Consider the following 42,133-nt stretch of genomic DNA (forward strand, 5'->3'; position numbering starts at 1 on the left):
CCCAAATCCCTGTCGAATTCCGGCCAGCGTGGTTTGACGGGGCGCCTAAGATCAAGAGCAGATCAAGAGCGGCTCGCTTCGCATCGTGGTTACCGTTGGGTGCTGCTACAAGCTAAAAATTGTGTCGATACCTATGCTGCGATAGCGGCCTGACAGCCGCTCAGGATGTCAGGCCCGGCGAATACCCCTCGCGTTCATGCCCCTGACTCGGGATCTTTCGATGGCCCTCCAGGGGCGACACCGCCTTGCTCCTTCCCGTGTTTTCCGCCTGCCGGTGCCTGGGATTTATCGTTTCGCTTAGCCGCCGGCGGGCGCACCTTGCGCTCGGAATGATTCGGTTCGTGGTGCTTCGAGGCTTCGCTCATACCGCCCTCCTCAATCACTGATCAAAGTATCGGCTTGCCACCCGTCACACCGTAGCGTTCGCCGGAGATGTAACTACCCTCATCCGACGCCAGCAGCACATAGATCGGCGCCACTTCCACCGGCTGGCCGGGACGTCCCAGTGGGGTGTTGCCGCCAAAGTTTTTCACCATATCCTCCGTCATTGTCGAGACGATCAACGGTGTCCAGATGGGCCCAGGTGCCACGCTGTTGACGCGAATCCCGCGCTCGCCGAGCATCTGCGCCAGGCCGGCGGTGAAGTTGGCAATCGCGCCTTTGGTGGCCGCATAGGGCAACAGGCTGGGGTTGGGCATGTCGGAGTTGACCGAGCTGGTATTGATGATCGAACTGCCCTCGGCCATGTGAGGCAGCGCGGCCTTGCAGATGCGGAACATCGCGGTGATGTTGACGTTAAAGGTTTTCACCCAGTCCTCATCGGGGATGTCTTCCAGAGACTGATAGGTCATCTGGAACGCTGCGTTGTTGACCAGCACATCGATGCGGCCGAACTTCTCCACGGTGTCGTTGACGATGGCCGTGCACTGCGCCGCATCGCCCAGGTCGCCGGGCAGTAACAGGCATTGACGACCCGCCGCCTCGACCCAGCGTGCGGTCTCCTTGGCGTCTTCATGTTCATCCAGGTACGACACTGCCACGTCCGCGCCTTCACGTGCGAAGGCAATGGCCACCGCCCGCCCGATGCCGCTGTCGGCTCCGGTGACCAAGGCGATTTTATTGGCGAGCCGGCCCGAGCCTTGGTACGACTGCTCACCGCAATCGGGCATCGGGTCCATCTTGCGCTGCTCACCGGGTACGGACTGTTGCTGGGGTTGGAACGGTGGTTTTGGATAGCTGTTCATCAGAGCTTCTCCTGGGTGGGTTTCTCTTTGCGAGGGTTTGCCAGCAAGCGAAGTTCAGACGGATTTTCAGAAAATCGGATAACCGTGCACCCACGGTGGCCACTCGTCAGTTTGATTAAACCTTCCGACGGTTGCGCGTCTCAACCGGGGCGTAGTGGTCCGTCGAATGACCGGGTGACCTCAAGGCATTTTTGTTGGCAGCAGGTTTTCAGCTATATTTCATCGTCGGTTCAGCCCTCGCCCTCGTTGTTCAAGTTCTTCCCTCTACACCCCGTCTTCCTGTGCGCCGTTAACCAAGGTTGGTATTTATGAAGTCTGCCCCCCCGCGGTCCCCCAACGTACCGCAACGCAAAGATCTGACCCCCAGTAACCTGAGTTTCCCGGTGGTGGGTATCGGTGCGTCGGCGGGCGGGCTGCAGGCCGTCAAAGCGTTTTTTGAGCACATGCCCAAAGACTGCGGCATGGCCTTCGTGGTGGTCCTGCATCTTTCGCCCGACCATCAAAGCGTGGCAGACAAGATCATCCAGCAAACGACCCGCATGCCGGTGTCGCAGGTCAATGACGCCACGCCCATCGAAAAGAACCACGTGTATGTCATCTCACCGGCGCAGCTGTTGAAGATGAACGATGGCTACCTCGCGGTCTCGCCTGCCGTACGTGAAGACGGGACGCACATTGCCATCGACCTGTTTTTTCGCGACCTGGCAGACACCCATAAAGAACGCGCGTTTTGCCTGATCCTGTCCGGTACCGGCTCAGACGGCGCGGTGGGGCTGTCACGGATCAAAGAGCAAGGCGGCATCACCCTGGTGCAAGCCCCGGAAGACGCCGAGTACGACGGCATGCCGCTGGCGGCCATCGAAACCCAGATGGTCGACCTGGTGTTGCCTGTGGTGGAAATGCCGCAGAAGCTGCTGGAGCTGTGGCGCAATGCCCAGTCGATTGTGCTGCCCACCGCCAACGACCCGGAGATCAAGACCACCCCACCCAGCTCCGAACGCGATGCCGCCGTGGCCGAACAACTGTTGCTGGATATTCTGATCCAACTGCGCGCCAGTACCGGGCATGACTTCAAGCATTACAAACGCGCCACGGTGTTGCGTCGTATCGAGCGGCGCTTGCAGGTCACGGCTCAACCCGACCTGGCCACCTATTACAACTTCCTCCAGGCCAACCCGGACGAAACCAAGGCGTTGCTGGGCGACATGCTGATTGGCGTGACCAACTTCTTCCGCGACCGCGAGGCCTTCGAAGCGCTTGAGCGAGACGTGATCCCCAACCTGGTGAAGTCACTGGAAGACAGCGTGCCGCACCGTGAGGAGGTGCGTATCTGGTCGGCGGGTTGCTCAACCGGCGAGGAGGCTTACAGCCTGGCGATGCTGGTGGCCGAGCAACTGGCGCTGGATGCCAGCGGCGCAAAGATGCAGGTGTTTGCCACCGATATTGATGAGCGGGCCATTACCCATGGCCGCAACGGCGTGTACCCCGAAGCGATCATCACCGACGTACCGCCCCAACGGTTGCGCCAGTACTTTGCCAAAGAGAAGAACCAGCACTACCGGGTGCGCAAGGAAATTCGCGAGAAGGTGCTGTTCGCCAAACACAGCCTGCTGGCCGACCCACCGTTCTCGCAGATCGACCTGATCGTGTGCCGCAACCTGTTGATCTACCTGGACCGCGAAGTGCAGCGCGACATCCTGCAAATGTTCCACTTCGCGTTGCGCCCCGGTGGCTACTTGTTCCTCGGTTCCTCGGAGTCGGCCGACGGCTGCCTGGACCTGTTCGTACCGGTGGACAAGCGCAACCGCATTTTCAGGGTGCGTGCCGGCTCGTCCGCCGTGCGCCGCGCCCCGACCATGCCGCGAGGCGGTTATCTGCGCCCGAGCACCACGACACTGGCGATTGAAACCAAGGCGCCCAACAAGGTCTCGTTCGCGGACATCCATCTGCGCGCCCTGGAAAAAGCCGCGCCGCCCAGCGTTATCGTGAATATGCAGGCCGATATCCTGCACATGAGCGAAGGCGCAGGTCGCTTCCTGCGCTACGTGGCCGGCGAGGTGACGCACAACCTGCTGACGCTGGTGCACCCCGATTTGCGCCTGGATATTCGCACCACGCTGTTCCAGGTCCAGCAATCGAATAACCCGGTGTCTTCGCGCAAGATCCGCATCCAACGCGAGCAAGGCCCCTTCCTGGTGGACATCAGCGCCCGCCCCTACCGCGATGAAGCGACCGAAAACGACTACGTGCTGGTGATCTTCCAGGAAACCGCCGTCGACCCGTTGCTGCCCGACATCGACGCCGTCAGCCAGGCCGAAAACGCGATCATGAGCAACCTGGAGCGCGAGCTGCAACGCACCAAGTTGCACCTGCAGGACACCATCGAACAGGCGGAAGTCTCCAGCGAGGAACTCAAGGCCTCCAACGAAGAAATGCAGGCGGTCAACGAAGAACTGCGCTCGGCCACCGAGGAGCTGGAAACCAGCAAGGAAGAGTTGCAGTCGATCAACGAAGAATTGCTGACCGTCAATTTCGAGCTCAAGACCAAGGTGGAAGAGACGGACAAGGTCAACGATTACCTGACCAACCTGATCGCGTCCACCGACATTGCCACGGTCTTCGTCGACCGCAACATGCGCATTCGCTGGTTCACACCGCGGGCCACGGATATTTTTAGCATGCTGCCCGTGGACACCGGGCGTTCGCTGCTGGACATCACCCACCGCCTCGATTACCCGCAAATGACCGAAGACGCCACCACCGTGTTTGAGTCGCTGAGCATGATCGAGCGGGAAATCAGCAGCAACGACGACCGCTGGTACATTGCGCGGTTACTGCCGTACCGCTCCAGCGAAGATCACATTGACGGCACCGTGCTGACCTTCATTGATATCACCAAGCGGCGCCAGGCCGAAGAGGAACTGCGCCTGGGCGAGGAGCGCATGCGCCTGGTCGCCGAGAGCACCCATGACTTTGCCATCATCATCCTTGATGACCACGGCGCCATCACCGACTGGAACACCGGTGCCGAACTGATCTTCGGCTACACCAAGGACGAGGTGCTGGGCGCTTATTACGACCTGATTTTCTCCCCGGAAGACCGCTCCGCTGGCGTGCCGGAGAGCGAACTGCGCACCGCCCGCGAACATGGGCGTGGCGAAGATGAACGCTGGCACGTGCGCAAGGACGGCAGCCGCTTCTATTGCAGTGGCGAGGTCACCCAGCTCAAGAGCAACAGTTTGCGCGGCTACGTCAAGATTGCCCGCGACCTTACCGGCCACAAGCGCACGCAAGATGAACAGAATCAGCGCTTGAAGGAAACCCAGACCAACAGCCACCTCAAGGATGAGTTCTTCGCGGTGATGTCCCACGAACTCAAGCATCCGTTGAACCTGATCCAGCTGAACGCCGAACTGTTGCGGCGCTTGCCCGCCACCAAGGTTGCGGGCCCGGCCATCAAGGCGGTCAATACCATCTGCGAAGCGGTGTCCAGCCAGGCGCGGATCATTGACGACCTGCTGGACGTCGCCCGGGTTCGCACGGGCAAGCTGAAGCTGAAAAAGCAACCGATCGACCTGATTCGCACCCTCAAGGACATTCATAGCGTGGTGCTTGCCGACGGTCATCGTCGCCAGGTCAGCCTTCAGACACCTTCGGTGCCGGGCCCGTTGATCGTTGACGTAGACCCGACGCGCATCGAGCAAGTGATCTGGAACCTGGTCAACAACGCCCTGAAATTCACCCCCGAGGACGGCCAGGTGCAGTTGGTGGTCAGCCGAACGGACGGGCGCGCGCAACTGGACGTCATCGACAGCGGCGCAGGCCTGGCCGCAGACAGCCTGGAGAAAATCTTCGACCTGTTCGGGCAAGCGGAAAATCAGCATCAGACCCATCAGCGTGAAGGCCTGGGCATTGGCTTGTCGCTGGTACGGCAGTTGGTGGAGGCCCATGGTGGTTCGGTGAGTGTGCAGTCGCGAGGGTTGGGCTTCGGTTGCACCTTCTCGATCTGGCTGCCTCTGTGCGTACAGCAGGATCATCTGCTCGATAGCGGCGCTACCCAGAACGAAGATCAGCGCCTCAATGGCCTCAAGGTTCTACTGGTCGATGATTCAGCCGAAGTCGTTGAGGTGCTGAACATGCTGCTGGAAATGGAAGGCGCCCAAGTGAGCGCCTTCAGCGACCCTTTGAGCGCGCTTGAAACAGCCCGGGATGCCCATTACGACGTGATTATTTCGGACATCGGCATGCCGAAAATGAATGGCCATGAGCTGATGCAGAAGCTGCGTAAAGTAGGCCACCTTCGACAGGCTCCCGCCATCGCCTTAACGGGCTATGGCGCTGGCAATGACCAGAAAAAGGCGACTGAATCGGGCTTTAATGCGCATGTCAGCAAACCCGTTGGCCATGATTCGCTCATCACCTTGATCGAAAAACTGTGCCGCTCCCGCCCCTAGGCGTGGGGCAGGCGTTCAAGGGTAGATGAACTGAGAAAAGCGCACGGACGCGCCCGTTTCTGGTCGCGACACCTGGGTATCCACGCTGCCCACCGTGTCGCTGCGCAAGGTCAGGTACAACACGGCCTGGCCGGCGCTGTCACTCAGCATCCAGACGCTCACACCCTCCCCGGCCGCCCTGGCCTTGAGCGGCTGAGGCTGCAGCATCTCGATATTGAAACCGCGCAGCAGCTCACCGCTCAACTCAATCTCCAGGGGCTCTTGGGCCTTACCTAGCACATGAATCACCAGCCCATCGGAAGCGCCATTGCGTAAAAAGCGTTGGTACTCCACGCGCAACTGCCCATCGGCACTGCGCACCTCACGGGTGCTCAGTGGCCCGCTGGAAAACAGGCCCGCCAGGCTCAGCCCGATCAACACCAGCAGCGCATACCACCCCACCCGCTCAAAGCGCCAGACCTTGCGCTGCAAGGCCATGTTTTCCTGCACCGGATAATTGCGGCTGTGTAAGTCGTCAGGGTCTGGGTTGTTCATAGCCGGGCCCGGACTCAACCCTTGCTGTGCTCGGGAGAAGACGGTCCCTTGGTGACACCCCGTGGGCCGGCAATCGCCCATATCGCGGCGCCCAGGAACGGCAGTACCACGACTACCGCACTCCAGCCTGCCTTGCTTGCCGAGGCGTTATCGCTGCGCCAGATGCTGTTGATGATCCACGCATCGAGCAGTACGAGGATCACTGCCAGGCCTATCCAGAAGTAAGTGGTTTGCATGATGCACCTCCAGGTTATGTAACTTTTGGTGCGCGGGTGCGGGCAGGGTTCATTATTTTTAGGTTCTCTGCCTGGCGCTTGGTTTGCCGCCATCATGCGGGCAACTTCGCCGATCTACTTAATGATCGAACCTCTTCAAACAAGACAAGCTGAAACGTCTCAGCTCCTATAAAAAGCCAAATCATGCACAAATGCATTTTTTGCCTTGACCACGGGAATCGAGTCTTCTAAAGTCAAATCACTGTATATGAATACAGTATTTTGATTCCCTTCATGGACGAGACTTACTATGAAAAGCACCCCTTCGAAATTTGGCAAAACACCCCATCAACCCAGCCTGTGGACCCGCGCCGATGCGCTTAAAGTGCATGCGGACGACCCCACCACCACCCAGCCGCTGGTCAGCGCGAACTTCCCGGTATTGAGTGACGAGGTGTTTATCTGGGACACCATGCCGCTGCGTGATATCGACGGCAACATCACCTCCGTCGATGGCTGGTCGGTGATCTTCACCCTCACCGCGGATCGCCACCCGAACGACCCGCAATACCTCGATCAGAATGGCAACTACGACGTCATCCGCGACTGGAACGATCGCCATGGCCGGGCAAAGATGTACTACTGGTTCTCCCGCACCGGCAAAGACTGGAAGCTCGGCGGCCGGGTAATGGCTGAAGGGGTTTCGCCCACCGTGCGCGAATGGGCCGGCACGCCGATCCTGTTGAACGAGCAAGGCGAAGTAGACCTGTACTACACTGCCGTCACGCCCGGCGCGACCATCGTCAAGGTGCGTGGCCGCGTGGTGACCACCGAGCATGGCGTCAGCCTGGTGGGCTTTGAGAAGGTCAAGCCGCTGTTCGAGGCGGACGGCAAGATGTACCAGACCGAAGCGCAAAATGCGTTCTGGGGCTTTCGCGATCCATGGCCGTTCCGCGACCCGAAAGACGGCAAGCTGTACATGCTGTTCGAAGGTAACGTGGCCGGCGAACGCGGCTCGCACAAGGTCGGTAAAGCCGAAATCGGCGACGTGCCGCCAGGTTATGAAGACGTCGGTAACTCGCGCTTCCAGACTGCCTGCGTCGGTATCGCCGTGGCCCGCGACGAAGACGGCGACGACTGGGAAATGCTGCCACCTCTGCTGACCGCGGTGGGCGTCAACGACCAGACCGAACGCCCGCACTTCGTGTTCCAGGACGGCAAGTACTACCTGTTCACCATCAGCCACACCTTCACCTACGCCGACGGCGTGACCGGCCCGGACGGCGTGTACGGCTTCGTCGCCGATTCGCTGTTCGGTCCGTATGTGCCGTTGAACGGCTCTGGTCTGGTACTGGGCAACCCGTCCTCCCAACCGTTCCAGACCTACTCGCACTGCGTCATGCCCAACGGCCTGGTGACCTCCTTCATCGACAGCGTACCGACCGACGACACCGGCACGCAGATCCGTATCGGCGGCACCGAAGCACCGACGGTGGGCATCAAGATCAAAGGGCAGCAAACGTTTGTGGTCGCTGAGTATGACTACGGTTACATCCCGCCGATGCTCGACGTTACGCTCAAGTAACCGGAGGCTATGAGGTAGCGGCTTTGAGCTCGATGACAAACCCGCGGTGAATATTCGCTGCACCTGTGGCGAGGGAGCTTGCTCCCGTGGCGGCCGGACAGCCGCCATCGCAGGCAAGCCAGCTCCCACATTTTGGTTCCTGGGGCGTCAGGGAGGTATGTGTCGGCTGAGGGGCCGTCACGGGAGCAAGCTCCCTCGCCACAGGTTCAACAGCCCATTGGGTGGATATTCAGGAAATAGAAATGCCTGCACCATTGAGTTGAGTCATGTTCACGCCAACCAACGTCACAGAATTGTCCCCGAAGGACAGCAGCGCGTTGTCCTCGAACATCGAGACATGGGAGCGATAATCGTATTGCTGTCCCAAGTCAGGAATACCCATGAACACCAGCTTATCGCTGGCCTGGTACCCCTCGACCCGGTCATTACCAAAGAGGCCGTTGAACAGGAAAGTATTGCTGCCACCACCCGACACCATCAGGTCATTGCCCTCCCCGCCGACGAACACATTATTGCCCTGGCCAGCGATCAAATGATCGTCACCGCCCAAACCGAATAACCATTCCCCAGCAGCATGAGCGGTGAGGATATTGTCCTGCGCATCGCCGTTGGCAGAGGCCGTGTAGGGCGTCAAGGCTGTGCCGGCCAGCAGGCCTTGGCCGGTTACGTTATAGGTGACGTCGTAGGTGCTCCAGGGGACTGAATTCCACAATATGTAGGACTTCTCTTGGCTCACCAGCGCACCAATATCCCGGGTCATACTGATGCCGCCATAGGCGTCGTTGATATAGAGCGTGCCATCGCCATCGTTGGCAAAGCCGAAGCTGGCCAGTGGTTTGTGCAGTTCGAAGACGTTATCGCCCTGCCCGCCCAGCAGGATGTTGTAGCCGCCATCATCGCGAAAACGATCATTGCCGCCGCCGCCTTCCAGGAAGTCATTGCCGGCTCCGCCCTTGAGCAGGTCGTTGCCCTCGGTGCCGAGGATAAAGGTGTTACCGGTGTGTTTTTCAGCGTAGCGGTTCAGGTCTTCTACCCAGGTGGTTTCACGCGCAGCCTCTGTGAGGCTGGAGACCACGATGGTCGAATCCTTGCTCGTCAGGTCGTAGAACTCGGAGGACGCGATACGCCCCAAGCCTTCGATATAACCGCTCAAGGAGTGAGCCTTGGCAACGCCCCAATTCAGCGTATTGGGTAAATGTGCCGAGAACGACGCGTAATTATCCGTAAAGATGACGAGGTTGTTGGCGGCCGAATCCCAGCCCCGGTCGTTACCCCAGAAGAGTGCCGAGGTATTGATGCCTTTGCCATCAATGGCTTTGAACACCGGGTCGTTCTCGTAGCCGATATTCAACACCTGGGCGTCACCCGAACGTTGAGTGGGTGAGGCAAAGGTTACGTAGTTGGCGTCCTGATAAAAACCGCCCCAGTGATCGTGGCTCAAAGTCGCCACGCTGTTGGCGCCCAGTGCGCCGAGGCTATGGCCGGTGACCAGGATGTCCTTGCCGCTCAAGCCCTGGCTCGCGGCGTAACGAGCGACGTTTTCGAGCAGGGCGCTGAAGGCGAACTTGGCGTAATTGGCGGCGTATCCAGGCAGTGCTGCGGCCGCCAGGTCGCTGGCCACATCACCCGCGCCATCCCAGGTCAAGCCAAAGGACGTGCCGCGAAAGGCGATGCCCATGGCAATCAGCCTGCCGCCCCCATCGTACTGCCCGAGAATCTCAACGTTGGCTGATGGGGCCAAGGCGGTCTCGCCCCAAAAGGTGCCTTGCGTGTCGACCTTCTGCGTCACGCCCAGTGCCTGCGCCCCAATAGGCGCCCAGCCACCCGTCGCCAGGGGTTTGCCAGTGGAGTCATACGCGTACTCGGATAAAACCAAGGCATTGTTCAGCAGCGCCTTGGCGTGCTCGCCCTTCATGCTCTTGTAATCGAAAACGCCCATATCCTTGGTCCCCTTTTAAATGACTATCAGATGGCCATCAGCTCGCACGACCGGGGTCGATTGAGTGCGTGGCGCGGGGGAGTGTCAAGGGTTACCTAGAAATTCAATAGTGCTCGTTTAACCGAGCGTCTGCACGTAGGCAGGGCACATCGGTATTGCCTTCAACACCGTATTGTCTTAGAGCCTCCCGCAGGAACTGTTTACTCACTTCAAGATGACGCTACACGCATCTCTAAACTGATCGTTACACTCAAGAATCGCTGGCGAATAGTAATCCAGCGATACCCGCCATGATGGGAACGCTCCGACAGACATCACGTGCTCACGGCCATCAACAGACGCGAGCCGCAGACTCAGAAACCGACCGCCCGAAAGGCTATAAACACACCCACTGATGAACCCCTCGCTATCAATTGCACTATTAGTCAAAACAAAAATAGCTTTATTAAACCGTATGACTTCCTCCACCGCAGCGCCCACTACAACCCCAACCCAGGCCACTCCAGTTCTTTTTGCTGCAGACATGAAAACGCCGTCTTTGTTTTCAATATCCATAGGTAGCGGGCATGACTCTGAAGAATTGGACGATTCAGGAGCGTCAAAATAACTCGCTTCTGCATGAGCAAACATAAGTATCTGCGCGCACAGAACCCCCCAACGAATAAAAACAATCACACCGCTACCTCTGGACTTCATGCAGGAACCGTTATGTGCACAAACATCTATCTACAGGTAATTGCGCAGCCCCGTGCCTAGCTGCAACACCTTAGAAAAACCAACGCATACCCAGCGAGAACTCGCTTGAGACCAGGTGAGCCTTCATCTTTTCATCCTGCAGTCCACGGGCATTCGGGAAGTTGTTCCAGCCACTTTCGGTATCGCCCATGTCAACGTAGCGATAGCCCAGGTCCAAGGCCAGGCGATCCGTTACGTCGTAGGCGACGCCTGCGCCGACCGACCACGCCAGATTGGTTTGGGTGGAGGCGCCATACTGGCGCGACTCGTTGCCCTGCCAGCCCTTCGACTCAAGGCGAGCCAGACCCAGGCCGGCCGAACCATAAATCGATACCTTCTCGCTGATACGCCAGTCGCGATAGGCATTGAGCATCACACGCTTGGAGTCAATATGGTGCTCATTGAGACTGGTTGGGAAGGTGGTCGAGCCACTGGTGAATTTATCCCGTTGCGGCAGGGTCAACTCGCCCTCCACACGCCAGCCATTGCCGAATCGGTAACCCACGCCCACAGACCCCGTCATGTCCTTCTGACTGTCGTCACCGGACACGAACGAACCAATACCGGGACGGGCACTGGAATCCATGTTGCGGGCTTTGCGTTCAGCGCTGATCACACGGACCACCCCGTAGTAGCCCTCCTCGTCGGCCGGGGCGGCAACCGCCTGTGAAATGTAGAGGGTCGAACTGGCAAGCAGCAATACGGGAACGCTCTTGAACATATGCATTATTTTTTCTCTTACGGTTTAAATGGAAAGCATCACGCTTGGGCTGAGTGACGTACTCAATGCCTGTGTGATTGCGCTGTTGCGTCGTCGGCCACCGGATAGTCCCTGCCGTAGCCCTGGGTCATCGCGCAGTTCATGTCTGGATCAATGAAATTCATCAGCCTGCTCAACGAGTCGGCTTGCGGTATCTCGGCCAGGCTCAACCGGACCAGCTGCTGAGGGCTGCGCCAAGTCAGCTCCAACGACGGTGCCGGGCTGTCATAGAACAGCACATGACGAATGTGCGAACGGACGCTGCAGAACTGTTGGATATCCGTACCATCCGGCACCACCAAGGCCTTGCTGACGATCAACAGATCGAACGGTTGCTGCGGGTCGCTGGTGAGCAACTCCAGTTCGTCGAAGCTGGCGATCGGCGCGATACGGTGATAGCCAAGGCGATTGAGCAATTTCTCGATGTGCAGCCATTGCTCGTGACGAGCATCGGCGATCAGGATGCGCAGGGCTTTGTTGGTCATGCGCGCTGGCTCCGCTGTTGCTCGCCCTGAAACCAGCGCAGCAGGTCGCCACCACTCATGGGCTTGGCACACCAGTAACCCTGCCCCTGGGTGCAGCCCATGTTCAGCAGATATTGGTGCTGCTCGTCGGTTTCGATGCCCTCCGCCACCACTGTCATCCCCAGCGACTCCCCCAGCGCCAGAGTGCTGCTGATCACTGCGTGGCAACGCGGCTCTTGCGCCAATGCCTGGATAAACCCGGCGTCCAGCTTGATCTCATTGAAAGGCAGCTGGAACAAACGTTGAAGTGAAGAAAAACCGGTACCGAAATCGTCGATCGACAATCGGCACCCCATCATCTGTAAGCGAAACAGACACTCCAGACTGGTTTGCGGCGCTTGCAGCAAGCCGCTCTCGGTCAACTCGAAGGTCAGGCTCGAACCCCTCGCGTCGTACTCACTGAGCAACGTGCCGATATGCGACGCAAAACTGCTATTGGCCAACTGCACAGCGTGAAGATTGAAGGCGAAATTAAGGTCATGCCCCTGCCCCCGCAATTGCCGTTGCAGTGCAAGTCCCTCGTGCAATTGCTGGCACAGCAACTCATCAAGCAAGCCGCAACGCTCCAGGACTGGCAAAAAGCTAGTGGGGGGCAAGATTTTGCCGGACGCATGGCGCCAGCGCGCCAGCACTTCGACGCCCGTGACTTCTCCGGTTTCCAGGATGAATTTCGGTTGAAAAAAACCACACAGCTCGTGCGCCGCCAGCGCCTGCCGAACCTGGGCCTCATCCGGCAAGACCTCCTGTGGCTCTGGCGGTGCTCCAGTACGCGGCAGACTGCGCTGCTTTTTTAGCAAGCGCTCCAGGGTTTCGTAGTGCAGTGGTTTGCCGATATCGCCAAGCAACTCCAAGTCCAACAGGGAAATGATCTGCCGCACGGTGCGACGCAATTGCTCGGACAGCGAACTGCTGATGATCACCGAACCCACCAGCCCTGCATGGCCGACCGCCTGTAAAAACTCAAGGCCGTCCATGCCCTCCATGCGCAGGTCACACAATGCGATATCCACCGGACCAACCCTCGCCAACACCGCCAGTGCCTCTGCCCCGTCCGCCGCCTGAAACACCTCTGTGCAGCCCAATTGCTGCAACATGCTGACAGCAATGGCACGCTGGAAAGAATGATCTTCAAGAACGATGACGCGCAACGGAGAAACGGTCATGTGGACCCCCATGAGAAGTACTGTCACTCATCTTGCTTCAGCGCCCCGGTAAACAACCGGTACAAATGCCTTAGTTTTTGTATGAAATTTCCCAAGGGCTGGTTCATGCAAAAAGGAGCGGAACTAAAAATTCCGGGCAAAAAAAACCCAGCAAACGCTGGGCAAAGGAGGGAAGTCAGAAATTACCAGGTATAGCGATAGCCAAGTGTCACGCCCCATGGCTGTTCAATGTCATTGCCCTTGGCGAACTCCGTATCGAGGGAGAGCTTGCTGCGCTCGCTGACTTGCACGATTGCGCCAAAACCCAACTCGACCCGGTTGCCCGGCAACTCGGACTTGAGCTTGTAGCCATTGACCCGTACATGGCTGTCACCGGCATGTTCGGCGATATAGGACGCCTTGACATACGGTTGGGCCTGCATGCCATTGCTCAGCGCCAAGTTGCGACCGAACAACGAGCCGACGCGGCTTTGCAGCGAGTCCATAGCCGCCGATTCGACCCGCAAGCCGTTGCTCGCGGTGTAACGCGCGCCCGTGGTGCGGGTGGCACTGAGTTCAACCTGCGGCTCGACGAACCAGCCATCCTTGAGTTTGATGTGCTTGCCTACCTCCACATCCATGCCATAACCGTTAGCGCTGTAAGACCCTTTGACCGCGTTGCCCAGGTTGGTTGGCAGCTTGAGGTCATTGTCGAAACGGCTGTACTTGATAACGCTGTCGACGTACACGCCATTGTCGTTCAGGTAAGTGGCATAGGCCCCCAGCATCCGGCTGTCGATCTGCCCGGATGCGCCCTCGCCAAAGTTCAGCTCGGACTTGGCCGTACCGAACATGCCGCCGACATATACCTTGCCACTGGCCAGGCCGATCGCCTTGTCCGCGCCGATCTCGATCCCGCTGTTGTTCTGGCTAAAGGCCCGACTGGAGTGCTCGGCAACGTTGTAGCGACTGCCGATGGCCCGGGTCCAGACACCGCCTTCGTCCTTGCCCAGACGCAGCTCACCCAAGCGTTTGACCAGGGTGTTCATCTGAGCATTCCACAAGGTGGCAGCAGCGGTCTGCGAGGCAATCGCAGCGTTGGCACCCGCAGAGAGATGCGCTGGCGCCGGGTTCAATGGAGTGACGGGGGGATCAATCGGACTGACCGGATTCACTGGGGGATCAACGGGGTCAACCGGAGGATCAACGGGCGTGACACCTGCGGTGTTGACCAGGTACCAGTCGTCCGCCTGCTGCTCAAGGGTGTAGCGGAAGGCGCCGGCGTCCACATGCCCGCCATACAGGTTGAAGCCCCCCGCGCCACCATTGCCATCCACCAGCATCAGCTTACCGTTGGCCGCCGCCGGTTCATGGCCGGAGTCTTCCACCACCAGGGTGTGGGCGCCTTCGATCGAACCGCCAACCGTAATCAGGTCGCCCTGCTCGCTGGCAAGGTCGGTGCTCATCATGAAGGTGCCGCTACCGGTGAGGTTGCCATCAATGGCCAACACACTGCGCGAAGGATTGCTGAAACGCACCGCCCCTTGATCAAGATTCAACTGCCCGATCTGCGAACTGCCCGTCATGTCCCAGGTGCTTTGATTGACTGTCAGCACATTCAAACCATGGGCCGTGCCAGACAGGTGGGATCCCTCCTCCAGCAGCAATTGTGCGTTGTGCGCGTTGGCCTGGACGGTGCCGCTCAGGCTCGATTGGCTGGCCTTGACCAGTACATCTTCACTGTCGATCACGCGACCATCGGCGAGGGTACGTTGATCCACCGCCAACAGAGTGTCCGCGCGCAGCGTCGAGCCACTTAGATCGATCTGCGCACTGCCGCCCTGGACGCTGATGGCGCGGCCATTGGCGACGTCAAGCTGGGTGTTGTTCACCTCGAATGTATTACTGACGCCAGCACTGGCCAGCGATTGCAGGCCCATGCTGTCGGCTCCTGCGGCCTGGATGTTCAGGCTGTCGAGGCGCAAGGTCCCACCGTTGTTGGCCTGGGCCGCCCGCGCGCCATTGCCACTGAGGGTGATCGACGAATCGGCAGCCTCGATGGTCGAGCCGGAATAGGCCGCCAGGCCGATTGCCGTCTGGTCGCTGCTCAGGTCGATGTTCTCAAGAGTGATGAGTGAACGATCGCTGGCAAAAGCTCCGACACTGTTGGCCCCGACCTGTAGCGACAAATGGCGCGCCTCCATGGACGACACGTTGCCAGCATACAGGCCATAGGCCTGGTTGCCCTGGGTGCGCACGCTGCCACCGTCGATGCTGGCTTTGCCGCCCAACTGGGTAAAGACGCCGATGGCGCCATCACCCTGGGTGTCGATGCTGAGGTTGTTTGCCAGCAGTTGACTGTCTGCATCCGGCACCCAGACGCCAAAGGCGTTCGCGCCGCGGGTAGAAATTCGAGTGTCATCCAGGGTCGCGATGGCGTTGCGATTGACGTTGACCCCAATAGCGTTGTCGCCCGTGGTGAGGATGTCACTGTCGGTAAGATTAGCCCGCGCCCGTTGACCGGCGTCGGCACCCTGCAGATACAGCCCGTGAGCATTGTCGCCAGAGGTCTGGAAACGACTGCTGCTGGCACTGAGCAGGCTGGCACCCGCCAAATCAGCCGCCGAGGAGAACCGCCCCTGGGTCTCCAGGCTTACGCCGATAACCTGCACCTGTGCGCCCTGCCTCAGGTTCAAGGCAAAGGCGCTCTCGCCGACCGTGCTCACCTGCGTTTGGTCCAACATGCCCGTCTGATTCACGCCGGAAAAACTAAAACCATGGCTAGCCTCACCCAGGGTCGATACCCGTGAATCACTGACCTGCACAGAACTGTGGGTACCCGTCAGCAGCACCCCATGGCTGAACTGCCCATTGGCGGTAATGACGCTGTCACGGATGTTGATCGGGAAATCATTCCCGCCATCACGCACACCGGGCAAGTTGTTCCCGCTCACGGTGATGGTCGCGCCATCCAGTACCAGGCCAGGCGCGGCTATGGCATGCGCGCTCCCCATGCCCATGACTTCCAGCGCCACGCCCCCTACAACACAGACCAGGCGATACTTCGGTTTAGCAGGCATAAAACACATCCCTTATTTTTTTAAGCTCGCACGAACCCGCATCGCAATACTTGGATTGCAACGCTCGTTCAGACTTTTGCCCTTCTTCTTAGAAACAAGGATTAGCCCCGAAGGCTGTTCCTCACGCTTGAAACCACCGCATCAGTTCCTGGTGCTTATTCGCCGTGAAACCGAGCGGTCTGTACTCCGCTCAGTAGGTCCTTACCTGAAAGGAAAGATTGGCCTCCAGGGTCTTGGCGTCGCGGGTACGCAATTCGGCGACCGGCACTATCGGCTGGACGTCCACCTGCACCGATAACACCGAACCCGTCGCCGGCACACCACCGCTCACCGGAATGATCATGTCCCCCGGCACCACGTTGACTACCGAGCTGTAGGCACCGGCCACCGCACCAGGCGACTTGACCTGGGCCAGGTCAACGCTGCGCCCATCGAGCAAGGCGTTGCTCAAGGCCACGCGAGTCTGCCCCTGCTTGGCGAACTTGAAGTTCGCTCCAAGCTGCTCGCCGTGCAGCACCAACAGCAACTTCGAGGGCTGTGGGCAGCTGGCGTTGAGGCTGATGACCCGATTGCCCAGGTTGTGCTGGTTGCCGGCATTCAAGGCAGCATTGGCGTTGGGCGCTATGACCTGCCCGAAATCCATCTGCGACTGGCTCAGGTTGATCTTGCAGTCATCGGCCAAAGCCTGCCCGCTCATTGCCGCCCCCCCCATCAGCAGTACACCGAGAGAGAGTGCTTTAAGGCCCAACATAGACGTTTTCATAAGCGTTCCTCGCCCCGACACGGGGTCGACCATCAGCCGGCCGCGCACGTGGCGTTGGCTGTTTCAAAATAGACGTTCAGATCCGGCTCTTGCGCAAGGCTGAACTCAAGCGCGCAGGACGTGCTATCGGTGGTGTGAATGTTCAGGGCCTCACTCAACTGCCCGTTGGTCAAGAACACCTGGCCGTCATCCACCACGGTGGTGACGAAATGGCCCTTGGCATCGAACACGGCCAGGCCTTTGCCCATCGGTTTGCCGCTGACATCGACCACCCGCAACAAGGCCCGACGTGATTTGACCACCGAAAAGTCGAGCTTCTGTACCGAACCACGGCCGGCCGAAACCGACTTGAAACCGTTCTGGATATCAACGTTGCGCGGCAGACTCTTGGTCTCGATTTCCACCCGGGTGTTCTGGTAGGCATTGAGTTGCGGGATCACTGCATTGCCCCACGGGTCGGTCCATACTGGGCCACTTGGCGTGGTCAATTTGACGCCGCCAACATCGCCGACCTTGGCCACGCCGAAGGTATCGGTCAACGCGTAGGGCGACAGCGTCACGCCGTTTTCATGCAACGCCATGCCGCCACGCAATTGGCCGCTATAGCTGGTGCTGTCGGCACCATTGTGCGCGTAACCCAGGTTGACCTGTGCATAACGTGGCTTCAGGTTGACGTTGCCGGAGAAGTCCTGTTGTTTGCGCTCGGTGTCACGCTCCGCGCTCAGACGATAGGTCGCAAAATCATTGCTATTGTCATCGTAGGTGGTACCAAAACGGGTACTGCCATCGCGTTTGTTAGCGTACGCCCGCACATTGCGCTTGCCACCCAGGGGCACACTGACGGTGAGGTACATGGCATTACCGTCGTCGCTGGAAAAGCGTCGCCCGCTGAAAAGCGCCTCCTCACGATTGCCACCCAGAGAGCGCTCGACGTTCAGGCTGACCGTCGCCTGCTTGAAGGTCTTCGTCCAGGACGCATTCAGGTGCCGGGTGTTTTGCCCGTCGAACGTGGTGCCGGTGGAGTAACTGGCGGTCAATCCCCCCAGGACATCATCGTTCCAGCCCAGGGACATACCGTACTGCTCACGGGTAAGCCCTTCGAGATAACCTGGGGTGTGTTTACGCGCAGTGTCGAGCAGATCGCGATAACCCGCAGTCTGCCGGGTGGCATTGACGCCCGCACTGATCCTCGGAGTCAGGCTGGTGTTCAGCGAGATACTCGCCTGGGCGCCGCTCTTGCCTTCCTGACCAGCGTTGGCAAACGTGTTCTGCACATTCAACGAAGTAGTGGGGGTCAGGCTCGAATCCAGCGTCCAGGCCGCGGCCCGGTAGTCGTTGTCGCTGAGCATAAGGCCCGTGGACACTTTATTGTTCTGGTTCAACAGCCAACCACCCGAGCCAGTGACGACCATCGGCGACTGCATGTCTCGGGCATCGAAGGTACGTACCTTACCGGCAGCCACTGAGTAGCCTGGCTCGCTGAGCGCAACCTGGGCCAGCGACGCTGCGGCAATAGTAAAGCTGCGCTGGGAGCCATCCGCTTCGATCACCCGCACGTCCAGGTCTGTACGGCCGTTCAACAGCTGGACATTCGGCAGTTTGAACGGGCCGGCAGGTACCAGGCTGGTATGAATCAGCGCACCGGCCTGGCGCACCTCTACCCGCGCCGCACTCTGGGCAATGCCCTCGACAGTCGCACCGCCCAGCCCGCGCCCTTGCAATGCTGCCTCGGGGATAACCTGCACACCGGTGATTGCCGCGCCCTGGAATACCGAGTTGCGGATGTTGATCTGCCCCGCCTGCAGTGTGGATTTGAGCGGTACGAAGGTTTTTTGCGCATAGGTATAAAGCGACTGGAACCGGCTGACGTCGTTCTGCATCGAGTACGCCTGACGGCTGCGCACGATCCAGTCACCGGCGTTGAAACCCAGTTCGGTATTGGTCGCGTAATAGCTGCTCTGCCCACCTGAGAACTGGTTGTTCTGCCCCAGCACTTCATAGTTGAACAGCCCGGCGCTACCGCCGCCTTGATAAATGCCCAGGTCTTCGCTGGCCGGGCGAAGGGCCTCCCCGCTGACCAGCAAGGCGACTTCTTCGCGGTTCGGGCGCAGTTGCACTTCGGTCTGTGGGTAGGCTGCGGCAAAGTCGTAGCAGCCATCCGTCGACGCTTGATCATTGTTCAACCGAAACTTGTCCGCGGGAACCCGCAGGTTGGCCTGGTCCAGCAGCGCCCGGTCGAAACACAAAGAGCCCTGCGCATCGAACTGCGCTTCCACGCTGCCGCGATTGCTGCCGTTGACCTGCAAACCCACCCGGCGGCGCCCCTCGGAAAATCGGGGTGCCTGGCTGAAGTACTCCGCCACCTTCGGATCGAGGCTGCGGCTTTTCAGCATGTCCAGATCAAAGGACGCCAGGGCCGGCGCATCCTGGAGTGCCGTGCCGCGGGTTGCGACAGGCGAGGCGGCGTTGACCATCTGCATGTCACAGGCGATCAGGCCGGCGATCATCGCCAGCAAGGGCTTGACCCGCCAGGCTGGCATCGGCAAAGGGAGTTCGCGCGTATTCCCTGGAGGGGAATACACCATCGTTGGTTGAGCAATCATGGGCACACCACTTGGAGAGTTGGGACGGGATCAGTGCTTCTTCAGTGGGGCGTCAAAAGGCTGGGTGGCGAAGCCGTAGAGGGTGACCGGATAGAGGCGCACCGAGGCATCAGCCCCCAAGGTGGTGCCTGCAGGCAACTCGAAGTGATGAGTCTTGCCCGGCAGGATGTAGCTGGTGGGCAGCTCCAGCGTGAGGTTGGCCGGCATGACGTTGAACGCCTGGTTAAGCCGCACCACGTACCGGCTGTCATTCTTCACCGTCAGATCACGGCCAGTGAGGCTCCATTCCAGCAAGGTCCAGGGATCGGTCTTGGTCGGCAAATCGGCCGGGCTGATCAGCACGGGCAGATCCTGACGTACCGTCACACCAATTTTCGCTTGAGCGTTGGGGTCTTTTTGCGGGATGCCTTCAAACGTTACCCGCTTAAGCCGCTGGGTGGTGATAGGGCGTTGCGATTGAACGATAAACCGCACCAGTTGCTTTTCACCGGCCTCAACCCGCGCAACGGGTGGGCTCACCACCAGAAGGCTTTCTTTATCCTCCGGCACATTTTCCAGTGAGGTGTACAACAGTGCCGCTTGGTTATCGGTATTGGTCACATTCATGGTGCCTTCACCTTCAGCGACATTAACCAACACCACGGAAGTCTCTGGAAGCATACCGGCGGCCTGGGACGTCGGACTAAGAAAAACCATCAACAGAATAGAAAGCGCCAGCAAGATTAATTTATTTAAAATATTCATATCGAACACTCCTCGTTAACACTAAAAAACAAACCAACATACAAACTTCAAAAAAAGCATGCAAAGCTTCGCCCTGCATGCAAAACACACATAAAAAATAACCACTTTAAATATTGCGCACGATGAACGTGCGCAATAGCGACCCCTGACAGTTACAAGTAGCGGACGGTCATGGTAGCCAAGCCATCCAGAGTAATAGAGTTGCTCATATCCAGAGTGCTTGTAGGGGAGATACTAGGGGCCACCTCAAAGGTCCCCGTGTAAATTGAGTAGGCTGCCGGGATCAACGTGCCAGGCGCGGCATAGGCCTGAATAATGTTACTCGCATTATTTTGAAGACCTGTTACGGTCGCGACCCATGGAGCAGCGCCAGTGCGGGCAATAAGGTCCACTGCCGCTCCGTCACCTGTGGCACCACTGCCAGGTCGCTGGGCAAGGGTGTAACGCCCAATGCTGGCGGTACCTTGCAGGCCAAGGCCAAAGGCATTAGGCCCCCCACCAGCTGCGCTGGTGACTCGACTATCCTGCCAGGACGTACCAATAGCGATAGGGGCATCGCAGGTGATGGTATACGACATGGTGCGGACTTGAAGAGGCGTTGCAACAGTAGGACTAAGCGATGCAGTAGGGATGACGCCGTAGTCGATAACACCACCACCTGCAAAGTTTGGAGTGCATGCAGTTGGCGCGATAGTACCAATGACTCGCAACTCAGCCGTGTCCACAGCAAATGCACTATTAGCACTGACCGCCAACAATGAACCCAACAGCAATTTTCTAGAAAAGCTCATCAATACCACCTATAAATAAACTTGCATCCAAAGAAAAGGTTATTGAGGTCAAGGTTGATTGTGCTTTACCTTATACCCGTTCACCTGCAACTAGGATAAATAGGTGGCCGTAGTCGAAACAGTGACAGCTGCCCAAGACCGTGTAGGGATTTTCCTACAAACCCGATCCTCCCCATGTAAGGTCTGGAGACTGTACCTTTCGGCTGCTGCCGGACAGCCCTCACGCGTTTAATGAGTACTGTTTCAAAGATAGTGCTAACTTGGACATCTCCAGTTCTAACCCGGCAACCGCCTGAGCCAGCACCTGCTCATTGTCCTTCGCTTCACACACCGCTTCGACTTGCTCACACGCGGCGATCAGCTTTCTTGCTTTGACGATACGTGCGCCGCCTTTGATCTTATGCGCCAGGTTCGACAGCCCTTGCCAGTCCTGCCCAGCCCCCTCCTCCGATAACCGGGCCATATCCTGCTCATTGCTGATGGCCAGATCATTGAGCAACTCGCGTAGCGCCGCGTGATCGCCGCGTACCAGTTTGTCCAGGGAGGAAAAGTCGATGTCGTCAGACTGTGAAGGTGCTTGCTGCTCTGCCGGCAACTCCACGTCGCCGCCCTCGAAGCTGTCCAGGCGTTTCTTCAGCGACTCCAGGCTGATCGGTTTGAACAGGCAGTCGTCCATCCCCGCCTCCAGGCAACGGGCCTTTTCATCCGGTTGCGCGTTGGCGGTAAAACCGATGATCAGGCAGCGCTCCAACCCTTGCTCCGCTTCGCCGGCGCGAATGGCACGAGACAACGCGTAGCCGTCCAGGATGGGCATGTTGCAGTCGGTGATGACGACATCGAAACGCTGCTTGCGCCAGGCACGCAACCCATGAGCACCGTCCTGGGCCTCCGCCATTTCATGGCCCAGGTAGCTCAACTGCTTGGACAGCAGCAGACGATTGGCCGGGTAGTCGTCGACCACCAATATCTTCAGGCGCCGCTGGCTTGGCTCAAGCGTGTCGCCCTCTTCAATCGGCGCTGGCTCGAGTACGGGCACTTGCAGCAACACTTCAACCTGTGTGCCCTGTCCCAGCACACTGTTCAAGTGCAGCTGGCCCCCCATCATTTCGCAGAGTGTGCGGCTGATAACCAGCCCCAGGCCCGAGCCACTGCGACCCGACTGATTATTGTTGCTGGCCTGGGTGAAGGGTGAGAACAGACGTTGCTGATCTTCGTCAGAGATGCCCTGGCCGCTGTCCTCCACCCGCACGCGGACCGACAATGGTTCGCCCGGTGTATCCGCCAGCACTTCGACCAGCAGGCGAACCTCGCCCTCAGTGGTGAACTTGATCGCGTTACTGAGCAGGTTGGAAATGACTTGCTTGAAACGCAGCGGATCGATCGACACGTCACAATCGGCGCGGTCATCCAGCACCAGTTCCAGCTTCAGGTGTTTTTGCTGCGCCAAACCTTCGAAGATCCGCGCCACTGACCTGACCAACTCGCTGAGATTGGCCCGGCCAGGGGTCAACGACAGCTTGCCGGACTCGATCCGGGAGATGTCGAGAATGTCGCCGATCAGGTCGAGCAGACCGTGAGCAGCCCCCGACGCAACTTCGATCGCGAACCGGTCGAGCACACCCTGCTCGGATTTTTTCAGGGCCAGTTCAAGCATGCCGATCACCGCATTGAGCGGTGTGCGGATTTCATGGCTCATGGTCGCCAGGAACGTGGTCTTGGCCCGATTGGCTTTTTGGACCATTTCCAGCAACTGCTCGCGCTCGCTGATATCCATCCAGCCGGCAATCATGCCGCTGACGGCGCCCTCACTGTCTCTGTACGGCAGCATCCAATGATAGATCGTCAACCTGCGGCCATCCGGTAGCACTAGCGCGCGATCCTGGACTTTTGACACGCCGTCACGCAGTACCTGCAAATAATCAGCGTAATAAGTTGCAGCTTCCGTGCTGTCGACAAATGCGTTTTCAGTGATGCGCTTACCCAGCACGTCCTCACTGCTCAAGCCTAAGGCCTCAAGATAACTGGAGTTACAGATCACTATGCGTCCTTCGAGATCACGCACATAGATCGGATGCGGTGTGCCGTCGATCAGCACCCGCTTGAACTCCAACTGATTATTGAGCGCCCGCTCGGCCACTTCGCGACGGTGGATCAAGCGACGCAGGTAGGCGATCCAGGCAATCGCCACTAACAGCAATACACCGGCAGTAAGGAAGCCCTGGATGATCACGCCACGATTGCGCAGCCAGAAGTTGTCATCCACCACCACTTCACTGCGCCAGCGACTGGTGATCTCGGCCATCTCCTCCGGCGAGATGCTCAGCAGCGCTTTTTCCAGAATGGCGTACAACTCCAGCTCGCCGCGATGGGTGGCGAAGGCGAACCGGGCGGGGTCGATACCCACAGTGCTGGTGACCTGCAGGCGGTCCCGGTACTGGCGCGAAATCATGTAGCGGGCACTGAGCAACGAGTTGGCGCCCGCATCGACTTCATTGTTGGCAACCATCGCCATGACCTGGGCGGCGTTGTCCGCATAGACAATTTGAACCCGCGGATAGCGGCTGGCGATGAAGTCGGTGAGAAACATACCGCGAATGATCGCCAGCCGCTTGCCAGCCATATCGCCAAGGGTCGCCGGGCTATTGGGCCCGACACGGCTGATCAAGACGTAAGGCGTCGAAAGATACGGCCTTGTGAAGCGCATCAACCCTTCCCGCTCGGCACTCGGGGTCAAGGCCGCCAGCATGTCGACCTTCCCGGCATGCAGGGTGTCGATCTGCCGGGCCATGGAAGTACCGCGCACCACATCGAACTTCAAGCCGGTACGCAGGCTGACCTTGGCCAACACATCGGCGCTGACGCCGCGAAGCGCCCCTTTTTTATCGAAAAAAGACAGCGGCAGAAAGTTTTCCATCGCTGCAACGCTCACTCGTGGATGATCCTCCAACCAGCGCTGTTCCTTGGGGGTCAGGTGCAGCCGATTCTGCCCCGGGATATTCATCTCGGAGGCCCGCCAGCGCCGCAGGATGGTCATGCGCTCTTCAATGGGGATCGCCGCGATGGCGGCGTTCACGATGCCCAGTAGTCGAGTGTTGGCGGCAGATAAGGCAAACGCAAAACGGCTACCTTCCAGCCGTGCAAAGTCGGTGAGCTTGACGTTATTCAGGTAGTCCATGCTGATCAGGTAATTGGCGCTGATCGCGTCGCCCAGGTAAGCGTCTGCCCTGCCGAAGGCAACTGCCCCAATTGCACTCAAGGTCGAAGGATAAAGTTGCAGCTCAGCATCGGGGTAGGCACGGCTGACCGCCTGCGGTGACAGGTAGTGGTACAGCATGGCGACCTTTTTTCCAGCCAGGTCTGGGGTAAACGAAGCACCGGCATCGTTACGAGCCACGATCATCGGCTGATCATCAGCATAAGCAACCGACATCACCAGTTCCGAATCGACCGCTTCAAACCCATTGGCGGTCCCCAACAGATCGACCTCACCCTCCTTCAACGCACGGATCACATCCGCTCTGGACGGATATCGGCGCACCTGTACCTGGATATGCAGCAGTTGAGCCAGCAGCCCTGCGTAATCGGCGGTGAGCCCTTCATAGTCATGGCCATTGCCAGTCAGATCGAAAGGCGGGTAATCCGGCACCGAAACCCCGAGGTACAGGGTGCCTTTTTTGCGCAACCAGCCCCAGTCCGCCTCAGCCAACCCTACCTGGTGCTCGCCCAGCGCAGAGCGCCCCAGCAATTCCAGCGTCTCCACCCTGGGCTGTTCATCGGCAAGGGCTTGTTGGGCGCCCCCGAAAACCAGCAGCACCCCAAGCAGGCACAGGCACAGCCGTCGAGAATACTTCATCAGATCAGATTATTTCGTTTAGCCAGGTCCGCCAGGTGCACCAAGGAGCTCAGGTTGAGCTTCTCGACTATTCGGGCTTTATACGTACTGATGGTCTTGTTGCTCAGAATCATCTGTTCACCGATCTGCTTGTTACTCAAGCCCTTGGCAAGCAGTTGCAAGATTGATAGTTCTCTATCAGAAAGGCTTTGTATCAACGCCTGCTCCGAGGCATCGACGTCCTTCCTGCGCACCGAGTTCATGGTCAGGTCGGGAAAGAAGGTAAAGCCGGACTTGATGGCATTAATGGCTTTCGCCAGTTCGTCCAGGTCTTCCGCCTTTGAAACGTAGCCGGCCGCCCCTGCCCGCATGCAACGCATGGAAAAAAATACGGCAGACAGCGACGTCAGCACCAGCACCTTCACCGGCAGCTTCAAATCCGAGATTCGATTCAGGGCAATCAGGCCATCCACCCCCGGCATGGTGATATCCAGCACGATGAGGTTTGGCTGATGTTCACGAGTCAGCCGGACCGCATCGGCCCCGTTGTCGGCCTCCGCCACAATCTCGTACTGCTCTTGCTTCAAAATCATTCTTACGGCGGAACGAATGAACGGATGATCGTCCACAATCATGGCTTTGAGCATAAGAGCCTCTAAAAAGATGACGAAACTAAAAACGGAAGAGATAACCGCGCTTTACCAAAACACCCGGTAACAGTTTATGCCTGACTTTCAGCATATTCGATGCATGGCAAAGTTGCCTGAGATTTGTTTTCCCAGGCTCAAACGCTCGCCAGGCGCCGTCCTAGCCCGCAACGAAAGGCGCCTGCAACCACGTCAGCAGCTCATGGGACGACATTGGCTTGGCGTAGTAGAAACCTTGACCCTGTTCACACCCCATCTTGATCAGTGCGTGGCTCTCCTGCTGCTTGCTGACCCCTTCGATCACCAGCGTCATGTTCAGCGCGCGCGCCAGCGCCAGGGTGCTGGCAATCAGCGCTTTGCTACGCGGCTCATGAATGCTGCGGACAAACTCCCCGTCCAGTTTGATTTCGGTGAAGGGCAACTGGCAGAGCAGTTTCAGCGAGGAAAAGCCGACGGCAAAGTCATCGATCGACAGCCCGCACCCCATCACACGCAAGCGCAGCAAACCTTCCTGGACCCGCGGTTGAATCTCAAGCAGGCCATTCTCTGCCAGCTCGAAGGTCAGGTTCGCCGCGGATATGCCATAACGTTCCAATGCCTGGCGAATATGGTCGATGAGCCCCATCTCGCGTAATTGCGAAGCATGCAAGTTGAACGACATCTCCAGGGCCCGACCATCGCGCCGTAAGATACTCAGCAGGCTCAGGCCCTGCTCTAGTAACTGTGTGAACATCACGTCGATCAAGTCGTAAGCCAGGACGGCCGCCAGGAAATCCCTGGGCAGCAGCAAACCCTTGGTTGGGTGCTGCCAACGCGCCAGGACCTCGACCCCGGACACCTGACCATCGGCCAGCACAAACTTGGGCTGGAAAAATGCCCGGAATTCGCCCAGGGCCAGGCCGCGGCGAATGTCTTCTTCGTTAGGTAGCGCCGTCGCCGGCGAAGGTATCGAGGCGGTGATCGGGCATTGACGCTGGTAACGCAGCAGGACTTTGTGCAGCGCTTTGGACTGGATCGGCGTGCTGAGGGTACCGAGCAGTTGCAGACCGGAAAATGAGGCCATCTGTTCGATCGCCCGACGCAACTGCGGTTGGAAATCGCAATAGAGAATCACCGACCGGACCATCAAGAGCTGGCCCGCACAGTTAAGGAAGTCCAGGCAGTCCATGCCCTTGTGCGCCAAGTCGCACAAGGCCACATCCACCGCGCCCTGCCTTTGCAGCAAGGCCAAAGCCTGCTCGCCAGTGCTCGCCTGCAAAATATTGAGAACACCCAGTTGCTGCAGCGCGACGACCATCGCGTTGCGCTGAGCGGAGTGCTTTTCCAAAACTAGAATACGCAGTGAGATCATTTTTCGTTCGCTACTTCCGCCGAGCCAGGAAATAGTAGTTTGAAAGATGACGACTCAATGATGAGCAGGGTTGGGGAGCAGATACCTGTAGGAAATTTCCCAAGCACGGTATGGCTGTTTACGGCGATTCAGGTCGCACGAGCGGCCAGCCCGATCAATGCCTACGGCACTGGGCATTGCCTGTCTCAGTTACCGATGCCACGGGGCGCACGTCCCGCTCCCGCTAAGATGCCCAGGGCAATCAGCTCTGGGAAAGAGCCCCACTATCTCTCTTTTCGACGTCCCAACAGTGCAATCAGGTAGGCGACGGAGTCGGCGTTGTTAAGTACCGTCAGGATGCGTTTAAGCGGATCGGTGCGGAAAACTCGCCGGGCATCGGCGAGGGTTTGGGTGCCGGTAACGGTGAGCAGCCTGTCGAGCACATGCTGTGTCGCCGTGCCCTGTGTAGGGTCTGTTTTGAGGCCGGTTGCAATATCGACAACCTGGAACAATTCATGGGTCGGGGTATTGAGCGACAGCCTTGAACGATGGCGGTTTTCCAGAGTTATTTTAGTGTTACGGCCCTCTGGGGTCTGGGGATCAATCAGGTCATCAAAGGGATGGGTGGAATGCACGTAAGCCAAGTCCAACGTCTCACATACATGATGAGTGATTTCGTGAATGAGGGTAGTCGCACGGGCATGGACGCTGACATAGAACGGTTTTATCAACAAATGACCGTATTTCAGACCTGGATTGAAAAACACCTCGGTCAAGTACACCAGTTGAAGGGGGTCAGGGACAATCGTAAAGGCCATCAACGTGTGCCCGCCCTGAAGAGCCGGCAACCGCGAACGGCCAATGACAAATCGCGTTGAGTCCGAGGAGGTCAGTGAGGGCTCCATCAACGCAGTGCAGACCGTATCGACGATCTCCTGAATTTTTTCAAGGTGTTCGACCTCGAGCGTCTGCAAGCCGAAAAACGCTTTGATCTGTTTAACGAGCTCAGGTGCAGCAAGGGGGGTTTGTGCGATCAGGCGCAAATTTTCCTGGGCGTTCTTTGCATAAAACGTCGCCAAGGCAAGTGCATCGGTGATAACCCAGGATTCCCGAGCGTAAAGCGCTCGTATCTCGCGCATCCCGCTGGCCAATACATTCATACTGGAGCGCGCAAATGGCTCGGAGTAGAAGCGATTAAGTAATCGTGCAAGTGTGCGTCGCCCCGTCATCACTGGGCCGGCGCTACTGAGCATCCACTGTTGTCGAGGGTTGAGCTGTACCTCAGGACCGACTTCGCCATCACCGATGATGCGCCAACCCTGGCCATGCTTGATGACTTGGAACACTTTCCCTGCCACCGCCGCGTAGTAATGGTTGGAGGTCGATCGGTAAAGGTTGAGTGAGGTGTCTTTGATCAGGTTGGCCAAGCTCGGTTCAAGGACTTCGAAACGCTGGAGCCGGGTGCGGGAAGCAGCGGTAATGTCCAGCGCGGGCCAGGACACCACAGAGGCCGCAGGTGTGGAAGGCGGCGGGATCGGCTCGGGTGCCGGGGGCATGCCGCCCTCTGATACGGGAGGCATGGAATCGCGCAAACCGACCAGCAAGGCAACCCCTCCAATGAAATGCCCCAGTGCCTCATGCCATTGGTGGCTTTGCAGCTCTTCGGAAGATACTTTGAACAGTTTGAAGCTCTGCCAGACCACCAAGGGGTAAGCCAGTTTTCCGGCAAAAAACACGATGGCCTGCTTCACTCCCTCAGAGAACACGGCCTTGGCCGTCTCCCAGGCGGTGCCTGCATCAGCGGTTTTTTGGCAGCCCAGCAGCGTTGTCAGCAGCTCGACATTGTCGGTATACAACTGGTTGAACAAGGGCGCGGTGATGGGGTTGGATGCCAGTTGGAGAGTGGTGTTGGCTTGGGGTTGCTCCAGTGCGCTGGTCAGTGCCGCGTGGTCAACGGCCGGGACCACCAGCCGAACCCAACGTTGTAAGGCACCAGAGGCTGTCAACTCGGCACGCAGTGCGGCCTCCACCGTGTATTCCTTAAGGGTGTAGCCTGGGCTATAGGGGGCATAAAGGACTAGAGGCCCCTCGTCACCCGAGGTGGGACCGATCAGGTAAACCCCAGGGATCTTGATCGTCTTCCTCCCTCCATCAACCAGCAGTTGCAAAGGGCGGATCATCGCGTTGGCATCCACCACTGTCGCACGAGCGATCGCATCGGGCATGTCCATGATCTGTTGAATGAGCCCGAAGGCCGCCTCTGAAAGCTGGCCTTGCAACCTCATGCCATGCGCGTATTGCATCAGTTGCCACGGCAGTTGCTTGGCGAATCGCGTAGAGCGTTGCGCAAAGTCCGAGCTGGCAGAGCCCAATGCGGATTGGATGTACGTTTGATAAGCCGCGTTGATGTTCAGCGCCTGTGTCCGCGTTTTCAGCGTCTGCCCATCCAGGGTGTCAGGCAGCGGCGTTGTCCCGGTGCTGGCGACGAGGGGCACCTCATCCTTCCAATACGATTGATGACTCAAGGCATAGTCCAGCAGCGACTGATTGCGGGCAGGTGTACTGCCCTGCACCGGTAGCCCGACTTCGACGTCATCAGGTGCGACGCTGTCCTGAACATCAAGCGCCTTCAGTAAAGTGCGGAGTTTCTTGCGCGTGAACTGAGCCAGGGAGTCGATCCCGTGCAGGTAATCCTGATTGTCGGTGACATTGTTTCGATACTGCTCCAACAATTCGACATAGAGCTGTTGATCGACAGCACTGGCGTTGCCGAACCATTGCAAACCCTGTTGCAGGATCATGGCCCGGACCATGTCCATGGCACGCTGCACGTTGGTGGGCGCCAGGTTTTGTGTGGCTTGAACCTGCCACAGCTTACGCAACTGTTCGACCGACAGTTTCATGGACAGGATGTGCGTCAGCTCACGGTCTTTTTGTTGAGCATAGGTTCGTTGCAAGTGCTCGACGAGGTTATCCTCGATCAGTTCAAGGGAACTGAGCGCATAGCGCGGATGTGAATCCCAATCCGGTTGCGCCAGGTTCGCCAGGAAAGCCTGTCGTTCGTCCGGGATTGCCAGGCGTCGGTCCAGCTCTGCTTTGAAGTGACTCAATGAGTGGAAACTTTCCAGGCCCAACTCGGGTGTCCATAGCAGCGTGCGACCGCAATATTGAGGGTCAAGCCCACCGCGCTCGGTCAGCACGAAACAGTTATTGAGTACCAGCGGGGTACTCTGCCCAGCCGGTACGACCTGCAAAGAAAACGCATCAGGGCGGAACCCATTGACGCCAGTGCGTAAGTCTCTGGCGTAAATACCTAACACGGTCAAAAGCACTTCGTAGTCGAGAGGCAATAAAGCATTGTTCCAGAGCCTGACTTGCACTTCCCCTGTCAAGCCCATCTCCATTGCCTTTCTCAGCAAGGGTTGCATGTTGGGGGACACGCTGTGGGTTCTACACAGGTACTGTTTAAACCCACCGACTGCACTGTTGATCAACGTATTGAAGGCAGTGGCGTCCATGCCTGAGACCTTGGTGGCGGGTTTGCCAGGAGCAGTTGAATAGACGTGCGTGTTAAGCGGATCGATGAGTGGGCCCGCTTCGCCACATAAACGCGCCAGAAAATAGTCGACCATACTGCTCGATGAGAGCAGTTGAGGTTTGTCAGTGTCACTCGAAGGGTTGCTGTATTGGCGTACAGAGAGGCACGCGGCCTGCAAGTGTTGCTGCTTGATGGCGTGCAGTTTGGTATTAAGATAGGTGATAACGGAACGCTCCAGCGAGGGGCGAAACGATAGGTGTTGTTCGATTTCGGCGCTGACATTTTCGAGTAAATGCACAGTTGTGCGCATTGCAGCCAGCGTTGGTGGAATCCTGGGTTCAGTCACCGTCGCCGTCCAGGTCTCTGCCAACTGGGTACTCCAACGCCCCATGGGTTCGAAGGTCAGTAAGGTGGGGTCAATCATGCCACGCACATCCAGCACATGATCAACCAGGGCGTCGAGGTCCATCGTGCCCTGGCTAAGGCGATACTGATCAAGGGCGTATTCAAGATTGCGACCTTGTTTTTCGACAATGCCCTCCATGATGCGTTGGAAAATAACCCCGGTGATGGGGGCTTTGGTGACGTCGCAAGCCAGCAGGTCTACTTCGTCATAGCGTTCCGGCCTGGATAGATGTGATCTCCAGGCATCCGCATGCTGCCGCGGGTTGAGACCATCAAGCAGGTGGGTTTTGAGTGCTCCCAACTCGGTAAACGATTGCAGGCCCTGGTGGGGGGTATAGAGCAGCCAGGGCGAGCCATCGTCGCTTTTGTTACTGCTGATGATGAGTGTGCCTGCCAGCTCGGCCGGGGCCTGTTCAGGCTCACTCAGCAGTGCCTTTTCAACATCGATCGCAGGAGCAAGCGTTGTCGCGGGCTGCGCAGCCTTGAGCGGCAAGGCCTGTAGTTGCAGACGCTGCTCAACCGTAATCGTAGTTTGCTGTTGTTGCTCCAACGCCACCGTGAAAAAGGCATTGGCCATAGCATGGGTAAAAAGTTGTAGTCGTGAGAGCCCTGCGGCGGCCGGCAGCGCCCAAAATGTCTTGGGCTGTTGCTTCATATATACTTTCAAGCCCCGGGCCAATCCTTGGACTGATACGTCCCAACGCAACTGATCATCAGCTTCCCGAGTAGGCTGCTGGGGGTTGTAATAGCGCCGGGTCTCCCCGGCAGGCCAGTCATTGGCGACGAAATACCTGAGCACGGTTTCGCTCAAGGAGCGGGTGTTCGTATGTCGGGGCGTTGGCGTATCAGAGTTGCCTGATTTTCGGGATGCATCGATGACATAACTCTGCACTTGGATGTGGTGCTGATCGCCCCCCGTAAAAGACTGCGCCAACTCAGTGCAAATGTATTCATCCAGCAGCGAAGTGAAACTGGGCAGTTTGAGCAGCTCCTCGCGCATCAAACGGGCATTGTCGAGCAGGTTGTTGGAGAGGGTCGTATGTTGTGCTTCGAAGACAGCGCCGGCCACGGTGTGTGCGGTAATCGTCAGGGTCGCAGTGGGGGTTAGGGTTAGTTGCTGGGAGATGGAAAGGTAATCAAGCAACGCTTGGCGCTGCGACGCGTCTTTGAGCCACGAACCCAGTTGCGTCTTGAGTGCTTCATGGCTTTCCAGCTTTTCCAGACCACGCGCTGGCGTATAGAGAATAACCCCACCTTCCGGGGCGGGGCTCATGACGAATGCACCTGCAAGTTCAATAGCCGGTTGACCGAGCACGTTCAGCTGCAGGGTCTGGACGTGCATCGGTGCTTTTTGTGCCTGGCGCAAAGCATCGGTGGCCAGGTAAACGGAATCGAACCAGTCAAGGTCCTTGAGGGTAAAGTTACGGGTGCGTTGGCGCTCGCTCAGTTGCGTGCGATCAGTTTGGGTTTCGCTGAAAAAATACGGTGGGGTGTCGGTGCTCATTGAATGCTCTCCATACCGGACTGGCTACTGAAGATCACTCTGGCGTTCCACGTTTCAGCTCAGGGGCTACATATGCACCAGCGCTTCATACCCCGGTGGAATGCCCGACACATCCCGCGCCGTCCCCCCGGAAAAGCGCAAGTGCGCTCAACAGAGTAACGGTATCGCCCTCAGTGATGAACGCGTCCCGGAAGGCTTTCCCGGTCTGCGGGTTGAACAGGCCATCACGCTCAAACCGCTCAAACGCCTGGCGGGCCAGAACGCCGGACCACGTGTAGGAATACAGTTTGGCGCCATAGCTACCCATCGGTTGTTCGAAACTGTTGATCGGACGAGCGCCATCAGGCCACTGCAAATGCCCGACTTCAACATTGGCGTCGGTGAATACTTCATGCGGTGTGCGCCCGTCGCCATAGGTGCGGTGCAACTCGAAGTCAACGAGGCCCGTGAGCAAAATACTGGCGGTTTCCTGACTGGTCTGGGTATGAGCAAATCGGCTCATTTGCGTCGCCATTTTGTCAGGCAAGGGATCTCCCGTCTGCACATGCCCGGATAGATAGATCAGGAACGACGGCGTAAGGCAGAACTGCTCCAGCACTAGGCCGAAGAACTCCGTCGTATCGTGGCTTAATTGGCCCATGCCCGAAATCGCCCGGTAGGGGGCGGCGGACAACAGATGCTGCAGGCAGTGTCCGAACTCATGCAATAGGACCCTCAATTGCAGGTGATCCAGCAAGCAAGGCTGGGCCGCCGTAGGTCGTGGCAACTGGCCGCGCAGCACGGCTATGGGCCGTTGTGGGCGCCCCTCGGCAGTCATTCGGTGATTGCGCAAGCCCATGGCGGCGCCAATTTCGCCGCCCGCCACGCGGCGATAAGGGTCAATAAACAAATGTCCAATCGGCTGCGCGTACTCCCTGAGTTCAAATACCCGCACATCCGGGTGCCAGGTATCGACCGTGGCTTGTTCAATCAGCTCAACGCCGAACAGCGTTTGGGTGAACGAGCACAAGCGTTGCAGCACTGTCTCCAACGGGAAGTAGAGGCGCACTGCGTCCTGGGAGACACCCGCCACGTCCTGGCGAATTTTTTCCGCGAAAAAGTCGTAATCCCACGGTTCTAGCGCATCGACTCCCCGTTGCGCGGCATAGCGTTGCAGTTGTTGTGCATCATGGGCAAATGTCGTGCGTGCCTGATCAATCTGTTGATGCACACAGGCAGTGACCTCATCGGTCGTCTCCGCCATTTGTTCCACCAGCGCCAGCTCGGCGAAGTTGGCATAGCCCAGCAATTGTGCTTTCTGGTGACGACTGTCGAGCAACACGGTCAGAACCGGTTCATTGTCAGTGGCAATGGCGTCAGGCCCCGTGCCCACCGCACGGCTGTAGTAAGCCAGCATCATTTCCTGGCGCAAGGCTCTATGGTCGGCGTAGCTCATCACCTCCTGAAAGGATTGCTTCGAAAGGGTTAATAACCATCCATCCAGGCCCGCGTCCCGAGCCGCGACCTCCAGGCGTGCCAGGGCTGCGTCAGGCAGTCCGCTCAGCAGCGCCTTGTCTTGAATGTGCTTACGCCATGCGTCACTGGAGTCGCTCACACGACGCAGGAACTCCTGACTGAATTCATCGATTTGCAGGTTCAACGCTTTCAGCCGTCGCTGCTTTTCAGGAGAAAGATCAAGGCCAGCCAAGTGGTACTTGCGCAATATTTTACGCAACGCGCTGTGGCGTTGTTCATTGAAAAGGGTCGCGATCGGGCTGTCGGCAAGTTGTCGGTGCAGTTGATACAGGTCGTTGTTCCCGGCCAACTCAACCCTGTACTGCATGGCCAGCTCATAACTGCGGTGTGATGCCAGCGTCCATGCAGGCCCTTGGGGGTGGGAGTCAAGCAGCTCGATGATTTTGAGAACGCCATCCAGGCGAGCCTCCAACGCCTCCACTGCTTGCACCAGGTCGTCCCAGGTGGGGAATGGCGTCTGGCTGGCAATGATCGTGGCGGTGGTGTTGCGACTTTCAGTGATGATCTGCTCAATGGCGGGTACCAAGTGTTCTGCTCGGATGGCAGAGAACGGTGGCAGGTCGTAGGGCAGTAACAGTGGATTGCTTTCAGGCATGAAGTCACTCTTCAAAGGTAGCTGTCGAAGCAGCCAGCCTAGGGAGTGAATCATCGTTGGATGGGATAGATAGGTATGGGTAATAGTCTGGTCGGCAGGCTAACTCAATCAACATCAAACCTTGAGCCCCCGCCTTTGCGGGGGCTCTAGAGAAGGTCGAGGCGGTTTGAAAATACGAATCAAAGGTGCAACGCGGGCTTGGACTCGCGAACGCCATGCACAGAAGGGACCCGAACACGCAGCGCAATCAGCACCGCAGCCAGCAGCATCAGCACCGCTGCCGCGATGAATACGCCCGCGCTGCCACCGAGGCTGAACACTGCACCGCCAGCGGCGGCGCCCGTGGCGATGGCGGACTGCACAGAGGCCACCACCATCCCCCCGGCGCTTTCCGCCTGATCAGGTACCGCGCTGGCGACCCAGTTCGACCACGCCACCGGCACACCGCCAAAGGCCAAGCCCCAGATTGCCAGCAGTACCGCCTGCCCCGGCAACGAGGGCGGCAACAGCACCAACGCCAGTGCTGCAACCCCGACCAGCACAGGCATTAACACCAGAGTGGCCAGCGGGTGACGCTCCAGCAACTTGCCGGCCAACAGTGTGCCGACGAAGTTCGCCACCCCGAAGCCCAGCAACATCAGCGACAGCCCTTGCGGGCCGATGCCGGTAGTGCCTTCAAGGAATGGCCGAACGTAGGTGAACATCGCGAAGTGGCCGCTGTGCACCAGCACACAACCGAACATCCCCATGGCGATGCCCGGGCGCTGCAACACGTCCAAAACCGTGCGCAGACGTGCCGGCCGGCGCGGCGCGAGGCGCGGCAACGTCAATGACTGAAACGCCAGGGTCACCATGCCGACCGCCGCCGCTGCAAAGAACGCACTGCGCCAGCCGTACAGCCCGCCCAGATAGCTGCCCAGCGGTACTGCAACGACCGTCCCGATGGCAATACCGCTGAAAATAATCGAAAGAGCCCGAGGCAACAGCGCACTTGGCACCAAGCGCATCGCCACCGCCGCAGCCATGCTCCAGAACCCGCCAAGGGCAATCCCCAGCAAGATGCGCATCAACAGCAGCACCGCGAAGCTGGAAGAAACGGCGACCAAAAGATTGGAGGCAACCATCAACGTGGAAAACCCCAACAACACCCAACGTCGGTCGATGCTGCGGGTCAGGCCTGGCACCAACAAACCGGCGAACAGCGCTACCACTGCTGTCACCGTTACCGCCTGGCCAGCCAGTGCTTCGGACACGCCCAGATCAGTCGCCATCAGTGTTAACAAACTGGCCGGAAGGTACTCCGCGGTCAGTAATCCGAACACGCCCATTGCCAGCGAGAAGACGGCCATCCACGCGGGGACCGCAGGCTCTGCATCCGAGAAGGCGTCGGGATGGCGGTTGGATACGGCATTACACACACAGTCAGTCATTACAGGGATCTCCCAATCATCATGGCGACCCGCAGTCTAGGCGCGCGAACCTGGATGATCTATGATCCAAAATCTCTCATTTTTGACTAAAACACCTGAACAATGTCTGCAGAACAGTTTGCTCTTGCCTCGGATCTCATCAACGAGCTGTTGCGCGGCATGCGCCTGCGTGGCGTCGAATACCGGCGTATACAAACCAGTCCGAGTTTCGGTTTGGGCTTCGCTGAAAAACCTGGGCATGCCTGGTTCCACTTCATGGCCGTCGGCAACGCGGTACTGCGAATGGAGGACGGCACCACCTACGCGCTGTCTGCCGGCAACGCCGTGTTCATCTCCCATGGCGCGGCCCATCAACTGTATTCCCATGCGGACGCACCTGTTCAGGACATCGAACGTCTAGACAGCGTCCCCCTCGGTGACACCGTGAGCGCGGTGCACACCGCAACCGATGCCAGCCCAACGCCGAGCACCATTTTGTTCAGTGGTTGTATGGAGTTTGAACTGGGCAGCATCCATGGCCTCGGCAAACTGATGCCGGGCCTGATGTTGATTGATGCCGGCGGCCAGCGCTACCCCGGGCTGGTGCCTATTCTGACCACCATGGAGCGCGAAGTCAGCGCCGCACGTGTGGGCTTCGCCGGTATCCTCGCGCGGTTGGCCGACGTGGTGGCCGCCATGATCGTTCGCGGCTGGGTGGAGTGTGCCTGCGGGAATGCCTCTGGCCTGGTCGCCGCTTTACGCGATCCACGCTTGGCCGGTGCACTGCTAGCGCTCCATCAACAACCGGGCCGCGACTGGACCGTTGCGCAATTGGCAGCGCAATGCAACACCTCACGCTCGGCCTTCGCGGACCGCTTCCAGGTGACGATTGGCATGACGCCGCTGCGCTATGTCACCGAACTGCGAATGCGGCTCGCAAGCCAGTGGCTGACCCTCGAAAGGCTGCCGATCGAAGAGGTAGCACAGCGCTTGGGCTATACATCCCAAGCCGCTTTCAGTCGCGCATTCAAGCGTATTACGGGCAAGACACCGGGGTTAAGTCGCAAGGTGAGGCAGCCCGCTGTTACTTGAAGCTGAGCGCACGTAGTCGACGGTCTGTGCCTCTGAATCATTTAACGCCCGTTACGTCGAGGAATGGGTCACGGCAGTGCACAACCGACTAAAGGACTGTCAAGTATGACAGTAGACGCCTGCAACGCCTCATCTGAGAATGAACGCCACGCGGCGAGAATCCCCAGCCTCTGATACTGGGCCAGCACGTTTGCCGCCAGCACTCGATGAGGGGCTCAGTCATGGAGATCACTGAATGCCGTGCCGCAGACAACGTCATCTTGACACTAAAGCAGCCGATGAACGCGCGACGCACACGCCTGCTGTGCGGTTATCTGCGCCAGATCAATCCGCCGGCCGAGTATTTGATCCTGGTCGAGGAATGGACGGCGCAAGCCCATTACGTGCAGTTCAACCAAATTACAGGGTGCGCGCGCATCACCAAAAAACTGCGGCCACACCCGGCCTGAGCATCTCCTCATGAACTTGCGCCCACGCGCCATCAGCGTAACGCTGGCGATCGGCTTGCTCACTACCATGGGAGTGGCACAGGCAGAACGCGCCCTCATCGAGCCGTCGCAGATACAAGAAGCGATAACGATTGAAACAGCGATCGAGGCTCAAAGTGCCACAGCCGCCCCCACCGACACCGCTTGGTATGCCGTCCTCAAAGGCAGTACGCCCGTCCTCATCACCGCGCCCCACGCCACGAAGCCCTATCGAGAAGGCAGCTATCGTTTTTCCGACGGCGCAGGCACGGCGGCGCTGGCCAAACTGCTCAATACCTTAACCTGCGCAACGGTCATTTATACCCAATACCGCAGCCCATCCGACCCCAACTACTACGACGACAATGCCTTCAAGGCCGAAGTCGCCGAGCTGATCAAACAGCACAAGCCCAAGCTATTGATTGACCTCCACGGCAGCAGCACCTCGCGCCCCTACGATGTCGACTTTGGCACCATGGAAGGGGCGTCGTTGCTGGGCCGCACGGATATCGTCCCTTCCTTGCGCAAAGCGTTGCGCAAGGAAGGGCTTCGCAACTTCTCAGACGACTACTTCCCTGCCGCCAAGCATCATACGCTCACACGATTTGCCTCCTCTCTTGGCGTTCCCAGCGTTCAGCTGGAAATCAACAGCACTTGGCTGCTTCCATCGCAGGGGGATATCTATGCCCAACGTTTCTCCCAATTGCTGCAAGGCCTTACCCGGTACATTCGAAATACAAATGACACTGAAAACGGTGCGTGTCGAGCGGGTGGTGTGTGATCGCTGACTTATGGACGCTCATCGCTGATAGCGGTTGCGGCGACACTTCCAACCTTGCTTGGGTCTCTCTTCGTCTGGCGCTCTTCAAGCAGGGTCCTCGGCAACACAAACCCTTCAAAACTGCGCTGAGTAATCGGGTTATTAGCCTTCTCTGCCCCAATCCGATAACGCATCAACCCATCGGCGACAGAAAAAGTCAGGTCCACGCTGGTGTCGGTGCGGCCATTGAGGTGCCCACGGCTGAGCAGGCGGAACAGCGACCACGGCCCACGATAGCTCAGGCTGGCGGTGTTGCCGGTGCTGTGCACCAGGGTCAGTTGGCTGCCGTTGGTGTTGCCCAGGCTGTTGGGCCAGACCAGCCCGATGCGTTGCGGGGCGCCGTGTTGGTACGGGATAAGCTGGCCGTCGACGCTGAGCATGCTGCTCAGGCGGGTGGCGCTCAGGGCCAGAGGTTCGATGGTGAGTTGCACCGCGAGGTGGCCGCGATGGTTGAAGAAGGTATCGCGGATGCGCTCGATTTTTTTCAGCTGTTCCAGCACATCGCTGCGCACCAGGTAGCCGCCAAGGCTGTCGGAGTAAAGCGCATCGAGGTTGTCTTTGAGGAACACGTTCAGGTACTGATCGTGGAATTGCTGCAAGCGTCCTTGTGGACCGAAGAAGGCCTCGAAATCATCCAGCGACGCATCCTCGCCACTGGCCTTGAACGGATAGCGGCCCGCCAGACGCTCGCGGTAGAAGCTGTAGATTTCGCTGTCCCAGCGTTTCTCCAGCTCGCGCAGAGCGGCAATCACCAGTACCTGAGACGTCTGGTCGGCAAGCTTTTTGACTTGCTGGTTCAGCGGTTCGGGCAGGCCCACGGCAACACGTTGCAGGTTGGCGATGGGGTCGGCGCCGCCCAGGGAGAAGCGGTTAAGCACGGTTTTAAGGGCGGCTTTGCCGGGGTCGGGATTGTCGTGCACGGCTTTGGCGTAGTCATAGACGGCGCTGACCGAGCGCAGGGTTTCTTCGTAGTAAGACGGCTGGTCGCCTCGTGCGTTGATCAGTTCTGAAAGACTGGAGAATGCGCGCCGAATCCCGGCCGCCTGTTGTTGCCCCTCAGACACCTTGTCCAGCTTGAGCGGCGCTTGCCCTTCAGCCAAGGGCACGGTCGGGTAGATCACACTGTTGTCGCGCAGGGTTTCCAGCAAGCGTCGTAGCGGCGCGGCCGGGCCGGTGACTTGCTCCAATACCGCCACACCGTGGCTAAGGTCGTCGAAGTCGGTCACTGCAAACTGGTTCAACGCCCGCCGCCAGCTGTCCACGTAGTCGGCGCTGTACAGGGCGCGGATACGCTGGGTCAGCACGTTGCGGTCTTCGGCGGAGTAGTCCAGACGTTGTCGTTCGCCCAGTACCCACTGGTCGATCATTGCCAGTTCGATGATGCCCTCGGTGCCCGGTTCGAAATAGTCCTTGAAGCCCTTGGCGGTGAGCAGCGGCGGCAATTGCAGGCTGCTGCCCGCTTGATCGGTGTTCAGCGGACGGTAAACGATATCGAATGCCGGGCCGATCTCGTTGCGCAGGTCCAACGGGCGATGCAAACGTTCCAGAGCGTCCTGTTTGAGGCTCATATAGACCCGTTCGGCCATGGGCAACTGGCGCAGTTGCTGCTGCACTTGGGTAATGCGTTCGCGGTAGTGCGGCAGGTCGGCATCGGCGTATTTCAGCGCGTAGCCCAGGTGCCCCATCAGATCAGCCTGCAGCTGGCCCTGACCGGGATAGGCACGCTGCCATTGCTTGGCAACCCACTCTTCGACGATGGCCGCACGGCGGTTGGGGCGCTCTTCGAGCATACGGTACACGCGCAAGGCCGCCAGTTGCTTGTTGCTACCGGCGGGCGCCGCGTTGATGGCGTCGAGCACACCGCTGGCAATCGCCGGCAGGAAGCGCTTGGACAACAGATTCAGGTAGGCTTCGTCCACGGTGGGGCCAATCGCCCTGCCCTGGTACAAGCCCATGTCCGACAGCAACGGCCAGGCTTGGCGGTAGTCGCCATAGACCAGCACCGCATCACGGATCTGGTCTAGGGGCAGCAACAGGTTGCGCCCGGTGGGGTCGACCTTGGCGTCGATATCCCGCTCACTGAACTCCTGGCTCTTGGCCAATACGTTGGCCGCCTTGTCGCGGTTGATATTGAAGTAAAACTGCCAGGTGCCGATGGTCACCAAACATCCCAGGGACGCAACGCTGAACCCCGCGATCAACAGCCGACGCTTGCTGCGGGCCACCTTGATGTTGTCGCCCGCCAGCCCCGCTTCGGGGTAGATCACCCGCTGGAACAGTTGCTGGGCAAAGTAGATGGTCGTGCCACCGGCCGGTTTGACCTCCGGTGGCGGTGGCGGCAGTTGATACGCCTGCCCTGCTTCTTTGATGAAAGCATTGCTCAGAGTGCCCTGCTGCAACACCGAGGAAAAATACAGCCCGCGCACCAACGCGGGTGTGGTGAACCGATCACTGCCAAGCATTTCAGTCAGGAAACCAAACAACGCGCGGCGCAAGCCCGCCATCTGATGCATCAGCGCCTGCAAGCGATCACACTCATCCAACGTGCGCGCCTCCCGGGTGCTGTTGAAAACCTGTTCGCAGAGGCAATCAACAAAGGCTTGATACTGACGCGTCAGCTCCGCCAGCCAGGCATCAAAATCATCCACCGCGTCCAGGCTGAACGTGAAGCCCAGCAGGTCTTCGCGACCACTGCGCGATAACCTGGCGAAGAACTCTTCGAAGCCTTCCAGCAGGTCAAACTTGCTCAGCGTCACGTACACCGGCAAGCGCGTGCCCAATTGCCGCGTCAGCTCAAACAGCCGGGTGCGCAGCAGGTTAGCGTGGGCCTTGCGTTGTTCGGGACGTTGCGCCAACAAGACCTGTATATCAATTACCAGCACTACGCCGTTCAATGCCCGACGGCTGCGGTTACGCGTCAGCCAGTCGAGCAGGTGCGACCAAAGGCGCGCATGAGTGCCGGTGGGCAGCACCGGCTTGAACTTGCCCTGCTGCTCGACGTTTTCAGCCGGTGAATCCGGGTGGCTGAGAAATTCACCCGGTGGGTCAATCAACACCGCCTCGTCCCCGATCCACCAATCCACCGGGTAGGCCAGTTGCTCTTCCTGAGCCCTGACCCCAGCCTTGGTCACATGAGACAACGAAAAGCTCTGGTTGGAGCGGGTGATCAGGCTGGTCTTGCCGGCATTTTCCTCACCGAGCACCAGGTACCACGGCAGTTGATACAGCGAACGACGGCGCTCCATGTTATTCAGCAGGCTGCCCAGGCTGCGGTCCAACGCCCGCTCTTGAGCCTCGATATAAGGCAAGCAAGGGTCGGCTTGCACGGCAGCCTCATGCTGGCGTTCAACCTGCAAACGCTGATAACGCTCGCGCACGCGCCACGCCCAGATCAGCAGCGGCACCACGATCACCGCCACACTGGCCGAGACCCGCATCGCCCACTCGGCCAACGGTTGGCGCTCACGCCACGTCCACTGCGGGCCCAGCCACCAGATGGCGACCAGCAAGAACATCACCCCCAACAGCACCAACACCGGCCATGCCTGGTTGAATTGGCGCAGCACCGGCAGGCCCCAGCGTTTGAGGTAACCCCAGACTGTTTTCATGAATTGCTCCTAACGCTTTTTTAGAGTTCGTTGCTTACACACGGTGAACGCATCCCTGTTGCTCCCGCTGAACCACGCCCAGGGACATGGCTTGGGTTTTCAAAGCTGGCGATGAATTCATGGAGGATGCGTTTGCTTTCAGCAGCCTCCTTGACACGGGGGCCGCGAATGTTGGCCTCAGGGTCCGGTCTGGGCGCGACCGCGCCGTAGCGGATGCGTACGGATTTGAGGATTGCGTCCCACACGGCCATGGCTTCG

General features: G+C 58.6%; 25 protein-coding genes and 1 pseudogene. 5 read left to right on the forward strand and 21 right to left on the reverse strand.

Annotated features, from left to right (window positions below; translation table 11 throughout):
- Nucleotides 1-386: 386 nt before the first annotated feature.
- Entirely contained in the window at nucleotides 387-1,244 is an 858-nt protein-coding gene (locus QK296_RS24975) for an SDR family oxidoreductase (protein WP_034135306.1), read from the reverse strand.
- A 308-nt stretch (nucleotides 1,245-1,552) separates the two neighbouring features.
- Between QK296_RS24975 and QK296_RS24980 the strand changes: the two genes are divergently transcribed.
- Nucleotides 1,553-5,698: a CheR family methyltransferase gene (locus QK296_RS24980; RefSeq protein WP_282391639.1), complete on the forward strand. Its 4,146-nt coding sequence runs from the start codon at nucleotides 1,553-1,555 to the stop codon at nucleotides 5,696-5,698.
- A 15-nt stretch (nucleotides 5,699-5,713) separates the two neighbouring features.
- Here QK296_RS24980 and QK296_RS24985 read toward each other — a convergent pair whose 3' ends face one another.
- Together QK296_RS24985 and QK296_RS24990 are read right to left on the reverse strand one after the other, a co-directional pair.
- Complete coding sequence (locus tag QK296_RS24985) at nucleotides 5,714-6,232, reverse strand: hypothetical protein (RefSeq protein ID WP_120248352.1); 519 nt, start codon at nucleotides 6,230-6,232, stop codon at nucleotides 5,714-5,716.
- A 14-nt stretch (nucleotides 6,233-6,246) separates the two neighbouring features.
- Nucleotides 6,247-6,468 (reverse strand): PLD nuclease N-terminal domain-containing protein, encoded by a 222-nt coding sequence (locus tag QK296_RS24990; protein ID WP_003190416.1) that lies wholly within the window; start codon nucleotides 6,466-6,468, stop codon nucleotides 6,247-6,249.
- Between the two features lie 289 nt (nucleotides 6,469-6,757).
- Between QK296_RS24990 and QK296_RS24995 the strand changes: the two genes are divergently transcribed.
- On the forward strand, nucleotides 6,758-8,032 hold the full coding sequence (locus QK296_RS24995; protein WP_034127090.1) for a glycoside hydrolase family 68 protein: 1,275 nt from the start codon (nucleotides 6,758-6,760) through the stop codon (nucleotides 8,030-8,032).
- A gap of 229 nt (nucleotides 8,033-8,261) precedes the next feature.
- Here the strand turns inward: QK296_RS24995 and QK296_RS25000 are convergent, their stop codons facing one another.
- The 16 genes from QK296_RS25000 to QK296_RS25075 form a co-directional block, all read right to left on the reverse strand.
- The gene (locus QK296_RS25000) at nucleotides 8,262-9,971 is read right to left on the reverse strand and encodes a polyurethanase (protein WP_282391642.1); all 1,710 of its coding nucleotides are present in this window, start codon (nucleotides 9,969-9,971) and stop codon (nucleotides 8,262-8,264) included.
- A gap of 204 nt (nucleotides 9,972-10,175) precedes the next feature.
- Complete coding sequence (locus QK296_RS25005; protein WP_032900536.1) at nucleotides 10,176-10,667, reverse strand: DUF3757 domain-containing protein; 492 nt, start codon at nucleotides 10,665-10,667, stop codon at nucleotides 10,176-10,178.
- A 70-nt stretch (nucleotides 10,668-10,737) separates the two neighbouring features.
- Nucleotides 10,738-11,433 (reverse strand): outer membrane protein, encoded by a 696-nt coding sequence (locus QK296_RS25010; RefSeq protein ID WP_003190410.1) that lies wholly within the window; start codon nucleotides 11,431-11,433, stop codon nucleotides 10,738-10,740.
- Nucleotides 11,434-11,489: 56 nt separating this feature from the next.
- Nucleotides 11,490-11,951 carry a hypothetical protein gene (locus QK296_RS25015; protein WP_003190409.1) on the reverse strand — a complete coding sequence of 154 codons (462 nt, stop codon included), beginning with the start codon at nucleotides 11,949-11,951 and terminating at the stop codon, nucleotides 11,490-11,492.
- Nucleotides 11,948-13,153, reverse strand: coding sequence for an EAL domain-containing response regulator (locus tag QK296_RS25020; RefSeq protein ID WP_282391646.1), 1,206 nt, complete (start codon nucleotides 13,151-13,153; stop codon nucleotides 11,948-11,950). Before QK296_RS25020 ends, QK296_RS25015 begins: the two co-directional genes overlap by 4 nt.
- 182 nt (nucleotides 13,154-13,335) lie before the next feature.
- Nucleotides 13,336-16,212, reverse strand: a complete 2,877-nt coding sequence (locus QK296_RS25025) for an autotransporter outer membrane beta-barrel domain-containing protein (protein ID WP_282391648.1) — start codon at nucleotides 16,210-16,212, stop codon at nucleotides 13,336-13,338.
- Between the two features lie 190 nt (nucleotides 16,213-16,402).
- The gene (locus QK296_RS25030) at nucleotides 16,403-16,975 is read right to left on the reverse strand and encodes a hypothetical protein (protein WP_157255543.1); all 573 of its coding nucleotides are present in this window, start codon (nucleotides 16,973-16,975) and stop codon (nucleotides 16,403-16,405) included.
- Between the two features lie 32 nt (nucleotides 16,976-17,007).
- Nucleotides 17,008-19,578 carry a fimbrial biogenesis usher protein gene (locus QK296_RS25035; protein ID WP_282391651.1) on the reverse strand — a complete coding sequence of 857 codons (2,571 nt, stop codon included), beginning with the start codon at nucleotides 19,576-19,578 and terminating at the stop codon, nucleotides 17,008-17,010.
- A 30-nt stretch (nucleotides 19,579-19,608) separates the two neighbouring features.
- The gene (locus tag QK296_RS25040; protein ID WP_282391653.1) at nucleotides 19,609-20,322 is read right to left on the reverse strand and encodes a fimbria/pilus chaperone family protein; all 714 of its coding nucleotides are present in this window, start codon (nucleotides 20,320-20,322) and stop codon (nucleotides 19,609-19,611) included.
- Between the two features lie 152 nt (nucleotides 20,323-20,474).
- Nucleotides 20,475-21,113, reverse strand: a complete 639-nt coding sequence (locus QK296_RS25045; RefSeq protein ID WP_282391655.1) for a DUF1120 domain-containing protein — start codon at nucleotides 21,111-21,113, stop codon at nucleotides 20,475-20,477.
- Between the two features lie 220 nt (nucleotides 21,114-21,333).
- Entirely contained in the window at nucleotides 21,334-24,966 is a 3,633-nt protein-coding gene (locus QK296_RS25050; protein ID WP_282391657.1) for a transporter substrate-binding domain-containing protein, read from the reverse strand.
- Nucleotides 24,966-25,592, reverse strand: coding sequence for a response regulator transcription factor (locus QK296_RS25055; protein WP_057710110.1), 627 nt, complete (start codon nucleotides 25,590-25,592; stop codon nucleotides 24,966-24,968). Before QK296_RS25055 ends, QK296_RS25050 begins: the two co-directional genes overlap by 1 nt.
- Nucleotides 25,593-25,752: 160 nt before the next feature.
- Nucleotides 25,753-26,943, reverse strand: a complete 1,191-nt coding sequence (locus QK296_RS25060; RefSeq protein WP_078468076.1) for an EAL domain-containing response regulator — start codon at nucleotides 26,941-26,943, stop codon at nucleotides 25,753-25,755.
- 263 nt (nucleotides 26,944-27,206) lie between these two features.
- On the reverse strand, nucleotides 27,207-32,369 hold the full coding sequence (locus tag QK296_RS25065; protein WP_282391669.1) for a DUF6543 domain-containing protein: 5,163 nt from the start codon (nucleotides 32,367-32,369) through the stop codon (nucleotides 27,207-27,209).
- 85 nt (nucleotides 32,370-32,454) lie between these two features.
- A complete protein-coding gene (locus QK296_RS25070) occupies nucleotides 32,455-34,479 on the reverse strand; it encodes a M3 family metallopeptidase (RefSeq protein WP_282391671.1) in 2,025 nt (674 codons plus the stop codon).
- 179 nt (nucleotides 34,480-34,658) lie between these two features.
- On the reverse strand, nucleotides 34,659-35,909 hold the full coding sequence (locus tag QK296_RS25075; RefSeq protein WP_094775343.1) for an MFS transporter: 1,251 nt from the start codon (nucleotides 35,907-35,909) through the stop codon (nucleotides 34,659-34,661).
- A gap of 102 nt (nucleotides 35,910-36,011) precedes the next feature.
- Here QK296_RS25075 and QK296_RS25080 point away from each other — a divergent pair, with 102 nt between their 5' ends.
- The 3 genes from QK296_RS25080 (at nucleotide 36,012) to QK296_RS25090 (ending at nucleotide 38,228) form a co-directional block, all read left to right on the forward strand.
- The gene (locus QK296_RS25080) at nucleotides 36,012-36,980 is read left to right on the forward strand and encodes an AraC family transcriptional regulator (protein ID WP_282391674.1); all 969 of its coding nucleotides are present in this window, start codon (nucleotides 36,012-36,014) and stop codon (nucleotides 36,978-36,980) included.
- Nucleotides 36,981-37,201: 221 nt separating this feature from the next.
- Nucleotides 37,202-37,429 (forward strand): hypothetical protein, encoded by a 228-nt coding sequence (locus tag QK296_RS25085; RefSeq protein ID WP_034135298.1) that lies wholly within the window; start codon nucleotides 37,202-37,204, stop codon nucleotides 37,427-37,429.
- Between the two features lie 10 nt (nucleotides 37,430-37,439).
- Complete coding sequence (locus QK296_RS25090) at nucleotides 37,440-38,228, forward strand: hypothetical protein (RefSeq protein WP_057710116.1); 789 nt, start codon at nucleotides 37,440-37,442, stop codon at nucleotides 38,226-38,228.
- 8 nt (nucleotides 38,229-38,236) lie between these two features.
- Here QK296_RS25090 and tssM read toward each other — a convergent pair whose 3' ends face one another.
- Nucleotides 38,237-41,875 (reverse strand): type VI secretion system membrane subunit TssM, encoded by a 3,639-nt coding sequence (tssM, locus tag QK296_RS25095; protein WP_282391677.1) that lies wholly within the window; start codon nucleotides 41,873-41,875, stop codon nucleotides 38,237-38,239.
- A 20-nt stretch (nucleotides 41,876-41,895) separates the two neighbouring features.
- Nucleotides 41,896-42,133: pseudogene (locus tag QK296_RS25100) on the reverse strand (hypothetical protein); the annotation flags it as partial.

Origin of the sequence: Pseudomonas sp. AL10 (genome assembly GCF_029960685.1) — a bacterium.
Classification (GTDB): Bacteria; Pseudomonadota; Gammaproteobacteria; order Pseudomonadales; family Pseudomonadaceae; genus Aquipseudomonas; species Aquipseudomonas lactis.

Bases quoted from the DNA above. Each gene is read 5' to 3' on its own strand.
- QK296_RS24975 (WP_034135306.1), bottom strand. From the start codon at position 1,244: ATGAACAGCTATCCAAAACCACCGTTCCAACCCCAGCAACAGTCCGTA.
- QK296_RS24980 (WP_282391639.1), top strand. From the start codon at position 1,553: ATGAAGTCTGCCCCCCCGCGGTCCCCCAACGTACCGCAACGCAAAGAT.
- QK296_RS24985 (WP_120248352.1), bottom strand. From the start codon at position 6,232: ATGAACAACCCAGACCCTGACGACTTACACAGCCGCAATTATCCGGTG.
- QK296_RS24990 (WP_003190416.1), bottom strand. From the start codon at position 6,468: ATGCAAACCACTTACTTCTGGATAGGCCTGGCAGTGATCCTCGTACTG.
- QK296_RS24995 (WP_034127090.1), top strand. From the start codon at position 6,758: ATGAAAAGCACCCCTTCGAAATTTGGCAAAACACCCCATCAACCCAGC.
- QK296_RS25000 (WP_282391642.1), bottom strand. From the start codon at position 9,971: ATGGGCGTTTTCGATTACAAGAGCATGAAGGGCGAGCACGCCAAGGCG.
- QK296_RS25005 (WP_032900536.1), bottom strand. From the start codon at position 10,667: ATGAAGTCCAGAGGTAGCGGTGTGATTGTTTTTATTCGTTGGGGGGTT.
- QK296_RS25010 (WP_003190410.1), bottom strand. From the start codon at position 11,433: ATGCATATGTTCAAGAGCGTTCCCGTATTGCTGCTTGCCAGTTCGACC.
- QK296_RS25015 (WP_003190409.1), bottom strand. From the start codon at position 11,951: ATGACCAACAAAGCCCTGCGCATCCTGATCGCCGATGCTCGTCACGAG.
- QK296_RS25020 (WP_282391646.1), bottom strand. From the start codon at position 13,153: ATGACCGTTTCTCCGTTGCGCGTCATCGTTCTTGAAGATCATTCTTTC.
- QK296_RS25025 (WP_282391648.1), bottom strand. From the start codon at position 16,212: ATGCCTGCTAAACCGAAGTATCGCCTGGTCTGTGTTGTAGGGGGCGTG.
- QK296_RS25030 (WP_157255543.1), bottom strand. From the start codon at position 16,975: ATGAAAACGTCTATGTTGGGCCTTAAAGCACTCTCTCTCGGTGTACTG.
- QK296_RS25035 (WP_282391651.1), bottom strand. From the start codon at position 19,578: ATGATTGCTCAACCAACGATGGTGTATTCCCCTCCAGGGAATACGCGC.
- QK296_RS25040 (WP_282391653.1), bottom strand. From the start codon at position 20,322: ATGAATATTTTAAATAAATTAATCTTGCTGGCGCTTTCTATTCTGTTG.
- QK296_RS25045 (WP_282391655.1), bottom strand. From the start codon at position 21,113: ATGAGCTTTTCTAGAAAATTGCTGTTGGGTTCATTGTTGGCGGTCAGT.
- QK296_RS25050 (WP_282391657.1), bottom strand. From the start codon at position 24,966: ATGAAGTATTCTCGACGGCTGTGCCTGTGCCTGCTTGGGGTGCTGCTG.
- QK296_RS25055 (WP_057710110.1), bottom strand. From the start codon at position 25,592: ATGCTCAAAGCCATGATTGTGGACGATCATCCGTTCATTCGTTCCGCC.
- QK296_RS25060 (WP_078468076.1), bottom strand. From the start codon at position 26,943: ATGATCTCACTGCGTATTCTAGTTTTGGAAAAGCACTCCGCTCAGCGC.
- QK296_RS25065 (WP_282391669.1), bottom strand. From the start codon at position 32,369: ATGAGCACCGACACCCCACCGTATTTTTTCAGCGAAACCCAAACTGAT.
- QK296_RS25070 (WP_282391671.1), bottom strand. From the start codon at position 34,479: ATGCCTGAAAGCAATCCACTGTTACTGCCCTACGACCTGCCACCGTTC.
- QK296_RS25075 (WP_094775343.1), bottom strand. From the start codon at position 35,909: ATGACTGACTGTGTGTGTAATGCCGTATCCAACCGCCATCCCGACGCC.
- QK296_RS25080 (WP_282391674.1), top strand. From the start codon at position 36,012: ATGTCTGCAGAACAGTTTGCTCTTGCCTCGGATCTCATCAACGAGCTG.
- QK296_RS25085 (WP_034135298.1), top strand. From the start codon at position 37,202: ATGGAGATCACTGAATGCCGTGCCGCAGACAACGTCATCTTGACACTA.
- QK296_RS25090 (WP_057710116.1), top strand. From the start codon at position 37,440: ATGAACTTGCGCCCACGCGCCATCAGCGTAACGCTGGCGATCGGCTTG.
- tssM (WP_282391677.1), bottom strand. From the start codon at position 41,875: ATGAAAACAGTCTGGGGTTACCTCAAACGCTGGGGCCTGCCGGTGCTG.